This is a genomic window from Citrobacter amalonaticus, assembly GCF_018252635.1.
GTDB lineage: Bacteria > Pseudomonadota > Gammaproteobacteria > Enterobacterales > Enterobacteriaceae > Citrobacter_A > Citrobacter_A amalonaticus_E.
Genome location: NZ_JAGTXM010000001.1, coordinates 403,701 through 461,371, shown reverse-complemented (window position 1 = coordinate 461,371; position 57,671 = coordinate 403,701). Strand labels below are relative to the sequence as shown.

Here is a 57,671-nt window from a genome sequence, read left to right as displayed (position 1 = left end):
CTGCTGCTGACGGATCTCCTCAAGCTGTGGCGGCTGATCATGCTGCGCCAGCGCCACGCGCGCGCAGGCGGTGTCGAGCACGCTGATGGCTTTGTCCGGCAGCTGGCGTCCGGAGATGTAGCGCTGCGACAGACGTACCGCCTCGCGGATCGCACTATCAAGGATCTGCACGCCATGGTGCGCTTCCAGCTTATCGGCCACCGCCCGCAGCATCACCACCGCGCTGTTCTCGTCCGGCTCTTCGATCTGGATACGCTGAAAACGCCGATCCAGCGCCGGATCTTTCTCGAAGTATTTTTTGTACTCCTGCCAGGTGGTGGCGGCGATGGTACGCAGTTCACCACGTGCCAGCGCCGGTTTCAGCAGGTTGGCAGCGTCGCTGCCGCCCTCCGCGCCGCCCGCGCCTATCAGCGTGTGGGCTTCGTCGATAAACAAAACGATCGGCTGCGGGGATTTTTTTACCGCATCGATCACCCCTTTTAGCCGCTGTTCAAATTCTCCCTTCACGCCTGCACCAGCCTGCAATAGTCCGAGATCCAGCGCCAGCAGAGCGACATCACGCAGCGGCGGCGGCACGCTGCCTTCAGCGATGCGTCGCGCAAGCCCTTCGGCAACGGCGGTTTTGCCCACGCCCGGCGCGCCCACCAGAATCGGGTTGTTCTGGCGGCGGCGCAACAGGATGTCGATACACTGGCGGATCTCTGCGTCGCGCCCGATGATCGGGTCGATCCGCCCCTCGCGCGCATCGCGGGTCAGGTCGTGGGTGTATTGATCCAGTACGCCGCTTTCATGGTCAGGGCGATCGTCAGGCGGCGACCCACTTTGTTCCTCTACGGATAGTCGGCACCAGTTCCGCCATTGGTTTTCCAGCGTTATAGACTGGATGCCGAGCAACAACGGCATCCCCTGTGCCAGTTGGCTACGTAGCCGTTCGCGGGTCAGCAATGCCAGCAGCAGTAACGCCGAACGCACCTGCGCAAGACGCTGGAAGGTCGCCAGCAGAATCGCCCCTTCCAGCAGTTCCACTAGCTGGACGGAAAAGACCGGCATGCGCGTACAGCCGGTTTTAAACTGCGCCTGGGTGCGCAGAATCTCTTCACGCAGCCGATCCGCGGGGACCGCCGCCTCCCCGAGGCAACAGGCCAGATCGCCCTGGTCCTCATCCAGCAGGGCCAGCAGCAAATGTTCCGGTTCAACAAACCAGTGGCCCTGCGCCCGGCTGCGCTCCGCCGCTTGTTCCAGCGCGCGAAAGCAGTGTGAGTTGAGTCGTTCGACCAACGCTTTTAAATCCATTTTTCTTCCTTCCTGAGAGGCAGACGACAGCAAAACGGCTGCGGCTTGCGACTCTGTAATTGCGCGGTCTGCCCCAGACGCGGAGGGCGGGTGCGTGAAAGACAGGTGTCGAGCGTCGGCGTACCGCGCATTACCAGCTCAAGCGAAATCCCCGCGCCAAACCAGAGTTGACCTGTCAGACGCAGCGTAGAAAATCCTTCCGCGTCGGGTAAAAATGCGCGCCACTGCGCAGCGCTGTCGGTATACAAATGCACCCGCAGGCACGCCTGCTGATGCCAGGCGTGGCGCCCCGCCATACTGTTACGCCCCAGCCGCCCCCCCATTCGGCCCTGCTGGTCGGCGGAAAGCGGTTGCCAGCGCCCGACAAACTCCTCAACCGACACGGAAATGCGCATTACCGCCGCCACCAGTGCGACAAACCCGGCGACAGATCGCCGCCGGGTTACCAGTAACCCGCTCTGAACCAGCGACAGCGGAATGTTTGTCGGGCGCGCGGTCGTCAGAAAACCGCACAGCGCCTGCATGAGTTCCCCTCCGGCCGCCTGCTCTCGCGGGGCATAAGGCGTCGCCAGTCGATACACACTCCGGCTCCGGCAGTCGTGTTCAATCATCCGCTGCGCAAACAGGTTAAGGAAATCCTGCGCCGCCTGCGGCAGTGCTTCCAACCCGTCGTAGGGTAAAACGCCATCCGCACCGCCCAGGCCGAGGCTACGTACCTCTACCCGCGCCTCCTGCAAACGGCCAATTTCCGCAGGGGCAAAGGTCAGCCCCAGCTCACCGCGCAGTTCAGGCGACACGCCGCTCAGTTCGAGCAGTCGGACGCATTGCTCCAGCGAAAATCGCCAGGGTTCGCGCCGAAGTTGCGCTATCACACTATCGGCAGGGTGGGTGCGGTATCGCGCCATAGCGGGATCTCCTCGCAGTCATCTTGCAATACGGTATGCACAAAGCAGTTTGCCGTGGCGTTACGCGCCAGAAAACGGGCGATTATCGCCGCAAAAAGCAGGCGGCTGCTGGCGGTAAATGCCTGAGGATCCAGCGTCAGCGTAACCCGAATGCCATTACGCCAGCCACGCCACACATCGCGACCAGAATGTTCGCTGACCCGCTCGCAGTGCATCGCGCGGATGCCGTCGATCTGCTGCCAGACCGCCGCCGATTCTCCCGAAGAGGCATAAAGAGAGAGCATCTCTTTCAGTGACGTCAGCGCCTCGTCGCCTTCAGTCAGCGACATATGATTGAGCGCCAACGAGGAAACCAACTTCCAGCGTGCGTTCCGCTGCCTTACAGACTGCCCCGGATTCGTCGGCGTGCCCAGCAAACACGCCTGCGCTATCGGCCCCGGAAACTCAAAGGCCAGCGGGGTTCCTGCCGCCAGCAACGACGCGCACTCACCGTTGGTACACAGAAGCGTTGCCGTCAGCGTGGACTCTTCATCGGCGGCAAAAGGATCAAAACGGCTGTCCACCAGCGTCAGCCAGAGATCGTTCTCCTGCCGATAATGTCGCCGCGCATGCCAGAACCATCGAGCATCAGCATGCTGTTGCGCGCCGTAATAGGGCGGCACCGGCCAGGCTTCATCGCGTCGGCTCATCCACAGTTGAACAATGCGGTAGATTTGCATCTCTTTGTCGTAGAGATCGGCGACCAGCCGGTATTCGCTGTGCGTGTGCCCGACGGGCAGCGGTTCCGAGGTTCGCGTAAACAGATTCACCACCGGTACGCAGTCGAGACGCACATCGTCCCGTGTCAGGTGCAGCGCCGTGTCCGGGGCGCGGCGGAAAGGAATACAGAGCGTCAGGGTATCGCCGTCCTGCCCCTGCGGGATCGGCAAATCGAAATACATCAGCGCCTGCGGGCAGTGCATCCAGGCGCTCAACGCCAGCCCACTCGACTCGGCGCCCGACTCGCTCGCCAACAGGTGCTCCGCATTTTCGAGCCCTACCGGTATCGGTGACTGTGGGCCAAGCGCGTGGGCATACAGCAGGTCGAAAAGCATGGCGCTAATCTGCGGAGCTCCCCCCAGATAAATGCGCAGCGTGCGCATCGTCAGCATGGAAAACTGCCAGGGCGGTAAACAACGAAGCCGAAGCGACAATGCGCCCCGCGCCTGGCTTAACCCACACGCATGACGAGCCGCGCTCGCGTCGAGCCAGGTGAGGTCATCGATCGCGATCGGCCACAGCGTATGCTGCAATGCGGTACGCCACCAGACCGTTTCGCCCTCTGCCGTCAGCGCGTACAGCGGCGTACCGGCGGGCAGCGTGTAGCCCTGCGTCAGATCGCCCGCCAGCGGATTGGGCGTAACACGGGCGGTAGCAAATGAGGGATAGGGGCGCAGAAGATGCGGGGTGAGCAGTTCCAGAAGCGATTCACTCAGTTCGCTAAACCCTTCATCCAGCCGCTGGTTCAGGCGTGCGCTTTGTAGGGCGAACCCTTCCAGTAACCGTTCAACGTGCGGATCGGGACAGTCAAATTCGCTTATACGCAGGCGGGCAGCGATCTTCGGATGCTGGCGGGAAAATTCACCGCTGGCGGCACGCAACCACCGGAGTTCCTGCAAATAATCCTCCAGCAACCTGTCGTCCATCGTTCTCTCCTGTTGGCTTTACCACCAACGACCATTTTGATACGCCAGATCCAGCGTCAACTGCGCATCGTCATCCCACAGTTGCGCTTCCAGATGGAGCGCCAGCGTGGCGTGATGCGCCTCTTTGACACTGACCGTCAACGTTTTAAGGCGGGGTTCAAGATGCAAAATCGTGCGTCTGAGCTGGCGACAAAACCAGTCGAGCACCCGATTATCATCGGCATTGATGCCATGCCATTCAGGAACGCCCCAGGCGAGCAGCGCGGGGAGTGATTCAGCATCCTTCGGCGCACGGGTATTGAACAACCTGCGCAATTCCCGATAGACCGACTCTCGTGGTGAGCAAGTCTCATCTGCCAGCCTGTCGAGTAGCGCAACCGGTATGGAGGAGCTCATCATTAGCTCCCTTTCTTATTCATCGTCATATCCCAGACCGAAGAACTGGTTCCCTGCTGAGTCCCCTCTGATTTCTGCGCGGTGATTTCCCATTTGATTTTGGTGAAATTCAACGACATCGTTTCGACCGGTTTTCCGCCGGACCCGCCGCTTACGCTCAGGTGAGAAATGACGACATTGGTCAGGGTATAGACGATAAAGGGCAGCATTTTGCCGTCATCATTGCGGCACAGCGTCAGCTTTGCTTCTTTGATCATTTTACCGCTACAGCAGTATTCGTTGAGTACCGGGGTGGCGAGATCGACAAACTTGGTCAGCGACATCTCTCCCACGTGTGCACGCCCGGAGGTACGTTCGGTGTTGCTGACATCGTTGGTCACCTGCATGGCGACGTTGTGGCTGTAGGACATGATCTCAATCTGATCTTTAAAGCCATCAACCTGACTTTCACCCTTGATATCGTCCAGTTTTAAAAAAATAGCATCCATGATTTATCTCCTTATTAATCAGGCAGCTGCCGGTGGCGGCAGCTCAGCAACCAGACGAATTGAGGTGGTCAATTCTTCCAGTTGGAAATGCGGGCGCAGAAAAACGACGGCACGATAAACACCCGGCTTGCCGGGGACTTCACTGACGTCAACCCGCGCTTCGCGCAGCGGGTAACGGGCTTTGATCTCCTGCGGCGCGCTATCGCGCAGCAGAACGTAGTCGGCAATCCAGTTATTGAGATAGCTTTCAATTTCGTCGCGGCTCATAAAACTGCCGACTTTGTCGCGCATAATGACCTTGAGGTAATGGGCAAAGCGGGAAGCGGCAAGAATGTATGGCAGCATCGCGGAAATGCGCGCGTTGGCGTTTGCTTCCGGCGTGTTGTAGATCCGTGCCTGATTAGTGGTTTGGCCACCAAAAAAAGCGCCCGTGTTGCTGTTCTTCTTGTGGCACAGAGCAACAAAGCCCAGATCGTTCAGCTCTTTTTCGCGGCGATCGGTAATGGCAATCTCCGTCGGACAACGCAAACTGATGTCACCGGATGGGGTGCTGAAGGTATGCGCCGGGAGATCTTCCACCAACCCGCCGCCTTCTGCGCCGCGAATCGCCGCGCACCAGCCGTATAGTGCGAAGGCATCGGTGATCCGGTTTGCCAGCTTCCACGCCGCGTTACCCCACAGATACTTACTGGCATCCAGACCGTTGACGTCCTCAATAAAGTTGACTCCTTCCACGGGCACGGTATCCGGGCCATAAGGCAAACGCTGCAATACGTGAGGTAAAACTAACGTCACATAGCGGGACTCATCGCTCTCACGGAATGCCCGCCATTTGATAAGCTCAGCACTTTCGAAAATCTTCGCAAGGCTGCGCGGCACGCCCAGCTCAGCAAACGATCCCATATCAAACAGACGTGGGCTGGCTGCCGCAATAAAGGGAGCATGGGCCGCTGCCGCAACCTGCGACATTTTCTCCAACAACGCCACGTCCTGCGGATGGCGACCAAATTCATAATCGCCGACCAGTACGCTATACGGGTTACCGCCGTAAGTACCGTATTCATCTTCGTACAATTTTTTGAACAACGTGCTTTGATCGAACTCCACTGCTTTTTCGAGATCGTTTTGCAGCTCTTTACGCGAGACGTTAAGCAAACGCAGCTTGAGTCGTGAACTGGTCTCGGTATTCATCACGAACTGGTGAAGCCCACGCCAGGAGGCCTCCAGACGCTGCATATCCGGATGGTGCAGCACTTCGTTAAGCTGAGCGCTAATGAGCGCGTCAATTTGCGCGATACGATGGTTAATCATGGCGACAGTGTCGCTTTCTACCGTCATGCCTTCATCAAGGATCTGCGTCGCCAGTTCTTCCAGCATGTCGCGCGCGTAGGTCTGCTGTAGTTCATCGCGTGCCATGCGTCCTTCCTGAATGATGCGATCCAATACGCTCAACGTGACCGTTTTTCCGCTCGTTTCAGCCTGTTCCTTCACCGTTTCCATTATTCGTTCCTTTTCGGTTACGCGTTTTCAGCTGGTTTGTCTTCCATTGTTGGCCGCAACGCCTGAAGTTCAGCGTTATCGTTGACCACCTGCTGGAGCAGAGCATCCAGATCGTCGTTGCCATCCAGTTTGGTCAGCAGATCGCGCAGGCGCTGGCGGGCAAGGAACAGACGCTGAAGGGGTTTCACTTGATCGATAATGTTGAGCGGGGAGAAATCTTCGATAGTTTTGAAATGAAGCTCGATGTTGAATTTACTGTCATCATTCGCCAGTCGATTTTCCACCTGGAGCGCCAGACGAGGTGCTATCGACCCGAGCACATCATCAAAATTATCACGATCGATATCGACAAACCGCCGATCGCGTAGCTTTTCAGGTGGAGAGGCGGGCTGACCGGATAAATCGGCCAAAATACCGACAACAAACGGCAATTCCTTTTTTTCTATTGCTCCACCCGTTTCAACGTCATAAGTAATTTGTACCCGTGGAGGTCTAATACGACTGAGTTTATGCTGAATACTCTCTGCCATAACTTGTCCTTTTTGCAATAAGAATCCCTGATGCAATCCTGCCTGCATCTTTATTTGAAAGCGTTATTTCAGAAAATCAATCGCTATTATAAAAAACACAACGAAAAATAAATATCAACCAGTTTTTGTTTTCTGGACAAGAATACCCTTGGTTGATCAACGTCACGCAAAAATGTTAAAAATCTTATCAATCAATATCATACAAAAAAGTAGATGATAAGGTGAATGTTCCATCCGTTATATTCACCCTGCGGGCACACTCTGTTTTCACCTGTTTATTTAATGATTAACACCGAATAATGATTTAAATCAACTAAACAAAACTCACCATTAATTACTTTCTTTACGGCGATATAAAAGGAATTTATATGACGAACGGCAGATATCATTTGATACAAATAATATTTATTACTTGTTTAGCATTGCTTAATAATAGCTGTTCATTTTGGTCAAATCAGGTGGAATTAAAGACGGTGGTCATCGACACCGTCGCACAAGCGAATGATAACACCCCAGTCGCCGTGGATATTGTCGCCATTGCCGATGCCTCGCTTGTGCCGGTAGTACAGACGCTTTCAGCAACGCAGTGGTTTAACGCCAGAGCGCAACTACAGCGCGATTACCCTGGCGGTTTGCACGTCTGGTCGCTGGAACTGGTTCCCGGCTCCCGCTTTAGCGCTGATGACAATCCACTAAGCGGTACCCCGGCGGAAGCGACGCTGTTGTTCGCCCGCTATCGCAGCGAAGGGGAGCACCGCCTGCGACTGGACAATACTACTGCCCTGCATCTGCAACTGATGGCGGACGAGGCGGTACTGGTACCTGAACAAGGAAAGTAATATGACGACAATCCCGGCAATGGTCTGCTGGTATGAGGGCATGGCGATGCTGCCACAGCATTTCCAGTTGCAGTCGCTGCGTCATGACACACTCGCCGCCGCGCTTGCAGGTCATGCTAACCCGTGGTTCTGGGGCGTGAACCATCTGGAGATTGACGATGCCGCGCTTTGCGCCGGTACTCTGCGACTCTTACGCCTGAGAGCGATCATGCCCGATGGCTTACCCATTGACTACGATATCCAACGCGATCCACCGCTGGAATTTGACTGTACTCGTCTGCTCCCGGCAACGGCCGACAGCGAACACACCCTCTGGCTGGCGCTACCGTCGGCAAACCGCGGCGGTCAGTGGCAGCCGTTTACCACCCGTTTTCGTTCCATCACCAGCGCACCGCTGCCCGATTTAACCAGCGGAGAGTTTCCCGAATCTATTGCCAGTTGGCAGCCCGCACCGCGCCTGGTCAGCCAGCATGAACGCGCCGATCTCCTCTGCCTGCCGCTGATTCAGGTGGTCTACACCGAAGGGGGATTTCGCCGCAACGACTGGTTTCCCCCATCACCTCAGGTGGACGAGGGCAGCACGCTCTGCCAACAGACTCGTGAGCTTTGTCTGTTGGCCAGAGAGAAAATCCTGTTTCTCAGCCGTGAAGCGCAACTCGCCAGGCAAAACGACCATACACACAACTGGCTCTGGCTAACGCTTTGCCTGCAAAGTATTCAGGGCGTGCTGCCGCTACTGGAATGTCTGGTTAACAGCGGAAAGTCCCATCCGGCGGATCTGTTTCGCGCACTGTGTTTGTTCTGCGGTCAGACCGCTGTCCTGACTCAGGATAAACCCCTGCCCTGGCTTCCCGGTTTTGACTACGAAAATATGCAGCCAGGTTTTACCACGCTGTTTACGCTATTGCGCACGCAACTGGTACATATTCATCGCCGTCGACTACGGCTGAATTTTACTGCCGGGGAAGACGACTTCTCCCTGAGGCTGCCTGGTGAGATACAGGCGGGCGAACAGGTAGTGATCGGTATCCTTATGCCTGACGGCAGCCCGCTGTCGGCGGCCGACTGGCTACAGTCGTCGCTGATTTCCTGCCAGCCGTTTCAGCCGATTTTACGCCGCCAGCGCATGCACGGCATGTCCGTCGCGCCGCTTGCGACACAACAGCGGACGGAGTGGGAGACCGACAGCACCATCGCGCTGTTTACCCTCACGCTCACCACGCAATGGTTTGAGCACGACGCCCCGCTGATCATCGCCCCACTGCATAAAGCCAGCGTCAGTCCTGAGAAGATCATGCTCTATCGGCAGGAGGCGCAATACCATGCCGATGGCGACTGACATGCCCGCCAGCCGTCTGTTTGATACGGTTTTTACCTGCTGGCTGACGCAATTTGAACACTGGAAAACCAGCACGCAGGCACCGGAAATGTTGTATCAACAGGCATTCTCCTGCAGTAATCAGATCGTTTCGGACTACGCGCAACGCCTCAACCGGGAACTGGGTAGCCCGTTTCAGGCACAGATCGATGCCGCCGTGTATGCGCTGGTCGCCCTGATCGATGAAACCGTGCTCTACACGCCGTGGCCGGCGCACCTTCAGTGGCAGGCTTGTCCGCTGGAATACCACCTTTGGCAAACGCATCGCGCGGGGGATGTCCTTGCGCAACGCATTCAGGCCCTGCTCAGCGAACGCCTTGCGGGCCAGCGCGATTTAGCCGCGCTTTACTTACGCTGTCTGACGCTGGGTTTTGGTATCCACCGCGACGATTTCAATGAAACGACGCATCAGGAGACCTGCCGGTTACTGTGGCATTTTGCGTTTCAGCAGGATCCCCGGGCCGATGACATTGTCGAACGCCTGAATGCCAACTCGTTGGGAGCGCCACTGCAACTGCCTCCCCGCCGCCGTCTGCCCGATCTCTCCCGTCTGCATCTGGTTGCGCTGATCGTGCTGCTGGCGCTGTTACTACTAAGCCAACACCTGTGGCTGGGCCTCGAAGACGCCATTGGCGTGAATACGCTACCGGGCTTTTCCGCGATCCAACTCTGTCCGGAGGAGACGCCATGACGCAACCGTGGCTGTCGCTGACAATCGTGGTACTGGTGCTGCTGGCAATCACGCTCTGGTACGTCTGGTGGCAATGGCAATATCGCAACGACGCTTTTATCCGTGCGCAAAAGGAGATCCTGCGCGCCAACGGTGGACAGGATCCTTACGACAGCACCCGGATCCTGATGCTGGGTAACGAGGAGGACAACCGTCTGCTGTGCCGTAGTTGGTCACTAATCGACGGTACAGAATCCTGGTTCGGACAGTGGTGGTTTGATGCACAATGCAGCCTGCTCTGCGTACCGCATTCATTGCAAACCACGGAGAAAAAACGGCTTATCCGGCAGAACGACTGGCAAAAGATGGTGGCGGCGCTGGTGAAAAGTCGCCCTCAGCGCCCGCTGGATGCGCTGATTCTGACCCTGCCGCTCGCGGATTTACAGGGGGACGCATACGCTTATCTGTCAGAACGCTGCCAGCAGATCCAGCAGGTTTGCGGCCTCAGCCTGCCCATTTATCTGCTAATAAGCGGTATGGAAGCGCAGGATGGTATGCGAACGCTACTGCGTCAACTCCCGCCCCAGGCCCAGGGATACGCCATCGGAAGCGCGATTTCTTGTCCACGGGAAGCCGTCTGGAAACCGCAGTGGATTGACGATGCGCTGGAGAACACCCGCTTCTCACTACGCCAGACGGTGACTGAACTCGGCGCGCTCAGTGGCAATACGTCAGTATCGCTGTTTCGCCTGCCGGAGTTTTTTCCGTCGCTGGCGGCGGCGCTACACGCCGGATTCGATGGGCTGCTGAGCAGCAATGCCCGCGATGAGCCGCCGCTCCTGCGTGGGATCTGGTTTGTCGCTTACCATGTGGCGAACGAAAAACCGCAGATGGCGTTCTGCCAGCCTCTTTTGCGAGACAAAATCCTCGCCGAACGAGGGCTGGCGCTGCCGGTACGTCGCCTGCTGCGGCTTAATCTGCGCCGCCATTTTACGCTTCTCGCCGGCTACAGCGCACTGTGCGTCGTCTGGCTGGTAGTGATGATCTGGCGCTGGCCGTCTCAGCATACCAACGCCCTGTTGCTGCATAACGAGTTGCAAAGCCTCGCGACGCAAATTGCTCCCGGCGATACCCCCGGGGAACGTTCTGCCGCACGGTACTGGCGGATGGTGAATGACGTCCCGCAGTGGCATTTTCGCTCGTTCATCTGGCCGGGCTCGCTGTTCAGCCGGACTGACAGCAAACTGAGCGCCACCTTTCATCACGCCACCCTACGCAGCCTGCTGGCGCCGGCAATCAACGGCATCTGCTTGCAACATCAGAGCGCGAAGCGCGGCGACGGCCTGCGCGAACGGGACGATCTGCTGGCGGAAGAGCGTTACCGGCGGATCCTGTTTTTACTCGAACAGACGAAGCAAATGGAGACCCGCTATCTGCCGCTGCTGCAACTGACGCAGGTCAAACGCCCCACGGTGCAGACACTGGCCGAGGTCTCTTCAACCGTCTGGGGAGTTAATGTGGAAGTGGCTGCCCTGCCCGCCACGGCTGAGCTTAATGAGATGCTCGCCACACTCCCCTTGAGCCAGATGAACCTGGCCGATGCCAGCGAACTGACCCAACGCAACAGCGAACAGTTTATCCGCGAAACCCGGCGCTGGCTGGAGCAAGTCTACGGTAACGCCAGTCCGGAGATCTATGCCGGACAGCTCGACGACCTGCTGCTTACTTTCACCAACGACGGGGAGATTAACGCGGATTTCGTGCGTCTGCTAATGCGGCAGATAAGTCGACTGCAAAACGCCCTGACCACGCTCAATAGTCTCAGTCAGGACGCGGTGCACTCCCCTGTGCGGCTTGCCCTGGACACATTGCTTACCCAGGCGCAGGCGCTGCGCCTGCTCGACCGGACGGCTATTCACGAACTCCTCAACGATGAGGAACAATTACGTCAACAGTTGATGGCCCAGATTGACCGCTCTCTACTGCATTTTTCCACGCTGACCGCGCAATCCTCACAGGGCGAATTTCATGTCTCTCCCGATATTCTGGCGCTGCAAAAAAGTTTACGCGATCTGCTGAATCAACCGTTCTGGCAGCAGGGCGCGGGGCAATTGCTACCGGAGAACCCCGGTTATCCTGGCGATCAGCAGATTCAGCAAGCCGCAACGCTGTTTACTGGTTATCAGCGGTATAGCGAACGGCTTCCCGACAGCCTCTGGCGACCCCGGCTCAGTGAACTGGCGCAGAATGCCGTCGAACGCGCCATTCGTCAGGCGCTTTACCGCGGCGTTCCTGGCACCGCAACGGCGCGAGAGATCGACACTGAAAATGCCGATCGCGTCATCGCGGCGCTAATGCAGATCAATCGCCCGGCCCTCGCCAGTACGCTGCGTCAGCAGGTGGCCGCACAGATCATTGCGCGAGTGAACGATGAAGGTAGCGCACGCCTGCCCGACATCCACCCGCCGCTGGTCAACACGGCAACACCGGAACAGGCACAGACGAGTGGACTAGAGGTGATGGGCTGGGCCGCCGCCCAGACGGCGCAGATTTCTGCGACGCTCACACGCTACCAGCAACCGATAGAATGGCTCAGCGCGCAGCGACCATGGCTGACCACCACGCAAAATCAGCAGATCGCCCGCTGGGTCAGTTCGCTGGAAACGTTAATCCGCCTGCAACAGCAGGATCCCACCAGCGCGCCAGCACAACTGCAAACTCTCGCTGCAACGTTACCGACGTTAACCGCCCAAAATTGTCAGAGCGAACTGGCATCGTTTCGTGCAACAGGTCAACAGGATTTTTACAGCGCCTCGCTTAACGCGTTGCTCAGCGCCTCGGCGCAAAACTGTCAGCAGCTACGTCAGCAGGGCAGCATCGGTGCGGTGCAGAAAATTTTCACGCTCTATAACCGCTGGCTTGCCGGACATTTCCCATTCACGGCGCGGCCCCATGCGCCAGATGCGGATGTGGATCGGGTTCGCGAACTGGTATCGTTACTGGCAGAGCTGCCGCCGGAAACGCTCACAGACCAACCCGCGCTGATTCGCCAGTTAGCCGCCGCCCAACCGTTGCTTTCCGCGCTGGTCTCACCAGATGGCGTGGTGGTGCGGGTGAACTGGCGGACGGGACGCAATCAGGAAGCCGGCGCGGATCAGATCGTCGACTGGCAGTTAAGCGGTAATCAGCAAACTCTGACCTGGCCCGGAGGCACCGACGCCGATCTGCACTGGCGCAGCGGCGATGAGCTGATGTTCAGCCTGCGCTGGGCGGCAAATTCCGCGTGGCGTCCCGTGCCTGATAGCGCCGTTGTCGGCCTGAGCGTGGCGGGTGATACGGCGCGCTGGCGCTGGCAAGGTGCATGGGCGTTGCTGCGCATGACAGACCTGCAGCGCGTCGGCGGCGCGCTGGCGCAGCCTGTGCCGCTTCGTTTTTCCCTGCCCGTGAGCGATGGACAACAGCGCTCTCGTGCGACCGTCAATATCCAGTTTGCGTTACTGAATGCGCAAAACAATGCACCGCTGCCCTGGGTCATCCTGACTGAACAGGGATTTTCGGGAGAACATCAATGGAACAGATAGACGCATTACTCATTTCCATTAGTCCGGACAGCCCCTGTGGGGAGTCCATCCGCTATTCGCCCGAGTTCGACCGATTGGTCAGCGCGCGTCAGGAGGACGATGAATCCTTGCCTACTGGCGTCTGGCAGAGCGTACCACGGCGCGCCGACTGGGAGGAGGTCGCCAGACTGGCCAGCCACCTGACCACCAGCCGCAGTAAAGATCTGGTGGTGATGTCCTGGCTTGGTGATGCCTGGATCCGTCTGCACGGACTGTCGGCCCTTCCGCAGGCGCTGGGGCTGCTGACGCTGGCGCAGGAATACTATCCGGAAGATCTGCATCCGCAGATCAGAGACGGGGATTATGATTATCGCGCCGCGCCGCTCAGTTGGATGGCGCAGCATTATGCCGTCCTGATAGCCGATGCGCCGCTGTTTGAGCTTAACGATGAAAGCATTACGCTCAGCCAATGGGAGCAAGGTCATCATCCCAGCCCACCGTTCAGCGAGACCAGCCGCCCTGTTGCCGAGGCGCTGGCGGCCAGTCTGCAATGGTTGCAGCGCCTGAATGCGGTCTGCCAGCACTGGCCAGAAGCGTCCGCGCCCTCTTTTCACGTACTGGAACAAAAAATAAAAACCTGCCAGCAGGCGCTGGGTAGCGCACCACCTGAAAATACGCTGACGCCAGCCGTCAATAAACAGACGACAATATCGTCCTCCGCCACCTTCGCCAATCGCGAGGAGGCCTATCAGATGCTTCGCCAGGTTGCCAGCTATCTGCAACGTACAGAGCCCCACAGCCCTGTACCTTATCTGCTCGAGCGCGCCTGGGTCTGGGGACACACGCCTCTGCCTGAATTACTTCAGGAATTAATTAGCGGTGATGAATCTGCCCGCCGACTCTGGCGGCAACTGGGGGTACTGCCATGAGTTGCCCTGCCGTTTGTATCGGGGCCATGATGCAGTGCTCGTTTGGCATTGCACCTTCGACGTTAAACGTCCTGCCCGTCAACCGTACGCTGGTGAATAACCTGCCGATGGCAAATATTATGGATAACAAGCCGTTCGTTAATATTCTGCCCTTTGGTATGTGTAGCAGCCTGGCTAACCCTACGGTGGCGGCGGCCACCGCCGCCGCGCTGGGCGTGCTCACGCCCATGCCGTGTATTCCCGCGACCGTTGCGCCGTGGGCACCCGGTTCGCCAACAATCATGGTCGGCAACGCTCCGGCGCTGAATGCACAGTCAACGCTCATCTGCATCTGGGGCGGGGTGATTCAAATCAGTTTTCCAGGACAGGTGACAACGATGGTGAGTTGAAGACCCGGATAGCGAGGTGCGGGTAAGGCCACATGCTTACCCACACATCATCACGCCAGTTACCGGTAGTTGACCTTTATATTTCTCGACAATGGTTCAATGACCCTGGAGACCAGAATAATGTCCAGAATCAGCGGCATACTCATTCCACTCAGTTACCCAGCCATGTTGATCACACTATAAGCGATCGGGTAATTTATTCATTTGATGAGATCCATGTAATCCGGCGGGCTTTGCTTGCCTTATTGATGAGACTCCGTGACTCCGCCAGTGTATCCCTCCTTCATCGCTTGATCGGGCGGTATTTTGCGAGCATCATCGCAATTATTTACCGAGTAATGAAATCAATGGATTCCAGTCAAACGCTACAACAGGCAATTGCCAACATGACGATCTGGCGCAAAGGCGAGCAGCGTGCGCCACATAAGCCATTACTACTGTTATACGTATTGGCGGGTTATCAGCAAGGTCACCAACGTCTGTTTGATTATGCTTCGGAAATTCGCGATAACCTCCATAGTTTGCTGGAGCGATTTGGACCACAACGCGCCCAGTACCGACCGGACATGCCCTTCTGGCGCTTACAGGGAGACGGATTCTGGCAACTGAAAAACGCGGAGCGCTGTTCTACATTCGGTAGCAGTCGACAACCTCCCGTAGGTGAGCTGGTTGAGCATAACGTTGCTGGAGGCTTTGATAAGCAACGTTATGACCAATTGATAAAAAATAAGAGCCTGATTAATTCTCTCGCCAGACAAATCCTCGAAGCCCATTTCACCGAAAGCATTCAGGAAGAACTCGCCGATGAACTGGGGTTTGAACTCCAGTTGCTTCGTAAGCAGCGCGATCCTCTGTTCCGCCAACAGGTACTGCGAGCCTACAACTATGAATGCGCCATTTGCGGCTTCAACATGCGGCACGACAATACTTCTGTCGCGCTGGAGGCGGCCCATATCAAATGGAAGCAACACGGTGGCCCCTGCGAAATTCCCAATGGTCTGGCCCTTTGCGCAATCCATCATAAAGCTTTTGACAAGGGATCCATTGGCTTAGATGAGAGTATGCGAGTACAGGTTTCAGAAGCGGTCAACGGTAGCGGGATCGTCGGCAGGTTGTTTTGGGATTTTCAGGGGAAAAGCATCTCTCTGCCGCAGGTAAAAGCTTACTACCCACAGGATAAATTTGTGGAGTGGCACAGGAAAGAGGTGTTCAGGAGATGATGAAGATCAGGCTTACCATTATTTTATCTAATTAATGATAAAAATTCAGGTACAGGTACGGTTGCATTAACATATAATACTTTTCCACCACAATATAATTTCGTAAGACTACCATTACTTGAGTCAATATAATAAACACCATCCATTAAACCAATTCAGGCATGCAAAATAAAAATGGAAAACTTCAAATATAAAGCACGAATAAACAAACAGAAAAAAAGCGTTTATAAACCGCTTAAGAAAGTATTGACTTTGTTATTTTCAAACCTTCCTCAACTCAGTTTACTCTCTGCTGCAATTGGGTTTATTAATATATGGATATACCTTTCCCGCATTGATAAACTGAACCTCCTCACTTCATTCCTGGCAAGTCCCGCTACACTTCTTGCTATTTTTGCATCGATGACTTTGATTATTATTTTATCGATGTTATTGCTTTTAATGCCAACATTTATTTTTTCATGGCTATCGATGTTCGACTCCAGTGGCAATTCAAGGAGTATAATCGGACAGTCAGTTATAATCAGTATTATTTTATCCATTATTGGAACCACAGACACATCTTATGCTACAGGTTTTTTAATATTCATCATTGCCTTTTATCTCTGTTATTTCAGCTGGGAGCAGCTACAACAAAGATGTAAAGCTAGCTTCATTGCTTTTCTCAAGGGATTATTTATTAATATCTCAACTTTAATAATAATGTCGGCAATATATAACAACGCAGCTTTATCTGGTGTCGCCAGATTTTATAAAATAGTCATACTGCTCTCATACCTCATCGTGATATATATACCATTAATTGCCTGCAATGACATTTTAATCAATAAAAAAAAGACAAAGAAAAATAACCCAATTCAAATAATAGCTATAACCATCCTTATGGCTATGTATTTTATTGGAACAATAACGCCCGGACTGCTGACTAAATTAAATAACTACACTCTCGCTTTCACCGGTCTCCGTAGCGATACGATGTCCTGGTACAAAGTTAATACAAAAAACTTTCCATCAGGATGGTTAGATCAGAACTGGAATATTAAACCAGGTGCTCAGGATGATGTCTGGATACAAGCATATCCCATCATTCAAAATAATAACATAGCATTTATTTGTTCAGAACAAACCTATAAACAAATGAATGAATATATCAATACAAGGTTAAATGCCTTTGTTAAAAAGCAATCCGGGAGTATGGATACCAGCCAATGTATCCTAATTCAGAATAATATGGATGTATCGGTAAAAGTAACCGATCACAAAAACAATCAATAGCGTCAGCAGCGATACCCTCGCTGCTGATGGTGAAAACGCCAAAATCTAATACCCGGCTGGCTCAACCGGGTGGCTGTCACCCGGAATATGGGGAGATTTCACAAAGACGCCTTTCCATGGCACCTCTCCGTTGTTCACCAGAAAATGGGCTTCACCGGGATCGCAGTGCAGCACATCTCCCGAGCCTAACGTGTAGGGTTCACCATTCAGGTACAGCGTCACCTCGCCTGCCAGGGTATAAAAAATTTCACAGGCTTCGATGTGACGATGGTTGGGAAAAGACTGACCGGGCTGGAGCATGACGACGCCCATATCACAGACCGGACCGCGAATGAGATACTTCGGGCCACTGTCGCCAAAACGGTATTCATGCTGCGCTTCATTCGATTTAATCATTACGATCTCCTGTTATAAACCCGGCGCTTTCCACAAAGAGGTCGTCAACCCGTGATCGACCAGACCTAACTGTTCCTGATATACCGCCTGCCATTTTTCTCGCGACTCCCGGTAAAGCTCATGTTTCTCCTTGTCCGGGACATGCTCCCGCTCCCAGCGCACCAGTCGCTCGCCGGTTTCGGCCATGGATGGCCAGATCCCTGCCCCGACGCCGGCGGCAATCGCGCAGCCCAGCGCCGTTGCCTCTTTGACGACCGGAACGTTGACCGTCAGCCCTGACACGTCCGCCAGAATCTGGCTCCAGAGTTTGCCCTTCGAGCCCCCACCGGCAAACACCAGCGACGTGGGCTGGATCCCGGTAAAATCGGCGATTTGCTGTAAATTGCAGGTCGACACAATGGCCGCATTCTCTTCCAGCGCGCGAAACAGCGTGGCCTTATTACATTTTTCTGGATCGATGGACAGGTTGATAAATGAAGGGGCGGCGTGATACCAGCTTTTGAAACGCATCCGGTCGGAGAAAATCGGCATCACGCCCCATGCCCCTGCCGGTACCCGGGAAGCCATCTCCTCCAGCAGGGTGTAGGTGTCAACGCCCAGGCGCTCAGCGATCAGCTTTTCTTCGGCGCAGAAGGCATCACGGAACCAGCGCATTGTCAGACCGGTAAAAAAGCTGATCGATTCGGTCTGGACCATCCCCGGAATGACGTGCGGATTAACACGGACGTTCATCTCAGGATCAACAATCGGCGCGGGTAAATTCACTACCTGCTGCCAGAATGTGCCGCCCAGTACGGCGGTTTGCGCCGGACGAACAACCCCAAGGCCGAGGCAGCCCAACTGCACATCACCGCCGCCGACGACCACCGGCGTGCCTGCTTTCAATCCACACTGGGAAGCTGCCTGCGCCGTTACCCTTCCCAGCAGCGTTCCGGTCTCTTTTACCGGAGAGAGAATATCTGACCGCAACCCAGCCATCTGCAGTAATGAGGGTTTCCAGTCGCGCGTTTTGAGATCCAACAGGCCCGTTGTTCCGGCATTAGATGGATCTACCGCCAGCTCGCCGCTGAGCATATAGGCCATCCAGTCGCTGATCATCGTGACCGTCGAGGCGCGACGATAGATATCCGAACGATGGTGCGCCAGCCAGAGCAGACGCGGGATGGCGCTCAATGCCAGCGTCTGACCCGTGCTACGATAAACCTCGCTTTCGAAGGTGTAGTCGTGGATCTCCTTAAGCTCGCTGACTTCCCGTGCCGCTCTGGCATCCACGTTTGCACAGGCCCAGACAGGCGTTCCCTCGGCGTCATAAACCACAATGCCTTCGCGCATCGAACAGGCGGAGACGGCGGCAATCGCTTCCGGCGCAATCCCGGCGTTATGCAATGCCTGACGAATGCATTCACAGGTCAGTTGCCAGTTTTTCCCCAGATCAAACTCCATTGAGCCGGGAACATCCGGTACAGCAAGGTGTCGCCATTCCGCTTGTCCCACCGCGATTTGTTTGCCTTCCAGGTCGAAAATCACAGCGCGGACGCTTCCGGTTCCGGCGTCCAGTGCCATCAGGTAATGTGCTGATTCAGAGAGGGTACAGAGTCGGGCCATCGTTTTAGTCCTCGGCTTATTATATCTGTCAGGTCGTCAATGCTTTCTCCACGGTACAAATGGAATTCTGTTACTCTCCTGCCGTGCGCCTGCGCGGCAGGTACGCATTACTGCCCGCTGACAATGGCCGCGGCAGTTTCCTGGTCAGTGACCAATGCGTTGATATAACCCCCTTTCATCGCCGCAGCGATCGCTTCCGCTTTATTCACCCCCCCGGCGACGCCGATCACCGTCGGGATCGTCTTCAGGGTATTGAGGGTTAACCCAATCAGTTCATCGTGGATCTTCATATCCGGGATCACCTGTCCTTCGCCATCGAAGAAGTAGCCCAGAATGTCGCCCACTGCCCCTTTACGGCCAATCATCAGTTGTTCACCCTTTGTGATATAGCCTGAGCGAATAATGGTGGCCTCATCTTTCTGGTTTATTGCGCCGATACCGACAATGGCCGCATCGGCAGCCTGGGCGGCCAGCAGGACATCCTGGACGCTGTTTTCATTTTTTAACGTCCGGGCAATCTCCGCAGAAGAGGCGCGCAGCGGTGCCGGAATAATACTGACCGGACAGGCCGCGTTGAGTTGTCCAATCCCGGTCATGTAGGGCCCCACGCCGCCAGACAGGGTCACTAAACGAATTTGCTGAGCCGAGATAAATCCGCTCAACCGTTTTAAGGTATTCATGGTCGCCTCGCCGAATCCCGCCGCCAGAATCTGCTGCGGCTGGAGTGACTCCATCAGCATATGCGCGGCGCCGATCCCCAGACGAACGCAGGCATCCGCGCCGGGAAGTCCCGGGATAACCCGCACATTGTTCAGATCAAAGCGACGACGTAATTCGGTTTCATATTCCAGACAGCCTTCAAAGCGAGAATTAATCTGTACACGAATAATCCCGGACTGATGTCCCTTCTCCAGCAGTCGCGACACCTTAAGCCGCGTCAGCCCCAGTCTGTTGCTGATGTCGCTCTGCGTCATACCGTCGTGGTAATAGAACCACGCAATGCGCGCTACCAGCTCTTCTTCACTCATCCCTTGCTCGGAAATCATCGGGTCGTTAATAGTCATCATTCTGTCTTCACTTTGAACATATCGAATTTCTGAACACAATTGTTCATTCATTGGTCGTTAATAACTGTGATTCAACCCACGTTTTAGGGGGTTTAATTTGAACAAATTTAATTTTTACGATCATTTTAGCATGAAACGTGATCTATTCGTCGGTTTTATGAGCAGTTAGGTCATAAGGTTATGAACAATTCGAATCGCACAATACATTTGTTCAACCTGATTCTACCCAGGCCGAACGGAGGTGGCATGCAAATGAGTCAAGAAAAGATCGCACCACTGCTCAGCGCACAGTCTGTCTGTAAGCAGTACTCTGGTGTCAACGTACTGAAAGGCATTGACTTTGTCTTACGCAAAGGCGAAGTCCATGCGCTCCTGGGGGGAAATGGCGCCGGGAAATCCACGCTGATGAAAATCATCGCCGGCATTACTCCGGCGGATAGCGGGATCATTGAGATTGAGGGATCCCGCTGCACAAAACTGACGCCCATCCTGGCGCATCAGTTAGGCATCTACCTTGTGCCGCAGGAGCCGCTGCTCTTCCCCAGCCTGACGGTTAAAGAGAACATTCTCTTTGGTTTGCCCAAACACCAGAGCTCGGCGCAAAAAATGGCGGCGATGCTGACCGCGCTGGGCTGCCAGTTTGATATCAACAGCCCGGCGGGGTCACTGGATGTGGCCGACCGGCAAATGGTCGAAATCATGCGCGGGCTGATGCGCGATTCGCGAATTTTGATCCTCGATGAACCCACCGCCTCACTGACGCCTGCGGAAACCGAGCGTTTATTCAGCCGCCTGCGTGAATTGCTGAGTACTGGTGTTGGGATCGTCTTTATCTCCCACAAGCTGCCAGAGATACGCCAGATAGCGGATCACATTAGCGTAATGCGGGATGGCATCATCGCGCTTTCCGGGAAAACGGCGGAACTGACCACTGACGAGATTATCCAGGCCATCACGCCCGCCTCACGCACGAATGCGCTAAGTGCGACACAGAAACTGTGGCTGGAACTGCCTGGCAACCGTCCGCAGCACGATGCGGGCACGCCGGTGTTGAGCCTCGAGAATCTGACCGGTGAAGGGTTTATGAACGTCAGCTTCGAGGTTCGCGCTGGGGAAATTTTAGGTCTGGCGGGTCTGGTCGGCGCCGGGCGCACTGAACTTGCCGAAACGCTTTACGGGTTACGCCCGTTGCGTGCCGGAAGCATCGTGCTCGGCGGCAAGGATATTTCCGCGCTTTCCACGCGCGAGCGTCTGCAACACGGTCTGGTCTATTTGCCGGAGGATCGACAGTCGTCGGGGCTGAATCTGGATGCATCGCTGGCGTGGAATGTGTGTGCGTTAACCCATAACCACAGCGGTTTCTGGGCTAATCCGGCCAAAGACAGCGCCACGCTCGAACGTTATCGCCGCGCGCTCAATATCAAGCTCAACGATCCTGAGCAGCCTGCCCGCACGCTCTCTGGCGGTAATCAGCAAAAAATCCTGATCGCCAAATGCCTTGAAGCCTCACCGCAGGTGCTGATTGTGGATGAGCCGACGCGTGGTGTGGACGTCTCGGCCCGTAACGACATCTATCAGTTGCTCCGCAGTATTGCGGCGCAGAATGTCGCGGTGCTGTTCATCTCGTCTGACCTGGAGGAGATAGAACAGATGGCCGATCGCGTTTACGTCATGCACCAGGGGGAAACGGGTAACGATGCTCTGCAAGGCGACGAGATTAATGTCGACACCATCATGCACGTAGCGTTTGGCGACCGCACGTCAGGGACTATACCGCATTCCGGGGAGGCGTCATGCTGAAATTCATCCAGAATAACCGCGAGGCCACCGCACTGTTAGCCGTGCTGCTGCTGTTCGTGCTGCCGGGGATGCTGGACAGCCAGTACCTCAGCGTTCAGACGCTGACGATGATCTTCAGCAGCGCCCAAATTCTCATGCTGCTGGCGATGGGCGCAACGCTGGTGATGCTGACACGCAACATTGACGTGTCGGTCGGTTCAATCACCGGGATGTGCGCCGTGCTGTTGGGGCTGTTGCTGAATGCGGGATACCCCTTGCCGGTGGCCTGCGTGGCGACGCTGCTACTGGGACTGCTGGCAGGTTTTATTAATGGCGTGCTGGTTGCCTGGCTGAAAATCCCGGCGATTGTCGCCACCCTGGGTACGCTCGGTCTGTATCGCGGCGTCATGCTGCTCTGGACGGGCGGTAAATGGATTGAAGGATTACCAGCGCAACTTAAGCAACTCTCTGCCCCGGTTTTCCTCGGTATCTCCGCCATCGGCTGGCTGACCCTTCTGCTGATGTTGCTGATGGCCTGGCTGTTGGCAAAAACGGCCTTTGGTCGCTGTTTTTATGCCACCGGGGATAATTTACAGGGCGCGCGGCAACTGGGTGTGCGTACCGAAGCCATTCGGATTCTGGCCTTCTCGCTCAATGGCTGCATGGCAGCGCTGGCCGGGATCGTCTTTGCCTCACAGATTGGCTTTATCCCTAATCAGACAGGAACCGGGCTGGAAATGAAAGCCATTGCCGCCTGCGTACTCGGGGGAATCAGCCTGCTGGGCGGCTCCGGGACGATCGTTGGTGCCGTACTCGGCGCCTATTTCCTGACGCAAATCGACAGCGTACTGGTCCTGCTGCGCATTCCGGCGTGGTGGAATGACTTTATTGCCGGTCTGGTCCTGCTGGCGGTGCTGGTATTTGACGGTCGCTTGCGCTGTGCGCTGGAACGCAATATCCGCCGGCAAAAATATGCCCGCTTCACGCCGCCGCCCCAACCGCGTCCGTCGGCAAAAAACACTGCGGACACTGTGCGCACTGCCAAAAAACGTGAGGTTGCCTGATGACTCGTTTACACCGTTACGGCTGGGAACTGGCGCTCGCTGCGCTACTGGTGATTGAAATTCTGGGATTCGGCGTGCTGAACCCGCGCCTGCTGGATTTGAACGTCCTGCTGTTCAGCACCAGCGACTTTATCTGCATTGGCATTGTCGCTCTGCCCTTAACCATGGTGATCGTCAGCGGCGGGATTGATATCTCCTTTGGCTCGACGATGGGGCTGTGCGCCATCGCGCTGGGGGTGATGTTCCAGGCGGGCGTACCGCTGCCGCTGGCCATTATCCTGACGCTCGCGCTGGGCGCGCTGTGCGGATTGATCAACGCCGGGTTGATTATCTACACGGGTGTGAACCCGCTGGTGATCACCCTGGGGACGTTATACCTGTTCGGCGGTAGCGCGCTGCTGCTGTCGGGGATGGCGGGCGCGACCGGTTATGAAGGTATCGGCGGCTTCCCGCAGGGCTTCACCGATTTTGCCAACCTCGATGTGCTGGGCCTGCCCGTACCCCTGATCTTCTTTCTCGTCAGCGTGCTCTTTTTCTGGTTACTGATGCACCGAACCCACGCTGGACGAAATGTCTTCCTGATTGGGCAAAGCCCCCGCGTGGCACTGTATAGCGCTATCCCGGTGAACCGGACGCTGTACGCGCTGTACGCGATGACCGGGTTTGCATCAGCGATCGCGGCGGTGCTGTTGGTCTCTTACTTTGGCTCTGCGCGCTCCGATCTGGGTGCCTCCTTCCTGATGCCAGCCATTACGGCGGTCGTCCTGGGCGGCGCCAATATCTACGGCGGCTCCGGGTCAATTCTCGGTACCGCCATCGCCGCGCTGTTGGTGGGCTATCTGCAGCAGGGATTGCAGATGGCTGGCGTGCCCAATCAGGTATCCAGCGCCCTCTCCGGCGCATTGCTTATTGTCGTTGTCGTAGGTCGTTCTGTCAGCCTGCATCGTCAGCAAATTAAAGACTGGCTGGCGCGTCGTCGCGCTATCCGGCAGGCCTAAAACCCATTGCCCTAAAGGAAAAGTACATGACTATTCAGAGCATTAAAAAAATTGCCGTAATCAGTACCCTTAGCCTGGCGGCGTTCACCCTCAATGCTTATGCCGCAGAGCGAATCGCGTTTATCCCGAAACTGGTTGGCGTGGGATTCTTTACCAGTGGCGGCAACGGCGCCCTGGAAGCCGGCAAAGCGCTGGGCGTCGATGTCACCTATGATGGCCCGACGGAGCCCAGCGTCTCCGGTCAGGTTCAGCTCATCAATAACTTCGTCAACCAGGGGTATAAGGCGATTGTGGTTTCCGCCGTGTCGCCTGATGGCTTATGCCCGGCGTTAAAGCGTGCCATGCAGCGCGGCGTGAAGGTGCTGACCTGGGATTCTGACACCAAACCGGAATGCCGTTCGTACTACATCAACCAGGGCACGCCTGCCCAGTTAGGCGGCATGTTGGTTGATATGGCCGCAAATCAGGTCAAAAAAGAGAAAGCTAAAGTGGCCTTCTTCTACTCCAGCCCGACCGTAACCGATCAGAACCAGTGGGTGAAAGAGGCCAAAGATAAGATTGCCAAAGATCATCCGGGCTGGGAAGTTGTCACCACTCAGTTTGGTTATAACGACGCTACCAAATCGCTGCAAACCGCAGAAGGCATTATTAAGGCTTATGCCGATCTCGACGCCATCATCGCGCCGGATGCCAACGCCCTTCCCGCTGCCGCACAGGCTGCTGAGAACCTGAAAAACACCAGCGTGGCGATTGTCGGCTTCAGCACGCCAAACGTAATGCGCCCTTATGTTGAACGCGGCACGGTGAAAGAGTTTGGTCTCTGGGACGTGGTCCAGCAAGGGAAGATCTCCGTGTACGTCGCTGATGCGCTGCTGAAAAAAGGCGACATGAATACGGGCGACAAACTGGACATTCCGGGTGTGGGCCAGGTTGAAGTCTCGCCGAACAGCGTACAGGGCTACAGCTACGAAGCGAAGGGCAATGGCATTGTGCTTCTGCCTGAGCGCGTGGTGTTCACGAAAGAGAACATCGACAAATACGATTTCTGAGTTTCATTCCTTAACCGTGGAGTAAAAAATGGCTGATTTAGATGACATCAAAGATGGTAAGGATTTCCATACCGATACGCCGCAACGCAATACCCCGTTCACACTGAAGGGGTGCGGCGCACTTGACTGGGGGATGCAGTCCCGACTGTCGCGCATTTTTAATCCTGAGACGGGAAGAACGGTCATGCTGGCGTTTGACCATGGCTATTTTCAGGGACCGACGACAGGGCTGGAGCGTATTGATATCAATATCGCCCCCCTGTTCCCGCTCGCTGATGTGCTGATGTGCACACGCGGCATCCTGCGCAGCGTGGTACCGCCCGCTACCAACAAGCCGGTGGTCCTGCGCGCCTCGGGCGCTAACTCGATTCTCACCGAGTTAAGCAATGAGGCGGTCGCGCTCTCCATTGATGATGCGGTTCGTCTCAATAGCTGCGCCGTGGCGGCGCAGGTGTATATCGGCAGTGAGTACGAGCACCAGTCGATCAAAAATATCATTCAGTTGATCGATGCTGGCATCAAAGTCGGTATGCCGACGATGGCAGTAACCGGCGTGGGGAAAGACATGGTACGCGATCAGCGCTACTTCTCACTCGCCACCCGTATCGCCGCAGAGATGGGAGCGCAGATCATCAAGACCTACTATGTCGATAAAGGTTTTGAGCGTATCGCCGCAGGTTGTCCGGTCCCGATTGTTATCGCCGGTGGTAAAAAATTACCGGAACGCGAAGCGCTTGAGATGTGCTGGCAGGCCATCGACCAGGGGGCTTCCGGTGTTGATATGGGACGTAACATCTTCCAGTCCGATCACCCTGTCGCCATGATGAAGGCCGTCCATGCGGTGGTACATCGTAATGAAACCGCAGACCGCGCGTATGAACTCTATCTGAGCGAGAAAAACTAAAAAGTCATGGGCCTGCCAGGCGGGCCCATGCGTTTCAAGGAGAACAGTATGCATGTCACTCTGGTGGAAATTAACGTCCACGACGATAAAGTCGACGAATTTATCGACGTGTTTCGCCTCAATCATCTGGGGTCTGTGCGTGAAGAGGGGAATCTCCGCTTCGATGTATTGCAGGATCCGGAAGTGAAGAGCCGTTTTTATATTTATGAAGCCTATAAGGATGAAGCCGCCGTTGCGTTCCATAAAACAACGCCCCACTACCTCGCCTGCGTTGAAAAACTGGAATCGCTGATGAGCTGCCCACGAAAAAAACGTGTCTTCAATGGATTGATGCCATAAGGATCTCAAAAATGAACCGTCCCTTTTCCAGTTTGAATCGCGCAGAGTGCGTATCGTTGATGAAGCGTTACCCGTTAAGCATCGGTATTCTTGCCGGCCAGTGGCTCAGACTCGGTGAGTACTTGCAAACGCTTCGCGCACTTGAACAACCCGTTCTTCATCTGGATCTGATGGACGGGCATTTTTGCCCTCAGTTCACCGTCGGTCCCTGGGCAATCGCGCAATTGCCAGCGCAGATAATTAAGGATGTTCACCTGATGGTGGATAATCCCTGGCCCGTCGTGCAGGCAAGCGTAAACGCGGGCGCGCACTGCGTCACGTTGCAGGTAGAAAACACGCCGCATTTGCACCATATGCTCCATTGGCTGGGTGAGCAAAATGCGGAGGTCTCCGGTGGTACGATGCCGGTGTTGCGAGGGATTAGCCTGTGCCCGGCAACACCACTGGAACACATTCTGCCGGTTATTGAAGACGTTGAGATCGTGCAAATACTGGCGGTGAATCCTGGTTACGGTAGCAAGCTCAGCAGGTCAGCCTTGCTAAGGCGCATCGCTCAGGTTGTCGCATTACTTAATGCGTCCGGGAAACGAGATTCTATTCTTCTGGCCGTTGATGGTTCGCTAACCCTGGAAGAACTCCCGGAGATCATTGCCAGCGGCGTCGATCGCGTGATATCCGGCAGCGCCCTCTTCAGGAACGATGAACTGGCGGAAAATATCTCACGCTGGCTTATGACGATACAGTCTGCAACGCGTTGTTGATGAAGGGAGTTCCGTTGGGTGGACAGTCTGTGGATATTGCCGTATTAAATGAGTTGATGTTCGTGGATATGTTCATGCATGCGGCTGGTTATTGTTGAAACGCAAACCTTGTGTGGCACGTTTTTAAGGTACAAAAGTCGCTTTTGAGTGCGAAGGCCGGACTCGAATTTCACACCTAATAGACTGATATCAATGTAGTTTATAAACAGGGATAAATATTTATACCCGCACTTGTACCCACAAGTTAAGAACCGTACAAAAAATAGACATTGCAAGTGGGTATAAAGCCATACCAATAGAACACCGATATGGCAGCCAAAGCAAGATTCAGGCAGGTAGGAAAGTTTTCTTCAGAGGCACCAAAAGTTTGGTCTCGATATCGACTTGCTCATAGTTCTCAATAAGAGCACGGACGAGATCATCAAGCGTCCAGAGCGTCAGTGGTATCGTCGAACGATCGGCCTCATAGCGAGCATCTTTTGTAAAACCACCGGTACTGACATAAAGCCCGCGATCGTCTTTATGGCGACCGCCAATAAAGCTACGGATCTGTTGGCTTCCCATTTGCTCCCTGCGATGTTTTACCTCAACGATAATACGTGGATTTTCAAAGCCGAATCCATCAGGTGAAGCAATGATATCTTTACCCCGATCGGCTCCCGCTGGTGACACCTGCGTTTTATAGCCCATACTGCGCAAAACTCCAGCAACCAGATTTTGCATCTCGTCCCAATCAAGAGAGTTGATGCGGTCTTTGATACCCTCAAACGCCAGCATTTCCATATCGCGGAGCGGATCAGAAACGACCTCATCTTCATCTATCACAATTGGATTCTGAGTAATTACATCTGCAGTGGGTTTCTTATCCTGCAAAAGCTCTTCTAGAGCATATTCTGGAAGCTGGAAAACCGTCAGCGTGGAGCCCAATGTGTTTTTGGTAGCAACAGACAATCGATCGCGATCGATTTCTTCAGTATTCCATTTAACCTGTCGAGCGATTCCCATCCCCTCTTCTACCCATCCGGGGTGGTACTGGAAATCAGATGTAACCTTACCTAGCAGATAAGTACGGTTGGCTGGCGAATAGGTAATAACCCAATCACCCTTTTGGATCTCATTAACAAAACGCCAGACCTGCGATGCTCCAGAACGGGCTGTTCCCAGCTTCGTTAAAGGGTCTGCTTCCTGGTATAAGGCGAGTAGCTGGGCTCGGGACAGGCCGGGTTTGACTAATGGAGCCAGCTGAGACCAGCCGATACCTACAATTTGCTTATCGCGAAAATCGTCATAGAGCTTGCCGCCGTCACCGCGGATCATCCACATTCTATTGCCCATAGCCGTCCCTTCATGAGGAAAAGAAATTAAGCTGGATCATAAGATTGTTCGCCGCATGCGTCAAAACCATCAACAACGACGGCCCAGCATTCTCGGATTGTACTTGCGATAATGTGCCCAGTAAAAATTACAGCTTCTATTTGCATGATATTTCGTCCATATAAGTAAAAGCACCAACCAGCATCGGCAGGTGCTTTTTGGAATGAGTAAATAAGTAAGGAAAGCTGCAGTGTGAATCAGAAAGGTTATTCCCAATGTTCACTGTGCCGCGCTAATACGATTTCTTTTCAATAAACCAGTTGCCTGCCGCGCCCGCAGAATATCGACTGCCCGCAGATATGGGGACTGTTCCTGCCAGTTGAATCCCCTGCGATCGATACGAACCAGTTCGTACTTTTCTACCAAAAAGTTAACAGCATCGGCCAAAGTTATACCGGCATCGATATGTTCCTGAATTACCGTTTCATCACTGAATGGTGTGTCGTTGAGTGTCAGGCCATAATGTTGTTCCAGCAGGCGTGCAAGCAGCATTTGCCACACTGCCACGGGCGATAGACATAGCGTCGCCGCCTGCGGAGTTGTTGCAGGTAGAGTTTTCATATTTGCTCTTGTGGAGTTAGTTAACGTTGAGTGGGGTAAACGGCGATGTATACATAGCCGCAACTGCCAAGTGTATCGGCTTCGCAGGTGAAACCGTTGTGGTACAGGGTGACGCAGTGGGCATAGCGAGGATTCATTTCACTAGTGGTCAACATCGATTCCATCTGGCTGATAAAACGTGGGAATACTTCATCCAACTTCAAAGATTCTGCGTTACTGAATTCACCGATAATGCTGACCCGGTCAGCCAGATAGTGCAGTTGGTTTCCCTCCTGTACCAGACGAGCGCCAAAGCAAGGTGTCACATTACGATTCAGTCCCCATTTTAGAAATGAATCGTTCTCTGAGTCAGTAGATTTCATTGAAGTGCCCTCATATCCAGCCTCGCTCAGCAAACGACACAATGCCACCTGAGCCGATAACCAGATGGTCGAGCGTGTTCACATCAACAAGTGCCAGGGCATCTTTAAGTCTGCCCGTAATGTTGCGATCGCATTGGCTGGGCTCCGGGTCACCGGATGGATGGTTATGCGCCAGTACGACAGCTGCAGCATTGAAGCGAAGTGCTGACTTCACTACTTCACGGGGATGGACCTGGACATGGTTAATCGAACCGGCAAACAGCGTTTCGCTCTCCAGTAAACAGTGCTGGTTATCGAGATAGAGCACCATAAACACTTCCCGCTCCTGTCCGGCCAGCTGTAACCGAAGCCAGTCACGGGCAGCAGTACTTGAGGTAAAGGCTATTCCAGGCTGGCGCAGATATTTATCCAGCAGGTTGATAGCCCGGCGGATGGTCCGTTGGGCATAGGGTATCAATCTGGATGTCGCTGGGAGCAGGCAACTATGCTGGGTCGTAACCGCCAGCGGAAAGAGTTCAGGCTGCGTTGACACCGGGGATAATGCGGTACTCATGTCAGGCATTCCTCAGTCGATGAGATACATAATGGCGCTGCACTCTGGATGGTTCAACGCGAAGTCTCGTAAGCGATAATAGTGCTCAGTCATCGCGTCACACTCGGTGCGACAAGCGTGGTGGCTGTATGTCATCAGACAGGCGACTATCCCTGCGGCTTCGCCAGTAAGTTCCGCGCCGTTGCCGTTCATACTGTTGAACAATGCCACTTCTCATCGTGCTCTGACTCAGGAGCCATAAAAGCGCCGCCATTGCTGAGCGTCAAAAAGCTCCAGATACCGCCGTGATAATCGGTACACAGGCGGTCCATCCAGGCGAAAATGCGAGGTTCAAGGGTTATCCATTGCGGGATGGAGCCAAAGTGCTGCGGCCAGAAGCCGATGCGTAACTCGTCCGGGACCACTGAGGCAGTAATTGCGGTATGCTTCGCGAACTGATGATTTTGTGTATTCATTAAACTATCTCCTTATGCCGGAACGGTTGTTTAACGTCCGAAAAATTCGAGCATATTTTCTGCCATAACCCACAGGGCGCGATTGAGCTTCACGTCACCATCAATACCGGTAATGGCACGGGTGCGGCTGCTTTTCCCCTGAGCGGTTCGCCCTGACAGACCACCTTTCATCAGGTTCTCCTGCACGCGCTGGTAAACGGTCCACAGATCATCGCTGTAGTCCTCCCGGCGACGTGGGGTCAGCAACTGCGATACCGCGACCGGCTGGTGGTCCTCACCAAAGCGATACTTCAGTGCGGCATTCGCCAGCGCGTGACGGGCCGGAGCTGGCAACGCCAGTGACTGCATTGCATCGCGTTTCTCCTCTACCCGGTCAAATACGCCGAGCACTTCGTAAGCCCCTTCAATTACCTTCTCAACAACATTCCCTTTATGCGGTACCCGCACTTCTCCAAATGACTGACCGCAGACCAGACCGTTGGTACAGACGCCTCGAAACAGCCCCGGCAACATCTGGTAGCTTGATGAGCCGTCATGGCTGTTAAGCAGAATGATTTCCGGCACCTGATGTCCGGTCAGTTGACCGGCACGACGCAGGCGAAGCATGTGTTTGGTGTGCTCCCGCTTTCTCTGGTCCCGGACCTTCGTCTGGCAGGCAAAGAACGGCTCAAAGCCTTCACGCTGCAGGCTTTCGAGGATGGTGATGGTCGGGATGTAGGTATAACGGTCTGAACGAGATTCATGTTTGTCACTCCCGAACACGCTGGGAACATGACTCATCAGCTCTTCGGGGGTCAGAGGCCGGTCACGGCGTATCTGGTTTATACGGCCAAAGCGGCTGGCTAATCGCATGGCTAACTCCTTATCTGATAATGAAATAAAAACAAAAAAGGCCATGTTCCCGAAGGAGCATGGCCTGTTGCTATCTGGTGTTGGTGCGTAGCGGGCTGGAGAGGTCTGAAGTGTGAATAATTAATCGCTGTAGTGTGTGGTCCGGCATTCACTGAGGTCAGACAGTTCTTTTTGCGTATTCTTCAGACCCGGACTGAAAGTGCCTACTTTTTTATCGCTGACATAAACATCGAAATTTGCTGCCTGCCCCAGTGCGTCAATAAATGACACCCAGGCATTGTCACCGTTTCGCCAGCCCAGGGATGACGGTAACGGATACTGGCTGTCATTCATCACCACGGTGATGTCGGTTCCGTCATCGTGAGAATTCAGCAAGGTACCGTCGGGCAGGGTCAGGTATACGCTGTGCTGCAGCACATTCTGCTCATCGGGGCTGGTAGTGCAGTTAAGATTAAAGACCACTTTCTCCGGGCTGGTAATGATGTATTCGGCCACACCCTGAGCGAAGCCGCTGCTCCACATATTGGGGATGGCCTGTGCAACGGAGGCTGAGGCCAGCATAACGACCGCCAGGGCGGCATGAGATAAACGCATAAGTGATTTCCTTTCATTAACATCAGAGGGAGGGAATCCGTCAGGGCGCGCTGAAGCGCACCGGGAACCCGGACAACCTTAATTAATTTCATCAACGCTCTTATCTGTCTGTCGTTTTGTCCTTCCATTTTGGCCGGTTGCTACCCGAAAAGGATTTCACCATCGACCAGTATTCCACCGGGAATCGTTTTACCAGTTCCCCGTTGAGACGGACATCGATAGTCCGGTACTGCCCGTTGTTCATGGTCCCCTGACTGAAGTAAGCATTGCTGCTGCAGGTCCCCGTGTCGTACTGGTTCCAGGCTTTTTCGGGTTTACCCACTACGTAAAAATCCCCCAGGGCGCAGCCGTTAGTGGATTGACGATTAACGATGGCTACCCTGTTCGTTGCCGCCAACACGATGGTGCAGGAGCTTTGTTTTCCACCACAGACATCCCATAACACCCGACCACCAGGGTCCTTAAACGACCAGATAGTGTTCGCCGGAATATCGGCCCGTTCCCGGGCCGCGGTACTGAAACTGACGCTGAAGACCAGCGCAAAAACTGCAAACCTCACTTTCATTTTTCATTCCTTAGCCATTTCAGAAAATCCGGAGTCAGCGCCCGCAACGGCGTACCTGGCGCGCTGCAGACTGAACAGATGCCTTTAGATACCGATCGATAATAACGATCGATAAAATAGATATCGATCGTTATATTCTATTAATAAGAGCGAGACTTGTCATCCATTTCGGGGAAAATGTGTGACAGAACAGGGACTCAGGTATCCGGTGCCACGAAGCGGGAGCAACGGAGCATTCTGATTAAAAGAAGTGGGTCTGGGAATGAGGCTCATGCCCACGGTTGACCGGGAGGAGTATAAAGTCTGGTTTCAGAAGAAAATCCAATCCCAGACGGCACGGGCGACGGACACCACCACATCACGCACGGTACGAATCACCGTTTTCAGCGATGCAGGCAGGAACGACGATGACTCAGTCGTATCAAAAACCCGGCTCACAGCTTCACCGAAACTGTCACGGGCCTGCGACTTTACCGGCTCTGTGCAGAGTCTCCCTTGCAGTTGTGTCACCACCGGGCTGGTGGCGCGGTCAGGCAGACAACACATCATGTTTGCCACCATATCCTCAATGCCCCATCCAGTGCTGGCGGACACCACACAGACCGGATGATGCGGTTTAAACATTGCCATAATTGCAGCCTGCTTCGCTTTAAGATTTACCTGTTGTTGTGGCGAAGGCGTGCCGATCACGCTATCCCATTCATGACAGGGTTCGATTTTGTCGGCCTGGTTAATCACAAACAGTACCTTTTGCCTGTAAGGTTGCATCACACCGTGCCAGAACTGCTCGTCCACGGTCAATGCCCGATCATCGGCCTTAATGACCCACAACACCAGGTCCAGCTCCGGCAGCATACGACGGTACAGGGCTCGGTACTCATGATCCCGCCGCCCGTTTTCACCTACACCCGGTAAATCGACAATTACCAGACTGTGACGCCCGCTACGTAACCGGAAGCGCAATACGTCGCGAGTACACGCGTTCACGTCACTCACCGGCGACACCTCGCCCCGGAATAATTTGTTGCAAAGAGAGGATTTACCAGCACCACTTTTGCCCATGATGCCAATCAACGGCTCGTAGTGGGTCAGGTTCTGGATACGTTTAAGAATAAGCTGGCGAAGCGTGTGCGGAAGCGACGCGAGCGGTTGTTCAAGGGCCTGAAGGCCGTCAGGTTTATTCATACAGTAGTCTCAGCGTGAAAAATTAAAAATCCCGGATCCAGTAAGGAAGGCGGGGATTCACTGAGATAATATCTGTCTGAAATAATTTGGAATTTTAGATTAACATGTAAAAAATATTGTGCGGTCCAGAAGTGAAAAATGTCCGATTCGTGCCCGAAGCAGTCATTGCTAACACTCACTTCAGTCAATAAGCAGGATACCCGCTTCTGGCACGGAGTAGTCAGAAGCGGGCATTGCTAACGGAGTAATGTGCTAATTTATAGGCAGCAGGTTGCACTATATCTTGCACATCAACAACCGGCTCAGGTTTACTGCGCCCGATACTGAAAGCTCGTAGTGGATTACGATATATTATATTTTAAAACACCCAACTGATAAATCCACTTGAATGCTTTTCACTAATTTTCATTGCATACAGTTCATGAAGACTTCGAAAAAAATCATTATCTTTTTCAAATATTAACTGCTCATGCTCTTCAATTATTAAATAATTTTGCATTACCGGATTAAATACCCTCTCCATTTCCTTGATCAACATAGATCTATTTTTATCGATGGACAGATCTATAGCGATAAATTCTCGCATTAATGGCATTAGTTGATTTGGGTCTATGTTTTCTATATTCCCACTAGCTTTTTTTTGTCTTTCTGAATAGATAACATTAATCTCGCTTGTGTATTTTTTTGCTAACCTCATAAATTCTGGGTATGAACCAGTAGCTAATGCAATCTCTTCATATTTGAGAAATAAATCGGCTTTGCATTTTTTTACCGTCACTTCGAGGTCTTCAACTGTCTTTTTTAAATCCGCATTTGCTTTGATAATTGACATTGGAATAGCTTCATAATTCTGACCTAATTTGGAATCAGGGGTCACCATCATATGTACTACTTCATTAAACATAAGTTGATAAGAACCAGATAACTCTCCATATTTTAGAAAAAGTTCATTGTGTGAAGATGAACAAGAACTTTGTAATTCCCTCATTGGTCTGTAGTAATCCTTTATAAGTTCCTCTTGAAGACCTTGGTCCTTTTTGTAGTTTTCTAATATCCCAGCAAAAAGAAATGACCCTAAGAATATAGAAATTATGGTAATTAGCAATTGACTAGAAAACGATTGCGCTCGATTACTCATGAATTATCCTTAAAACATAACACGGAAATAAGCGGCCCCTGCCAGGGAGAGAACGACAGGTCGGGAACGAATTTAACTGACGGGTTAGCCATAGTCCAGAACCTTGGTTAAAATGCTAACTATGGCTGTAAGCATCCCAGAAAGTTGCGCCAGTAATATTTGAAGCTCCTTATAATCCAGTTAAATCAATGTCCGCTCCTCGCTCACAGCAGACCCTCAGCTCAGTGACCTTTTCCGCTTTGTGCCAGAAGCGGACGTTTCCAACATGTGCACGCACTTATCCCTGCAGAACAGATCTCACTGCATAGCCATGCAGACGCGTCAAAATCATCAGGGGCATTTTTCAGGGGCCGGACAGGGGAAAGGTGCTGGAACCGCAGGATCGCGCTGAGGACCCCTGCTGCGGTGCGGCAAATGATCGTTATGGTAAATGCAGCTACTGAGCTGACCTCGTCTTCGCAAAACTGCGAATTGCCGCTTCAGCCAAACTTGATGCTGTATCAACAATCGACAGATGCTGCTGAGGATGGCTTTCAAGTAAGGGGCTGATGTCCGTACAGGCAATAATCAGCGCCTGGGCGCCAGCTTCCTGCGCCAGAGAAATCAGGTTTCGCCACTGCGTTATCACTTCAGGATAGGTAAATCCGTTTTGCTTAATCAGCGCTATCAAGCGTGTAGTGATAGCGCGCAATGGGTCAGAAGAGACACAGCGCTTTCCCATTAGATGTAGACGCTGCTGATAAAAACCCGCATCAAGCGTAGCCTCAGTAGCAATCACGGCGATATTCTCCGTTTCGGATGGCAGACGTTCAAGCGCGCAGTCGGCAATGTGCAGGACAGGAATGCCAGCGCTAGCCTCCTGCATTTCAGTAAAGTAGCAGTGTGCCACATTGCAGGGAACCACGATCAGATTGACCCCGGCTTTTACCAGATTGCTAATGCCATCGCGCAATGCCGCGGACATTGCAGCATCGTCAACTACCCGGTCAGGGAAAAAAGGAGTCGGCAAGGAAATAATATGCATTTTGGGATAGTCGATATCGAATCTTGCCCCGTATTGCTTTTGGCACTCATCCACCAACATATCGATAAAAGGCGCGGTGGAACGAGGCCCCATACCGGCTAACACCCCAAGACTGTAAGACATTACGCACTCTCTGTGATAACGGGAAAAATACATCATACATACATCAGGCATCGGGTTCACAACAGGGATTTAATGTTTAATGTGGCAGAACTTCCCTGTCGCTCTCATTTTGACGTCCGCTTTTCGCTCAGAGCGGATCTTCAGCTCAATTATCTTGTCCGCTGTGTGCCAGGAGCGGACGTTACTAACGTGATGATGAGATCATCTACGAGAAACAAGTCATATGGGATATATTTCCAATAGAATATGAAAGATTAAACCCTGACTGGAGTTCATCCATTATTTATTACAAGTGAGATTTTATACAAGAAAAAGGATAAATATTAATTTTTCAGAAACCTCTAAATTCATGTAATTTTGAAGATAGCTCTTCATTCTTTTTTATGAAGTCTAATAAATACTCTTCAGTTATTATTACTTGATTTCCATCCTTATACTTAGTTGCTAACATCTGGTTATCATTATCTGATGAGATACCTTCCGGAGCGGTGATGCGAAAACTATGCATTATCCTATTGCGGATAATGACAAGCTCTTCAAAAAGAGTAGCAATAGTATCGTCTGATTTTTTTGAAATGGTTTCTTTGATAGGGATTTTAAGCTGGCCAGAAGTTTTATCTATTAACGCATACCAGTTGTAACTTTCATCATCATCTTCCCTTAAAATATTTTCAATGATAAAACCATTGTTGGAGTTGAAAACACAAACGGCAGTGCCAACAAGTTCTCTATATTTTTTTGACGGTAATGATTGGCGCGAAAAAACTTCATACATGATAATTTAACCCTCATGAAAGTAGGTGATAATATCAGAGTTGAACTCTGCTCCGGTAGTGGAGCGCAACCAAATTCGCAGCATTTTCAGTCCTATCCTAACTCTGCTCACTGTATGTCACAAGCGGAATTTAATAACATCAGGCTATCCCCTTAGCAGGACTGGTCACCAGTTATCTTTTGATAAATCAAGGGCTGCAGATTGAATCCATCGCTCATAGGCAGTTCCCAATTGCCCTATGCTTTGGATACCAGGGATATTCATTGTCAAAATAGCTTGATGGTTAACCTGTTTCGCCCCCCATAAATACCCATACTCTACGTACCCTCTGATTTTCAAAGCCCTACAAATTACTTCTTTTCTAAAAAAAGCATCAAGTTGAATGTTGTTTGTATAATTAAAGAGATGGTTCTCAGCATTCATCTCTATGAAGTCTTTTTTATTTTGTATTACTGACAACACTTTCTCTTTATTTAACACTCTACCATAATACGAGGTTCCATCATTGCAGTGTGCGTATATCTCATTGAAGTAAACGGATGCTCCTCGCCAATCAGCGAAGCTCAAGGACTCCCCGCTCAGGTGGTTATGATGCAAAACAAAGTTAGGCCGATTACTGATTGAGTCCAGCAATGCTGAAGAGGGATTTGCTCGGTTCTCTAGTTTTTCTGTACTGAATTCGAGTAGCGGACCTTTAGGGCAATGAAGTGAAGCAGAGTATTCCCAGCGTGCACACTCACCGGCTTCGACTAACAATAGTGCGGTTATTTGTTCTAAGTCAGTCATGTTTCTTAACATGCTTAGCTCCCATAGCTTATTGACTAATGTATATCGGCAACACGACTCCACATCTTGAGATATCTCTTCATTTTTTGAATCTAGATGTGAGCACAATCGTTTAGTTGCATCTTTATTACTTTTTTCACACTAGGTATGTCAATTTATAACGAAATTTAAACTTCCGTTCTTCGCTCAGAGCGGACCTTCTGCTCAGTGAGTTTTGTTGCCGCATCTGTAACCGCAGTGTTCATCAAACGCCCGTCCGCCGTAACGGTACTCCCGGGCTGGAAAAAGGCCTTCGCCGCGGTGGCTTCCGGTGCCCCTCCTGCGCAGCCACTCAACTGCAGTGAAAAACGGGTATCACCATCGGTTGACCCTGGAGCAACCAGAGCAGTGGCATTCCCGGAACGTAGAGAAACATCAGCATTCTTTCCTACGCCACCAATATTCACATTACATGTGGTACCAACAATGGAACCCGTGAAAGTGATGGTTCCGGTATCTGACGCTATTGCCGGTATGGATAACAGCGCCATACCAAAACAGGCAGATAATGAGACATATTTCATCTGCATGGATAAAACTCCATTTATAAAATTAAGACCATAAAAAAAACCGTGCACACGTTAAACACCTGCGCACCCCTCTTTGAACAATATAAGGAGGAAATAGAAAATAAAAAAACGGTAAACTTACTCTTTCAAAATAGATTTTTCACTAAAAGAAAATGGAACCGTAGCCATACCGTCGATTTAGAATATACATGTAATTATAAAATTTCCGCAAAAAGATATAACTGATCAATTCTGCACCACATGATATGTGACACCTATCATCGTTCGTTTTTCTATCGTTAAATCAGATCATATTGTTAACAGAAAAGATGACAATTACTTTATAATCATAATGTTTAACATATAACCAGTGAGAGCGTAGCAATACAAAAGACAAACACGAAACAACAATATAGTCACATATCACATATCTGACAGCATCGTTTAAATAAGCTCATTTATCCTTTGTTTAGATTGAAATTAATTAGAAAACCAGCTTGAACAGTCAAAAAAAGATATTATTTAGGATATTTCCCATCACAAGGAAAATCCCCAAGGCGGCTTTAACATGAAATTAAATCACTATTTATCTTGTATATCAAAACAGGCTTCACAGGTACCTCTGAATTATTTACAAAAACCAGAGGTACCTTAACTCGTATACATTCTCATAGCTGTTCTATAAGAACATACATTATTCTATCTCTAGTACGATGCCAAATTTCCGAAAACTGTCACATCGCCAGTTCATAGAGCGCTTTAATTTCTTCTAAAGAGGCCGTTCGTGGGTTGCCGCCCGTACAAACATCGTCCAGAGCCGCCTGCGCCAGCTGAGGAATATCCTCCTTGCTTGCGCCCGCGAGCGTAAGCCCTTGAGGAATGCCTACCTCACGACACAATGCGCGCACAGCATCAACAGCTAGCCTACGGGCATCAGCAAGGTTCACGCTATGCGCATTTTCTACTCCCATCGCATGGGCTATGTCGCGATATTTCTCCCCGGTATAGTCGGCATTCCATTCCATGACATGCGGCAGCAGAATGGCGTTGGCAACACCGTGGGGCATGTTATAGAACGCCCCCAATGGATGTGCCATCCCATGAACCAGACCTAACCCCACGTTAGAAAAGCCCATCCCGGCAATATACTGCGCCAGCGCCATCCCCTCGCCTCCTTCAGATTTACCGGCCACGGAATCGACCAGGCTACGGGAAATCAACGATATCGCTTTCAGATGCAGCATATCCGTCATCTCCCATGCCCCTCGGGTCGTGAATCCCTCAATCGCATGTGTCAACGCGTCTATCCCGGTGGCGGCTTTTAAGGCTGGCGGCATGGTGGCCATCATGTCGGAATCAATGATCGAAACCAGCGGAATGTCATGCGGATCGATACAAACAAATTTCCGCCGCTTCTCTTCATCGGTGATGACATAGTTGATAGTCACTTCCGCAGCGGTACCCGCAGTGGTTGGCACAGCGATAATCGGAACACTGGGCTTCCGGGTGGCGGCAAATCCTTCCAGGCTGCGAACATCGGCAAATTCCGGGTTATTAATAATAATCCCGATGGCTTTGCAGGTATCCTGTGGAGATCCGCCGCCAATGGCGACCAGGTAGTCAGCCGAAGCGCGTTTAAATACCTCAACCCCCTTCTGTACCATGGCAATAGTCGGGTTAGGCAGAACGTCGGCGAAAACGTCAAACTCCAGCCCAGCGTACGTCAGCAGAGAGGTGACTTTATCCACCGCACCACACTCCACCAGTACCCGATCCGTCACCACCAGCCCTTTTTTGTATCCTCTGCGTTTGACTTCATCAACGATATGGTTAATCGCCCCGGCGCCAAACCAGGCAGTTTCATTAAGTATCATTCTCCAGGTCATGATTCACTCCTTTTGATTTAATTCGTAAAATCCCGTTTTTCTACCAGCAGCACATGCTGCGTCGCCATCACGCACTCATCGCGTTGATTAACGACCTCGAGCTTTTCCGTCACAAAGCCATATTTTGCATTACGCGGGTGATCGCGTTTTTCGCTAATAGATATATTTACTCGCAGGGTATCGCCAATAAAAACCGGGTGCGGAAAACGTAATTTCTCATAGCCATAAGTCATGGCTTTAGAATTAATGACTCCGGCCGTCATCCCAACGGCGATGGCAAACGTTAACGTTCCGTGGGCAATACGCTGGCCAAAAGGCTGAGTTTTACACCACTCAGCATCCATATGATGAGGATAAAAGTCACCGGTCTGCCCGGCATGAATAACAATATCGCTTTCAGTGATGGTACGCCCCGTTGTTGTCCGACACTCAGACAGGGAGAAATCTTCGAAATATTTATCGATAAACATAATTTTTACCTCGACAATCGGTTACTCCAGGTGATAAACCTCTTCCATTGATGCCCACAGCTCCCCATCTTTTCGGCTATCAAGGGGCGTCAGGCAGGGAATACACTCATCCCACCAACGCTGGGTAACTGGATCTGCGGCCATCTTCGCCATATCTTTTTGATAATCATCGCCGTGATATTCGTAATAGCTAAATAGCCAGCCATCCTTAAGGTAAATTGAGTAGTTAGAGATATTGCAGGCTTTAATCATGGCGTTCACTTCCGGCCACGGATTAGCATGTAGCTGTGCATAATAGGCATATTTTTCTGGTTTAACCTGAATTACACCACCGAACCGTTGGATAGTCATTATATTAACCCTCATAAATTTATTAGATAATGGCGCTTTGCTTTAGCACCTCACGAACTTTAATTTTCCGTTCTTCCGTTAATGGTCCGGTTGGGCGCAATGAATTAACCGGTACATCGAGACCTGTCAGCTGCAACGCATATTTAATGACATTATAAAACGGCACATCCAGGCCATAGAGCGGAGGGATCCAGGAAAGCCGCTGCTGCAAAGCGACGGCTTCACTCAGTTCCCCATTTCGCCAGTGCTGATAAATACCGCAGGTCAGTTCCGGAGCAAAGTTAGCGCTTGCAGGGATCGCGCCGTCGCCGCCTAAAATTAAGGTACCGAACAGATATTCATCGTAACCGGAGAACACAGCAAAATCGGGCCGCATTGGCTTAACGGCATGAATAACCTCGCGAATATGATTTAGCGTATCAACGGTGTCCTTCAGTCCTACGATATTCGGGCATGCCATAGCCAGTCGCTGGATACAGGAGACGGGTATCGCCTGACCGGTCAGCGCCGGAAAGTTATACAGTATGATGGGCAACGGCAGTTGTTCAGCAATATAGCGGAAATGCTCGAACAAGTACTCTTCGGCCAGCGGGTTGTACCATGGATTGATAACCACAACGCCATCCGTTCCCGCCTCCAGCGCTTTACGGCCAAACTCAATTGTCGCCTGTGTGCCCGGGCAAGAGATACCAACCAGCACTGGCTTACGGCCTGCGACATACTCAATACAGAACTGCATCACTTCCTGGCGCAAGCTGTCCGACATATGCGCGAATTCGCCAGCGCTACCGAGAAAGAAAAGACCATCTACGTCGCTGGCAATCAGATGATCAATCAGCCTCGACATAGCCAGCCGATCTAACTGCTCGTGCTCATCAAACAACGTCGGAACCGGAGGGATAATGCCGCTAAATGTAGTACTCATGTGTCACTCCTGATGTTCTAAAAGATATCGGTTAAAAACACCCTCGCGTCATGCTTCCCTTAACCGATAGAGTTGTTGCGCATTGTGGCTAAAAAAACGCGTTTGCCAGGCGCTTCCCTGCGCATCAGTAATGCGTATAAGTGTGTTGACCCATGGGACGAGCCCTGTATTCAGCGAACAGACCGGAAAATTACTGGCGAAAACGACCCTGTCGGCGGTGAACATCTCAAGACACTGCTCCACAACCGGGCGAACACCATTGCAATCACTACCCGCAGGAATATTGACGCCGGAAACTTTGCACCAGACATGCCGCTGCAGCGCCAACGCTTGCAAATTTCGCCGCCAGTTCGCCGCATAGCTGGCATCTTCCGCAAGGCGAACGCTATCAACATTACCCATATGATTTAAAACCAGAGTTGTTGAAGTCCGTTCAGCCAGCACCACGGCATCCGCCAGATCTTCATTACGCAGGCATACTTCAAAACAGAGTCCCACGTTACCCAGCGCATTGACATTATCGATAAAGTCAGAGGTCAGGCAGGCTCCGGGCGGTTGGCTGGCAACGTGCAGTACGTGGCGTACGCCCTTCACCGCCGGGTGATATGCATCGCTATCCAGCCAGCGCGCTACCGCCCCGGACTGTTGCAGGTCGAGCGAGACAATGCCACCTTCAACAAAATTCGTCGGATCTGCGCATAGCTCGTGCAAAAAATGGCTTTCCAACCCGCGCTGCTCAGGCGCAACGTCAACTTCAACATACAGCGCACGATCGATGCACCACGTATCCTGCTCGACCAGCGCGCGATAATCCTGCCAGCTAACGTCATGGTTCAGCACCGGAACCGCGCTGAGCCACGGCAAACGAAAACGCGACAGATCCCAAAGGTGAAGATGGGTATCGGTAATGTGCAACATGCCGGACCTCCCGTAATAATCAGTATTTCACCACGGTCGCACCGCTGGCGTTTGACTGGTAGCAGGCTTCAACGACACACATGGTTTTCCACGCATCGTTGATGTCGTTAAGCCAGACATAATTCGGGTCTTCAAGTTTGCACTGCATGCCAGCCATCGGGCCAATAAATGCATCCGGGAACCAGGTACCTTCAACAGGTAAGGTTCGCCATCCTTTACCATCATCAAGGATAAATTCGAATTTATCGTCTGCGCCCTGTGGATAATTCAAAATAACCCCGATCTGAATTTTAATCGCGCCCCTTGTCCCTTCGATTTTAAAGAAACACTCCTGTTTATCCGGTGCATAATCATGGCCGTGATTCGTATGAATATTGGCGCGAATGACATCGCCGTAGTCCATGATGATCGATGAACGAGTTTGCGCCAGCTCCATCATTTTAGGATGCTTCATGGTTTTGCAATAAACGGACTCCGGGTCACCAAGGAAGAAACGAATCGCATCAATGTAATGAATGCTGTGATAATTGACCTCCATGCGCTCCTTTTCGAATAAAAACTTCCAGAGACTCCATGGTGTCTGGCAAATAACGCGCATTTCGACATCATGAATATCCCCCAGCAAACCTTCATCAATCATTTTTTTTGCTGCGATCATAAAGGGGGCACGACGTAGCTGGAAATTAATGCCAGCGGTTATATTTTTCTCATGACAACAATCAAGAATCGCTTTCGCCTGTTCGATAGATTCCCCCATCGGCTTTTGAATCAGCGCACCGACATCGGAAGGTAATTTCTGCAGGATAGGCAAAATCTCAGAGGCTGGTACGGCAATATCAAATACACAGCCCTCAGATTGTGCCAGTTCGATCAGCTCATCAAGCGTCTGGCAGGCATGAGGAATATCCCACTGGCTGGCCACGCTTTGCGCTTTTTGATAATCACGGTCATACAAACCGAGAACCAGGAACCCGGCTTTACGATAAGCAGGTAAGTGCGAGTCGGTGACGATCCCACCCGCACCAATAATGACCACAGGTTTACTGTATTGCGGCATGTCCAGTTGCGTTATCATTTCTTTATCCTCTTTTTTAAGCTAATCCGTTGGCATATCCGACGATAACGACGGAGAGAACCAAAATCACATTACCCAGAAGCATAACTTTTTTCGGTTTTTCATAGCCTTGCCATTCACCCGTTTTCAGACCCCAGGCGTTGGAAATAATCAGCGCCCCTGACAGGAACGCTATCCAGCCGATCACCGGCCCCAGGTCTCCCAGCAGCGCGGTTGACTTGGCATATAAGCCTAGCGCAGCAAACCAAATCCCCCCTGTTAACAACGCCTTAAACCATGCAAAGGAGGATCCCGGCCGGGCAAAATCACTAAACGTATTGTTTTTTCTCAGCACCCACAGCGCATAACCGATATTAGAAATAAAGCCGCCGGATGCAAAAACGATGACATAGGCGATCAGGCTGGCACTAACCGGATTGATACCATCCTCCACAGCCAGAGCACTGGCCCGACTGGCGTAGGTATAACCAACGTTCATTGCTGCGGTACCAAACCCGGAAGCCAGCGCCATGAGCAAGCCGCTGACGAACTTGTCATTTTTAACCCGCGACGCATCCTGTTTTGATTCTTTATCTTTAAGAATACCGGCTTTAGTAATCACCCCTACGCCAATAAGCATCACCGCCATTCCAGCCAGCAACCAGCTTAATGAATTAGCGGGCGGAATTTTATTAAGAATAAATAATGGAATTAATGAACCGAGAGAACATCCCACGCCGGTATTGATCCCAACAGTCAGAGACATACCGATATTATCAATACCTTTGCCATACCAGATAGCGCTTATTCCCCAAAGAAAACCGCAGGCAGCAGCGATAGCTAAAATCCAGCCAGGGGTAAGCAGTATATATTTAAAAAATCCCGGAACTTCAATCCACGTCCAGACAATAGGAATTATCAATATACCAATGATGGAAAATATCACCCAAAAGGCTTCCCAGGAAAATGGTCGATAGTTTTTCATACCAAGACCAAAGCTTCCCTGGAACATACAAGCGATCATCAAGACAAAAAATCCCGCTAGCATAGAGCTTCTCCTGTTAATTAGATTATGTATTCAAGAATTATCTTTACTCCGTTGTTCATATATGTGAATTAATGACCACAGATAGAAACTAATTGGAAACTAATCCTCGTTTTTTTTATGGTCAACCGAAAAAATTAATCAATTATTATTTTTCAATGTCGATCACAATTTCACCTAATCTGACTACAAAAGTATCAGTAGCTGTGACTCAATGGTAGTGCGGTAGTACCAATTTTATGTGAAGTTCATTACAAAAAGGAGTTCTTATGGTGACGTTGAGGGGCATTACCTGGGGTCATAGCCGTGGATTTACATCCGTAGTGGCCACCGCGCAGCGGTTTAGTGAGCTGAATCCTGATGTCGAAATTGTGTGGGAAAAGCGTTCATTGCAGGCCTTCGCCGATGGCGATCTGGATGAACTGGCGCGACTTTATGACCTGCTGGTTATTGACCATCCGTGGGCGGGGTTCGTCGCGGAGAAAGCGATTCTTTTGCCTCTTCAGGACTATTTACCAAAAGCTTACCTTGACGATCAGGCAGCAAATTCAGTGGGCGGTTCTCATGAAAGCTATCTTTTTAACGGTTTTCAAAGCGCTCTGGCTATCGATGCGGCAACGCCCGTCGCCGTATATCGCCCGGATCACCTGCAACAGGGTCAATTCGAACTACCGGAAACCTGGCAAGACCTGCTTGCCCTCGCGCGGAGCGGAAAAGTCATCTACGCCGGGATCCCGATCAACTTGTTGATGGACTTCCTGATGCTCTGCGCCACCCGAGGTGGTACCTGGTTTGATGAACAGAATATCACCAGCCGCGACACCGGTATCGAAGCGCTTGAAGCACTGCGCGAACTGGCCAGCCACTGTTCGAAAGAAATTTTCGACTACGATCCTATCGCCGTTCACGAACTTCTTTCGACCCGCGATGACTGGAGCTACTGCCCCTTCGCCTATGGTTATTCAAACTATTCCCGCGCCGGATATGCCCGTCACCTGCTGAAAGCAACAGACGTTGTCTCCTGGCACGGCGAACCGCTGAAAACCGTACTCGGTGGAACCGGCCTGGCGATTTCCGCAAAATGCCAGCATAAAGAAGCGGCTCTCGCCTATGCCAGCTATACCGCTTCAGCGGAAGTACAAAAAACACTGTTCTTTGATAATGGCGGCCAACCGGGACATCGTGGGGCCTGGCTTGATGATGAAGTGAACCGCCGCAGCCTGGATTTCTTCGCCGACACCCTTCCCACTCTTGACCGCTCGGCTAAACGTCCACGCTACAGCGGATTTTTGAACTTTCAGGATCATGCAGGCGATCTGGTACGGGAATATGTTATGAACGGTGGCAACAGCAGCGCCGTTTTCGCCAGCATGAACGCGCTTTATCAAACATCACGCGGCTTAATGGAGTAGCTATGCTTCCTTTAACAGGTTTAGTGGTACTGGATTTCAGTCAGTTTCTGGCCGGGCCTTCCGCGGCACTGCGCCTGGCGGATATGGGGGCCAGGGTCATCAAAGTGGAACGTCCCGGGGGCGGGGATGCGAGCAGAAACCTGAGTCTTAACAATCAGTGGATCAATAACGACAGCCTGCTTTTTCATACTATCAATCGCGGTAAAGAGAGTTTCATCGCCAATCTGAAGGAGCCTCGGGAGCTGGCGCAGGTTAAGAAGCTGATCGCCCAGGCCGATATTCTTATCGAAAATTTTCGCCCTGGCGTGATGGACAAAATCGGTCTCGGCTATGAAGAAGCCCGTCGACTCAATCCACAACTGGTCTATGCATCCGTCACCGGATACGGTACCGAGGGTCCCTGGGTTAAAAAGCCCGGTCAGGATCTGCTGGTGCAAGCCATGTCAGGGATCACCTGGCTAAACGGCAACAAGGACCAACCACCGACGCCCTTTGCGCTGTCGGTTGCTGATTCGCTCGCCGGGGCACATCTGGTGGAGGGGATCCTCGCCTGCCTGATCCGCCGCGGCAAAACCCGGCTTGGTGGGCGGGTTGAAGTCAGCCTGATGGAGTCACTGCTCAGCATGCAGTTTGAAGTTCTGACCACCTGGCTTAACGATGGACACCAGCCCCCCTGCCGTAGCGCGGACAATAACGCTCATGCATACCTCGCCGCGCCCTACGGCATTTATGCAACCAGGAAAGGTTATATCGCACTCGCCATGGGCTCGGTGGTTGAGCTTGGCAAAATTTTGGGCTCCCCAGCCCTAACCAAATACCACGAACCGAATGAATGGTTCAGTCGTCGGGATGAGATTAAGCAGGTGATTGCCGGGATTCTGGCTGCGGAAAGCGCCTCTTTTTGGCTGGAAAGGCTCGAAAAAGCGGGCTACTGGTGTGCCGAAGTGAGTAACTGGTCAACGCTGACGGCAAGCGAGGGATTCCGCGCGCTGGATATGACTCAGGATGTCCGACTCGATGACGGCAAAACGATCACGATGCTGAAATCGCCGCTGCGCTTCAATGGCAAGCGCACCTCATCTTCCCGCCCTGCGCCAGTGTTAGGAGCAAATACAGCGCAGATTCAGGCCGACTTTCACTTAGCGGAGGCTGATTGATGAAACCACTTACAGGCATTAATGTGCTGGATTTCAGCCAGTTTCTTTCTGGCCCCTCGGCGGCGCTTCGACTCGCCGACTTAGGTGCTAACGTAACCAAAATTGAGAATCCGGACGGCGGTGATATCTGTCGTAAGCTCTATATTTCTGAGCTGCAGATTGATGGTGACAGCTCGCTGTTCCACGCGATTAATCGCAATAAGAAAAGCATCACCGTGAATCTCAAGGACGAGGAGCAAAAAATTGCCCTACGGCCCCTTCTGGAGCAGGCCGACGTGGTTATCTTTAATTACCGCCCCGGCGTCTCGCAGCGCCTCGGCCTGGATTATGCAGCGCTGCGGGAAATCAATCCAGGCCTGGTTTACGGTGAAATTTCCGGCTACGGAGATAGCGGTCCCTGGGTTTCACGTCCGGGCCAGGATTTGCTGGTACAGGCGCTTTCAGGGCTGTGCTGGCTCAACGGTGATAAGGTTCAGCCCCCGCTTCCATTCGGCCTTTCCGTCTGCGATATTTTCGCCGGAGAGTATCTGGTTCAGGGATTAATGGCCGGGCTGGTACAGCGGGCCAGCAGCGGTAGCGGATGCCTGGTCCAGGTGAGTTTACTGGATACCATCCTCGACCTGCAGTTTGAAGTTTTAACCACCTGGCTGAACGATGGCCAGCAGCCGCCGGTCAGAAGTGAGGTCAATAATGCCAACGCCTATATTTCCGCACCCTATGGTATCTATCCTACCGCCGATGGTTTTATCGCGCTGGCAATGGCGCCTGTTCCGCTTCTGGGTAACCTGCTGGCCTGCCCGGCACTGCTTGAGTTTAACGAACCAAAGGAGTGGTTCAACCGTCGGGACGAGATCAAACGAGTTCTGCTGGAACACTTGCGACATAAGAAAAGCGAGGAGTGGTTAAGCATTCTGGAAGCGGAGGATATCTGGTGCGCTCAGGTGATGGACTGGCAGCAATTAATTGCCAGCGAAGGCTTTCAGGCGCTGAAGATGCTGCAGGAAGTTCGGTTAAAAAGTGGAAAAACACTGCAAACCACACGCTGTCCGATAAAAATCGACGGTGAGATCTTCACAAGCGCCCTCGGCGCACCGCCGCTTGGTGCGCATAATCTGGGGTGATTCGGCTACACCCTGCGCTCTTCCCCCGGGGGCGGCGCAAGCGCTTTTCCCGGGCTACGGGGACGCAGATTTCTATGTGCAGGTAGCCCGGACAGATACACAATCGCCTCCGGGAGGATTCGACGATATGCTGAAACTGTCTCTATTGCGCCAGTATCCGGCACTCTTTCATCACCGCCAGCACATCATCAAGCACCAGCGACTCCCACTCGTAGGCAAAAGCGGTCACACTAAACGCCGCGGCCATTTTTCCTGCGCCAGAATAAATAGGCAGAGCAATACACGCCGCGCGTTCGTTGGCTTCTCGTTGCTCAATCGCGTATCCCTGCCGGCGCACCTCACCTAATTCAGCAAGCAATACCGGCAACGTCCCAATTGAATCAACCGTCATTTTCTCAAGCGGCGTTTCCCCATAAAGCCGCATAATCTCCTCATCACTGAATTGGCTCAGCAGCACTTTACCGACTGCGGTACAGTGCGCCGGGAGATGATTGCCGATATGTCGCATCAATGAGAGGTCGTCCTGGGCAAGCGCTTTCGCCAGATAAACCACCTGCCTGCCGTCCAGAATCGCTGCGTGGCTGGTTTTTCCCAGCCGTTTACTCAAAAATGCGGTCAGCAACCGCAAGTCGCGGACCAGATCGGTGCTTTCAATGCAGTTGGCGGCTATTTTTATCAGCGCTAGACCCGCATGATATAAGCGCGTGTCTGGCATATACAGTAGATAGTCGTTATCGATAAACTCCTGAATCAGACTATGAGCGGAGCTTCTGGGAATATCGAGGCTGGTTTGCAGCTCAGTAAAGCTTAAACCCTCCCGATGGCTGGCAATCAATTCCAGCAGGCGGAAGGCTCTCTCAGCAGATTTAACCCTGGCCATTTTATTTGTCTTTATTATCCGCAATGTGATCGTAGAATTTGCGCGAAGACTGATAGAAGGACTTCAGATTTTTACGCAACTGAACTTTATCCCGCAGGATAAAAGCCTCATGAATACTTAACCTCAGCTTAAAGCTGTGCGCCATCGCCCCGTCGGCGTTAAGCAATTTACGCGAAAAGTCCTTACGCAGCATCACAATGGTTTGCATCAACTTGTCATAGATCTGGTTGCCGCACAGACGGCCCATCAAGAGATCGTATTCATCAAGCAATTGATGGTAGGCTTCCGGCTTACCGTCCCCGGCAATTAACTCCGCCATCTGGTCAATTAAGGCCTGAAAGCGAATAAGGTCATCATGACTTACTACGCTAATCGCGGTGAGATAGACCTCTTCTTCTATCAGCTTTCTTGCAGCATAGATTTCATCAAGGTTGTGAATCTCTTTATGGAAGATCCAGGTCATCGTCTCTTCGGGAAGCTGCGGTTTGTTTTCGCAGACATAGCTGCCATCGCCGGGTTTTATTTCGATAAGCCCAATCAGCGATAATGCGCGCAGCGCTTCACGCACCCGGCTGCGCGTAACGTTGAACATCTCCCCCATAGCTCGCTCGTTCGGCAGGCGCTGGCCGGGCTTGAGCTTTCCGGAAGTAATTTGCGAAGCAATCTGCTCCATAATCTGCTCGGTAAGGGTAGTTTTCTTGAGTGCTGTCACATCCATGGCTTTTCCCATATGCAGACAAAGTTCACATCCTTGAATTTACGTTAGCTTTGTTTTTTGTGCAACAACTTGATGTCCATCATTACTTCGCACACAACCATCATGTATCTGACGTAAGGTAGCGAATTAAAACGACTAATATGAAGTCAGACTCAGAGTTTCATGCCTTTGAAACTCTTCTAACTTGGCAGGGCGTGACAAGAAAAGAATTATGGGGGATCTGCAACAGATCATCTTCTGTCATTTCATTACAGTATTAAGGTAAATGCCAGTTGGACCGTCGGTACATCAGCCACGATCCCAGAAACGCAGGAACCATTGTTCTGTGCAGTTAGCTATCAGGCTGAACCGTTATGCAAGTTCGAGATGTAACTGACATTTTATAATATCGTCATGCTGCGTTCTGGATGACAGGAGAATAATGATGAGTTGCAAGTTTGAATGGATCAATGAGCCCGCCATATGGCGCTACGAAAATAACGCCCTGTCGGTAATCACAGATGATCATACCGATTTCTGGCGTCGTACCTGGTACGGGTTTGAGCGTTTTACCGGTCACATCTACGCTACTGACGTAACAGGAGATTTTACTTTTCAGGTCAGGATCCGCACAGACTTCACCACACTTTATGACCAGGCCGGAATTATGATGTTCTCTGACGAACAGCACTGGCTCAAAGCTGGCATCGAATTTAACGATGGAGCACCTGCAATCGGGAGTGTACTCACGCTGGGAAATTCCGACTGGGCTACAGGACTCTTTCCAGGGGATCCGAAGGAGTTCTGGCTGCGTCTGACCCGTAAGAAAGATGCGTTACGATTGCAGTACTCCTCAGATGGACAGCACTGGCCATTACTTCGCTTATGCTATTTCCCCACGGGCCCAGTAAGAACGGGCGTCATGTGTTGTACACCTCAGCGCCAGGGATTGGAGGTAGAATTTCTTGATCTCAGACTGACTCCTGTGATGGATAAAGGACTGCACGATCTGAGCTGATAAAATTCAATAAATTATAAAAAACGGAGAATCCGTTTATGAAGCCATTTTCGGGAGGCCTTAGCAGGTATTGCAGTGTTCTATTATTTCCACTGGCGATGCTCATCTACGATTATTCAGCCTATCTGATCACGGCTCTCATCCAGCCGGGCATCATCCGCATTTTCCGTGAGCTTCAGGTTGATATCACCCAAGTACCCGCCTCTATCAGTCTTTATTTGGCCGGAGGTCTGGCGTTCCAGTGGTTTCAGAGGCCTCTCTCCGACCGGATTGGTCGCCGTCATGTTCTGCTCACAGGTGTAATGATCTTTGCCCTGACCTGGCTGAGCATGATGTTTGTCACCTCGATCGAACAGTATTTTACTGCCCGTTTTATACAGGTAACTAGTATTTGCTTCATCTCCACCGTTGGTTATGTATCAATACAGGAGGCCTTTGATGAAAAGGATTCCATCCGTATTATGGCGGCTCTGACCTCCATCATATTGCTTGTGTCTGTCATCGGCCCACTGGCTGGAGCAGGTTTAATGCCCTTTATGCACTGGAAGCTGTTATTTGTGATCATCGGAGTGATGAGTCTGATGTCCTGGGCCCTGCTGATGTTTAAAATGCCGGAGACTGTCAAATGTCAGGGCCGAAGTTTTCATCCTGGAGATGTATTATCCGATTTTATCCGCGCCTTCAGACATCCGGTGGTACTGACGGGTGAATCGCCACGGATAATCTAGACACTTCTGAGCTGTGATTGGACTGTCGTGGGGTCAGTTCCATAAATGACTCCGAGGTGTCTGTTAAACTCGTTGAGATTCACTGCTGGCGAAAACTACGACGGTCACTATCTGCGAGGTGACGAACTGCAGGTGATTAAAAAAGAGAGCGATATTGAACCGTTGATTGTGCTGAAGGAGTAACCTCTCTCTAAAACTGATGAACCTGGGACATCACTCCGGCTTTTTAGACTGGGGAAAACGAGATCGGTCGCTCAATGAGTATGCTGATTCAGGTAATGTCAAAGAATAAAATATCTGTATAAAATCATGCTACTGGCAATTTGCATCAAATCTCCGGGTAAACAGGGTCAAGATGAGAATTTTCCCGGCATAATACAGGGATACAAAAGTGGATAGAGATCAAACAAACAGCAGCCTGTTCAATGGTGATCCCGTACTTCATGCAACATGGCTGTACTATCAGGAAGGCAAAAGCCAGACTGAAGTTGCAGCTATCATGGGGGTGTCCCGCGTCACGGTTGTCAAATACCTGCAAACAGCCCGGGAAAATGGACTGGTTCATATCAACCTGGATGTGAATGTCTTTGGATCTATCGACGCTGCTTTGCAAATTCGCGATAAATTCAATCTCCAGAGAGTGATCATCGTGCCTGATGGCGAACATGCCGGAAAACGTGATGATACAAAGCTGATGCGGACTCGCCTTTCACGTGCCGGTGGCATGTATCTGAATCAGGTAATTGAGAATGGTGATGTGCTGGGAGTTGCCTGGGGAAGAACAATTCATCAGATGAGCAAAACCATGACGCCGAAGTCATGTAAAAATGTCACCGTTATTCAGATGCTCGGTTCCATGCCCTCTCAACCAGACCTGACGATTATTGAATCCTCATCGCAAATCGCTTACAAGCTTTCAGGCCGTGTCGCCTCGCTGCACGTGCCCGCCGTGGTATCAAGCGCCAGACTGGCCATGGAGTTACAGGCAGAGCCTATTATTCGATCGAATTTTGACGTTCTGACTCGCTGTACGAAAGCCTTTTTTGTCGTGGGTAACGCGCTTGATGAAAATCCCCTGATTCGGGTGGGCGTGCTGAATAAGAAGGAAATGCAGACGTATCGTGATTTAGGCGCAGTAGGTGTCATTTGTGGCCGCTTCTATGATAAGGAAGGGATGCCCGTCGTGGCGGATGTTGACCAGCGTATTCTGGGAATCAGTCTGGCTCAGTTAAGGCAGATTGAACGGAAGATCTTCCTTGCTGGTGGGGAAAGAGGCTATGACGCAACGTTGGGTGCCCTGCTGGGAGGATATGTCACGGACCTGATTGTTGATGAAGGAACGGCAGAGTTTTTGCTGGCGTGTGAATTACCACACTAAAAGAATGAACAACTGCCCCATGTGGATATGGGGCAGGATTTTATTGATTAGCGGCGATAATAAGAACAATACCCACAATATATGAAATAAACATAGTCAGCAGCAGTTTATTGGTTCCGGCTGGCGCACTGGCAAATTCTCTCCAGATGAAGACTCCCCAGATCACGGCAATCATTGTGGCACCCTGTCCCAGACCGTAGGAAATGGCATAACCCGCCTGACCAGACGCAATCAGACTGAATGCCAGACCGACACACCAAATCATACCGCCCAGCCAGCCGCAAACATGATCCCGTAAACTCCCGGAAAAATACATTTTCCCGTTGACCGCTTCTCCTGAAATAGGCTTTTTCATGACCAGCGTGTTAAGGACAAAGTTCGACAAAAACAGCCCCGCGGCAAACAGAACAAGTGCTGAGTACGGCGTCATCAGACCGCTGGCAGGCTGGCTGAAATTGTCAGACATGGAGTCCGCCAGGAAGCGGAAAAACCATCCCATAATGATACCCGCCAGAATGGCAGTAATGAGACCTTTATTACGGCGAGATTTATCCGCCTCCTGCGTGACACGACCATAGGCTATCGCGGTAAAAATAATGGCGATCATAACGCAGGCGACACCGAGGAACAGAATGAGCGGATCGCCCTGCGGATTGCCGATATAGGTGGTGATCACACCCAGAGCCAATGCCAGCCCCACCCCCACAGGAAAAGCTACCGCCATACCGGCAAGATTAATAGAAGCGACCAGAAGAATATTGGAAATATTGAAGATAATCCCTGCCAGTATTGCCGACATCAGACTACTGCTGCTCGCCTGCTGAATATCAGGTATAAAACTGCGACCGGCTTCGCCCATAGAACCCAGCGTGAAGGCAAATAACAAAGAACACAGCAATAATCCAATTGAATAATCCCAATAGAATAGAGGGAACTCCCATTTTTTATTGCTGACAAGTTTGGTTGTATTCGCCCATGAACCCCAGCAAATCATGGTAATAAAACACATTATTATGGCGACAGCATACGATTCCACGATAAACATAAATAACTCCTTGTGGTAGTTATAATCAATCGTTGTGGACAGAGGGGATAGCAGCCATTCCGCGAATGGCTGCTATATGTTATTAATTAAAATAAAGCTGTAATTACGCTTTCAAACCATATGTTTTGAATTTTTCAAGAACAATGGTCATTTCGGCTTCAGAAAGAACGGGAACATCGTGATGTAATCCGCCACATTTGATGTATAAATCAGCCAGCGTCTCGGTTTCACCCGCCAGCCACAACGTCTTTTCCAGCGTGACGTCCATGGCCAGCATACCGTGGTGCTGCATCAGCAAGGACTTACTTTCTCTGATCCCTTTAGATACACCGTCAGCCAGTTCAGGGCTGCCAAAGGTATAATAGGGAATACAGGGAATATGATCCGTCCCCGATACCGCCACCATATAATGAATGGCCGGAATTGAATGATTATGTATTGCCACCGCCGTGGAATTCACCGCATGCGTATGTATGACAGCATTCAATTCTGGTCTGGCTTTATAACACGCCAGATGAAATAACCATTCACTTGATGGTATTTTACCCGCTTCAGGTATTCCCTTATCGTCTACAAAGACAATCATGTCCGGCGTCATCTTTGAATAAGCGATCCCACTCGGCGTAATCAACATGCCACCGGTATACCTGGCACTCACATTACCTGATGTTCCTTGATTAAGACCTGACGCATTCATTTCCCGACAAGTGGAAATGATATTTTCTGCTAACTTAATCCTTTCCATTCCTGCTCCTTAACAGCAGTGGTCGTCGTTTTAATGCTGCTCATCCTGGAGTGCTTTACTCTTCAGGTCAGCAAACATATCCGCCAGCGCTGACTTACTGGCAGCACAGACTCCGCGCTCAGTAATGAGGCCGGTGATGTAGCGGGCAGGCGTGACGTCGAAAGCGTAGTTCCCACAACGGGTTCCTTCAGGGGCGGTATTGACCCAGCTCAATTCTCCCTGAGGGTTTATCCCGTAGACATGGGACTGCTCTTTTCCGTCACGTTGCTCAATCGGAATGCTTTTTCCGTCCTCGATAGTCCAGTCAATAGTGGGAGAAGGTAACGCGACGTAGAAGGGAACATGGTTATCATGGGCCGCCAGCGCCTTAAGATAGGTACCAATTTTATTACAGACATCCCCCCTGGCCGTAGTTCGATCGGTCCCCACAATGCAGAGATCAACGTCACCGTGTTGCATCAGGTGGCCACCCGCGTTGTCGGCGATCAGGGTGTGAGGAATACCGTGTGAGCCCAGTTCAAATGCCGTGAGTCCGCCCTGATTACGTGGCCGCGTTTCGTCCACCCAGACGTGAACAGGGATTCCGTTTTCATGCGCTTTGTAGATCGGAGAAAGCGCTGTTCCCCAGTCTACAGTCGCCAGCCAGCCTGCGTTACAGTGCGTCAGGATATTGACCACACTCCCGGCCAGTTTTTTCTGGGCTATTTCGCGGATGACTTCTGCACCATGTAATCCAATTTGTTCACACAACGCGACATCTTCCTCGGCAATTTCTGCCGCCAGCGCCCAGGCCACATCCTTGCGCTCTGATACACAGAGATCCTTCAGTGTGGCTATCATCCTGTCGAGAGCCCATTTGAGGTTAATTGCCGTTGGTCGGGTTTTGATAAGAAGGTCATAGTAACGCTGCAGACCCATGTCACTGGCATCGTGATTCATTCCCAGCGCGATACCATAGGCTGCAACGACACCAATAAGCGGAGCGCCACGAACCCACATCTCCTGAATAGCCGTAGCGGCCATTTCCGCAGAGGTAAGCGCCACCACCTCGAACTTAAAAGGCAACTTAGTCTGATCGATGATTTCTACCGCTTTTCCATCCCCGGAAACCCAGACCGTACGGTAGTGTTTACCTTTAATATTCATAATGACCTCTTACTTAACCTTCGCAGACTGGATGACGGAATCCATATTTTTAAACTGGCGGGCATTGACGATAAGATCGCGCGCCATGGTCAATGCACGTCGTTCACATTCTGCGCGAAGCTCTGTATTTTCAATCAGTTTCAGCTCGGCAACGCCAGCAAAACCGATAATCCGGCGATTCATTTCCATGCCGGCATTCACCAGGGAATCTTCAAGCAGCGTGGCAAAAAACTGATCCTGTGCGTCCTCAAGAGCGGCTCTGTTCTGTTGATACATTTCTGTCGGCCACGCGTCGCCCTGTGTTTTATTGTCCCACAACAGACGGAACTCCCGGGTGAAAACGAACCAGGTTTCGACAATCTGCTGAAGCAGCCATTCCTGATAGTCAGCGCGACGTTGCTCATTCGCATCCCACCCTGGACGTGAGAAGAACGCTAACAGAAGGTTGCCTATATAGTTGCCGATATCAAACGCCATTGGCCCCATGAAACCGAATTCAGGATCAATCACTTTGGTATCCGTGTCGGTCACCATGATTGAACCTGAATGAAGGTCACCATGTAACAATGCCTGCGCCTCTGTCATAAATTTGTACTTATAACGCATGGCAACCTGGATCATCTCTACATCAGCCCAGGCGTTATGCACGGCATCGTCCAGCTCAGGAGAAGTCCAGTTATTCCGTTCAGCGTTGTAATAGGGCTCTGTGAAGATCAGATCTTCCGTAATTTTGCACAGCTCATGATTCAACGCGAACTCGGCAGTAAGCGCTTTTTTCTGTTCTGCTGACATGCCAATGTCAGACGTATTGAAGAGGGTCTGGGCTAAAAATGTGCCGATATCTTCAGCAAGTTTTGGAAATGTTTTACCGTTGATCAGCTCTTTACGAAGAATGACGTGTGGCGTCAGGTACTCCATGGCAAACAGTGCCATATCCGGGTCGTAAAAATAGACCTCTGGTATCAGTGTGTGGCCCGCGTACTTTGCTTCCTGGCATAAGACATTGTACTCAAAACCTGCACGGCTCAGAGATAAAGGCCACCCTTCACCTCCGGCACGGAGCCAGGGCAGGGCCTGCTTTACAATGATGGTTTTATGCGTCCCCTCAACGATAAACACCATGTTCAGATTTCCGTCCCCTACTTCTGAAACTTTCCACTCTTCAGGTAATCCCCCCGGTTCACATGCAGGGGTCAGTCTGGATGAGAGATAACCGGGCAGTGTGTCACATGTCAGCGGTTTGTAACCTGATGGAATTGAATCCGTCATAACAGTTCTCCTTGTTTATGCAGAATAACAATCAACTTTTCATATGAAAACTATACATTATCAAATGTAAACATTTATGTGATGCATGTAGATTATTTAAACAGAGATAACCAGAGCAATGCTGCATGTCATTGTGATGCTTACAGAGCCAGGGAGAGATAATAATAAAATTAATAATTAATATTCATGTAGTTATGAAATAATAAGAGTATCATCAGAGGAGTTAACACAGGTTCTCTTAAGCGAAAATGACGTACGGGCGTGACAGAGAAAATTGCACACAAAACAATACATATGTATTTGTGATTTATCCATTGTTTAAGGATTATAGATTTTTTTGCTGAGGCTTTTGATAATCCGCTGCTGAAAAAACCGAAATGCGCACCTTCTTTGTTCAAAAAAGCAGAGAGCCGCCCTTTGAACTCGCTTACTGGCACAAGAATTCAACAGACAGTTATCCATTGCTGACACTCTCAATGATGGCTTTGTGTGGTGTATGGCGCCCTTCCCGT

At 51.7% G+C, this 57,671-nt stretch carries 56 protein-coding genes and 3 pseudogenes (1 of these 59 only partly in view); 22 read left to right on the top strand and 37 right to left on the bottom strand.

From position 1 onward, the window contains the following. The 7 genes in view from tssH to tssB are tightly spaced (at most 18 nt apart) and all read right to left on the bottom strand, a layout consistent with a single transcriptional unit that may run on beyond the window. Positions 1-1,293 carry the 5' portion of a type VI secretion system ATPase TssH gene (gene tssH / locus KE671_RS02115; RefSeq protein ID WP_206161503.1) on the bottom strand. It extends 1,248 nt beyond the left edge of the window, so only the first 1,293 of its 2,541 coding nucleotides appear in the window; its start codon is at positions 1,291-1,293; its stop codon lies off the left edge, out of view. Further along, positions 1,284-2,198 (bottom strand): type VI secretion system baseplate subunit TssG, encoded by a 915-nt coding sequence (locus KE671_RS02110; protein ID WP_206161502.1) that lies wholly within the window; start codon positions 2,196-2,198, stop codon positions 1,284-1,286. Before KE671_RS02110 ends, tssH begins: the two co-directional genes overlap by 10 nt. Then, positions 2,162-3,883, bottom strand: a complete 1,722-nt coding sequence (gene tssF / locus KE671_RS02105) for a type VI secretion system baseplate subunit TssF (protein ID WP_206161501.1) — start codon at positions 3,881-3,883, stop codon at positions 2,162-2,164. Before tssF ends, KE671_RS02110 begins: the two co-directional genes overlap by 37 nt. An 18-nt stretch (positions 3,884-3,901) precedes the next feature. Then, positions 3,902-4,282 (bottom strand): type VI secretion system baseplate subunit TssE, encoded by a 381-nt coding sequence (gene tssE, locus KE671_RS02100; protein ID WP_206161500.1) that lies wholly within the window; start codon positions 4,280-4,282, stop codon positions 3,902-3,904. Then, positions 4,282-4,767: an Hcp family type VI secretion system effector gene (locus tag KE671_RS02095; protein ID WP_206161499.1), complete on the bottom strand. Its 486-nt coding sequence runs from the start codon at positions 4,765-4,767 to the stop codon at positions 4,282-4,284. The genes tssE and KE671_RS02095 overlap by 1 nt, the downstream gene beginning before the upstream one ends. A gap of 18 nt (positions 4,768-4,785) precedes the next feature. Then, on the bottom strand, positions 4,786-6,267 hold the full coding sequence (gene tssC, locus KE671_RS02090) for a type VI secretion system contractile sheath large subunit (RefSeq protein ID WP_206161498.1): 1,482 nt from the start codon (positions 6,265-6,267) through the stop codon (positions 4,786-4,788). A gap of 17 nt (positions 6,268-6,284) precedes the next feature. Further along, positions 6,285-6,797, bottom strand: coding sequence for a type VI secretion system contractile sheath small subunit (tssB, locus tag KE671_RS02085; RefSeq protein WP_206161497.1), 513 nt, complete (start codon positions 6,795-6,797; stop codon positions 6,285-6,287). A 458-nt stretch (positions 6,798-7,255) separates the two neighbouring features. On the opposite strand from tssB, the gene KE671_RS02080 reads away from it, so the two are divergent. The 8 genes from KE671_RS02080 to KE671_RS02045 all read left to right on the top strand — a co-directional run bounded on the left by KE671_RS02080 (position 7,256) and on the right by KE671_RS02045 (position 17,057). After that, the gene (locus KE671_RS02080; protein ID WP_283093061.1) at positions 7,256-7,636 is read left to right on the top strand and encodes a T6SS protein Cts2N; all 381 of its coding nucleotides are present in this window, start codon (positions 7,256-7,258) and stop codon (positions 7,634-7,636) included. Between the two features lies 1 nt (position 7,637). Beyond that, complete coding sequence (tssK, locus tag KE671_RS02075; protein WP_206161495.1) at positions 7,638-8,975, top strand: type VI secretion system baseplate subunit TssK; 1,338 nt, start codon at positions 7,638-7,640, stop codon at positions 8,973-8,975. Then, positions 8,959-9,705: a DotU family type IV/VI secretion system protein gene (locus tag KE671_RS02070; RefSeq protein ID WP_206161494.1), complete on the top strand. Its 747-nt coding sequence runs from the start codon at positions 8,959-8,961 to the stop codon at positions 9,703-9,705. The genes tssK and KE671_RS02070 overlap by 17 nt, the downstream gene beginning before the upstream one ends. Then, the gene (locus KE671_RS02065; RefSeq protein ID WP_206161493.1) at positions 9,702-13,265 is read left to right on the top strand and encodes a type VI secretion system protein; all 3,564 of its coding nucleotides are present in this window, start codon (positions 9,702-9,704) and stop codon (positions 13,263-13,265) included. The genes KE671_RS02070 and KE671_RS02065 overlap by 4 nt, the downstream gene beginning before the upstream one ends. Further along, on the top strand, positions 13,253-14,173 hold the full coding sequence (locus KE671_RS02060; protein ID WP_206161492.1) for an ImpA family type VI secretion system protein: 921 nt from the start codon (positions 13,253-13,255) through the stop codon (positions 14,171-14,173). Before KE671_RS02065 ends, KE671_RS02060 begins: the two co-directional genes overlap by 13 nt. After that, positions 14,170-14,562 (top strand): DUF4280 domain-containing protein, encoded by a 393-nt coding sequence (locus KE671_RS02055; protein WP_206161491.1) that lies wholly within the window; start codon positions 14,170-14,172, stop codon positions 14,560-14,562. The genes KE671_RS02060 and KE671_RS02055 overlap by 4 nt, the downstream gene beginning before the upstream one ends. 347 nt (positions 14,563-14,909) lie before the next feature. Next, the gene (locus KE671_RS02050) at positions 14,910-15,782 is read left to right on the top strand and encodes a phosphorothioated DNA-binding restriction endonuclease (RefSeq protein WP_206161895.1); all 873 of its coding nucleotides are present in this window, start codon (positions 14,910-14,912) and stop codon (positions 15,780-15,782) included. Between the two features lie 174 nt (positions 15,783-15,956). Further along, positions 15,957-17,057 (top strand): hypothetical protein, encoded by a 1,101-nt coding sequence (locus tag KE671_RS02045; RefSeq protein ID WP_206161490.1) that lies wholly within the window; start codon positions 15,957-15,959, stop codon positions 17,055-17,057. Positions 17,058-17,102: 45 nt separating this feature from the next. Here the strand turns inward: KE671_RS02045 and KE671_RS02040 are convergent, their stop codons facing one another. The 3 genes from KE671_RS02040 to lsrR form a co-directional block, all read right to left on the bottom strand. After that, positions 17,103-17,453: a cupin domain-containing protein gene (locus KE671_RS02040; RefSeq protein WP_195505007.1), complete on the bottom strand. Its 351-nt coding sequence runs from the start codon at positions 17,451-17,453 to the stop codon at positions 17,103-17,105. Between the two features lie 12 nt (positions 17,454-17,465). Beyond that, positions 17,466-19,058, bottom strand: coding sequence for an autoinducer-2 kinase (gene lsrK, locus KE671_RS02035; protein WP_206161489.1), 1,593 nt, complete (start codon positions 19,056-19,058; stop codon positions 17,466-17,468). Between the two features lie 107 nt (positions 19,059-19,165). Further along, positions 19,166-20,122, bottom strand: coding sequence for a transcriptional regulator LsrR (gene lsrR, locus KE671_RS02030; RefSeq protein WP_125369853.1), 957 nt, complete (start codon positions 20,120-20,122; stop codon positions 19,166-19,168). 249 nt (positions 20,123-20,371) lie between these two features. Between lsrR and lsrA the strand changes: the two genes are divergently transcribed. Genes lsrA through KE671_RS01995 form a run of 7 tightly spaced genes read left to right on the top strand, consistent with a single transcriptional unit; the run spans position 20,372 to position 27,019 of the window. Further along, positions 20,372-21,925: an autoinducer 2 ABC transporter ATP-binding protein LsrA gene (gene lsrA, locus KE671_RS02025; protein WP_206161488.1), complete on the top strand. Its 1,554-nt coding sequence runs from the start codon at positions 20,372-20,374 to the stop codon at positions 21,923-21,925. Beyond that, the gene (gene lsrC / locus KE671_RS02020) at positions 21,919-22,968 is read left to right on the top strand and encodes an autoinducer 2 ABC transporter permease LsrC (protein WP_206161487.1); all 1,050 of its coding nucleotides are present in this window, start codon (positions 21,919-21,921) and stop codon (positions 22,966-22,968) included. Before lsrA ends, lsrC begins: the two co-directional genes overlap by 7 nt. After that, positions 22,968-23,966, top strand: coding sequence for an autoinducer 2 ABC transporter permease LsrD (lsrD, locus tag KE671_RS02015; protein WP_206161486.1), 999 nt, complete (start codon positions 22,968-22,970; stop codon positions 23,964-23,966). Before lsrC ends, lsrD begins: the two co-directional genes overlap by 1 nt. 26 nt (positions 23,967-23,992) lie before the next feature. After that, complete coding sequence (gene lsrB, locus KE671_RS02010; protein ID WP_206161485.1) at positions 23,993-25,015, top strand: autoinducer 2 ABC transporter substrate-binding protein LsrB; 1,023 nt, start codon at positions 23,993-23,995, stop codon at positions 25,013-25,015. A 28-nt stretch (positions 25,016-25,043) separates the two neighbouring features. Next, positions 25,044-25,919, top strand: a complete 876-nt coding sequence (gene lsrF / locus KE671_RS02005; RefSeq protein ID WP_046487278.1) for a 3-hydroxy-5-phosphonooxypentane-2,4-dione thiolase — start codon at positions 25,044-25,046, stop codon at positions 25,917-25,919. A gap of 48 nt (positions 25,920-25,967) precedes the next feature. Next, a complete protein-coding gene (gene lsrG / locus KE671_RS02000) occupies positions 25,968-26,258 on the top strand; it encodes a (4S)-4-hydroxy-5-phosphonooxypentane-2,3-dione isomerase (RefSeq protein WP_044264508.1) in 291 nt (96 codons plus the stop codon). An 11-nt stretch (positions 26,259-26,269) separates the two neighbouring features. Further along, a complete protein-coding gene (locus KE671_RS01995; RefSeq protein WP_206161484.1) occupies positions 26,270-27,019 on the top strand; it encodes an epimerase in 750 nt (249 codons plus the stop codon). A 327-nt stretch (positions 27,020-27,346) separates the two neighbouring features. On the opposite strand, the gene KE671_RS01990 is transcribed toward KE671_RS01995, so the two are convergent. From KE671_RS01990 to KE671_RS01890, 21 genes and pseudogenes are all read right to left on the bottom strand, one after another. Next, the gene (locus tag KE671_RS01990) at positions 27,347-28,354 is read right to left on the bottom strand and encodes a restriction endonuclease (protein ID WP_206161483.1); all 1,008 of its coding nucleotides are present in this window, start codon (positions 28,352-28,354) and stop codon (positions 27,347-27,349) included. A 258-nt stretch (positions 28,355-28,612) separates the two neighbouring features. Continuing rightward, positions 28,613-28,954: a TA system toxin CbtA family protein gene (locus KE671_RS01985; RefSeq protein ID WP_032728834.1), complete on the bottom strand. Its 342-nt coding sequence runs from the start codon at positions 28,952-28,954 to the stop codon at positions 28,613-28,615. A 20-nt stretch (positions 28,955-28,974) separates the two neighbouring features. Beyond that, positions 28,975-29,316, bottom strand: a complete 342-nt coding sequence (locus tag KE671_RS01980) for a type IV toxin-antitoxin system YeeU family antitoxin (RefSeq protein WP_206161482.1) — start codon at positions 29,314-29,316, stop codon at positions 28,975-28,977. A 10-nt stretch (positions 29,317-29,326) separates the two neighbouring features. Then, on the bottom strand, positions 29,327-29,869 hold the full coding sequence (gene radC, locus KE671_RS01975; RefSeq protein ID WP_206161481.1) for a RadC family protein: 543 nt from the start codon (positions 29,867-29,869) through the stop codon (positions 29,327-29,329). Between the two features lie 12 nt (positions 29,870-29,881). Beyond that, positions 29,882-30,324 (bottom strand): annotated as a pseudogene (locus KE671_RS01970) (antirestriction protein). Between the two features lie 30 nt (positions 30,325-30,354). Continuing rightward, positions 30,355-31,176 (bottom strand): DUF932 domain-containing protein, encoded by an 822-nt coding sequence (locus KE671_RS01965; protein WP_206161480.1) that lies wholly within the window; start codon positions 31,174-31,176, stop codon positions 30,355-30,357. A gap of 120 nt (positions 31,177-31,296) precedes the next feature. Then, complete coding sequence (locus tag KE671_RS01960; protein WP_206161479.1) at positions 31,297-31,770, bottom strand: hypothetical protein; 474 nt, start codon at positions 31,768-31,770, stop codon at positions 31,297-31,299. A gap of 100 nt (positions 31,771-31,870) precedes the next feature. Beyond that, entirely contained in the window at positions 31,871-32,335 is a 465-nt protein-coding gene (locus KE671_RS01955) for a hypothetical protein (protein ID WP_206161478.1), read from the bottom strand. A gap of 309 nt (positions 32,336-32,644) precedes the next feature. Further along, on the bottom strand, positions 32,645-33,520 hold the full coding sequence (locus tag KE671_RS01950) for a GTPase family protein (protein ID WP_206161477.1): 876 nt from the start codon (positions 33,518-33,520) through the stop codon (positions 32,645-32,647). Between the two features lie 358 nt (positions 33,521-33,878). After that, the gene (locus tag KE671_RS01945) at positions 33,879-34,658 is read right to left on the bottom strand and encodes a hypothetical protein (RefSeq protein ID WP_054176800.1); all 780 of its coding nucleotides are present in this window, start codon (positions 34,656-34,658) and stop codon (positions 33,879-33,881) included. Positions 34,659-35,094: 436 nt separating this feature from the next. Beyond that, positions 35,095-35,805, bottom strand: coding sequence for an aspartate/glutamate racemase family protein (locus KE671_RS01940; protein WP_206161476.1), 711 nt, complete (start codon positions 35,803-35,805; stop codon positions 35,095-35,097). A gap of 331 nt (positions 35,806-36,136) precedes the next feature. Next, complete coding sequence (locus tag KE671_RS01935) at positions 36,137-36,580, bottom strand: hypothetical protein (RefSeq protein WP_060660470.1); 444 nt, start codon at positions 36,578-36,580, stop codon at positions 36,137-36,139. 165 nt (positions 36,581-36,745) lie between these two features. Further along, positions 36,746-37,366 (bottom strand): hypothetical protein, encoded by a 621-nt coding sequence (locus tag KE671_RS01930; protein WP_206161475.1) that lies wholly within the window; start codon positions 37,364-37,366, stop codon positions 36,746-36,748. 167 nt (positions 37,367-37,533) lie between these two features. Continuing rightward, entirely contained in the window at positions 37,534-37,935 is a 402-nt protein-coding gene (locus KE671_RS01925) for a fimbrial protein (protein ID WP_206161474.1), read from the bottom strand. A gap of 713 nt (positions 37,936-38,648) precedes the next feature. After that, positions 38,649-39,800, bottom strand: a complete 1,152-nt coding sequence (fucO, locus tag KE671_RS01920) for a lactaldehyde reductase (protein ID WP_042324719.1) — start codon at positions 39,798-39,800, stop codon at positions 38,649-38,651. 17 nt (positions 39,801-39,817) lie between these two features. After that, a complete protein-coding gene (locus KE671_RS01915) occupies positions 39,818-40,270 on the bottom strand; it encodes a MaoC/PaaZ C-terminal domain-containing protein (RefSeq protein WP_042324723.1) in 453 nt (150 codons plus the stop codon). Between the two features lie 21 nt (positions 40,271-40,291). Beyond that, positions 40,292-40,621: an L-rhamnose mutarotase gene (locus tag KE671_RS01910; protein WP_206161473.1), complete on the bottom strand. Its 330-nt coding sequence runs from the start codon at positions 40,619-40,621 to the stop codon at positions 40,292-40,294. 22 nt (positions 40,622-40,643) lie between these two features. Continuing rightward, positions 40,644-41,546: a dihydrodipicolinate synthase family protein gene (locus KE671_RS01905; protein WP_042324725.1), complete on the bottom strand. Its 903-nt coding sequence runs from the start codon at positions 41,544-41,546 to the stop codon at positions 40,644-40,646. A 48-nt stretch (positions 41,547-41,594) separates the two neighbouring features. Beyond that, the gene (locus tag KE671_RS01900) at positions 41,595-42,464 is read right to left on the bottom strand and encodes an amidohydrolase family protein (protein WP_200119374.1); all 870 of its coding nucleotides are present in this window, start codon (positions 42,462-42,464) and stop codon (positions 41,595-41,597) included. A 19-nt stretch (positions 42,465-42,483) separates the two neighbouring features. Continuing rightward, positions 42,484-43,539 carry a Gfo/Idh/MocA family protein gene (locus KE671_RS01895; RefSeq protein ID WP_054176811.1) on the bottom strand — a complete coding sequence of 352 codons (1,056 nt, stop codon included), beginning with the start codon at positions 43,537-43,539 and terminating at the stop codon, positions 42,484-42,486. 16 nt (positions 43,540-43,555) lie between these two features. After that, positions 43,556-44,566 carry an L-rhamnose/proton symporter RhaT gene (locus tag KE671_RS01890; RefSeq protein ID WP_200119375.1) on the bottom strand — a complete coding sequence of 337 codons (1,011 nt, stop codon included), beginning with the start codon at positions 44,564-44,566 and terminating at the stop codon, positions 43,556-43,558. 266 nt (positions 44,567-44,832) lie between these two features. Between KE671_RS01890 and KE671_RS01885 the strand changes: the two genes are divergently transcribed. The 3 genes from KE671_RS01885 to KE671_RS01875 are packed head-to-tail and all read left to right on the top strand — an operon-like array spanning position 44,833 to position 48,253. Next, entirely contained in the window at positions 44,833-45,975 is a 1,143-nt protein-coding gene (locus KE671_RS01885) for an extracellular solute-binding protein (RefSeq protein ID WP_206161472.1), read from the top strand. Positions 45,976-45,977: 2 nt separating this feature from the next. Further along, the gene (locus KE671_RS01880) at positions 45,978-47,132 is read left to right on the top strand and encodes a CaiB/BaiF CoA transferase family protein (RefSeq protein ID WP_206161471.1); all 1,155 of its coding nucleotides are present in this window, start codon (positions 45,978-45,980) and stop codon (positions 47,130-47,132) included. Further along, positions 47,132-48,253 (top strand): CaiB/BaiF CoA transferase family protein, encoded by a 1,122-nt coding sequence (locus tag KE671_RS01875; protein ID WP_206161470.1) that lies wholly within the window; start codon positions 47,132-47,134, stop codon positions 48,251-48,253. Before KE671_RS01880 ends, KE671_RS01875 begins: the two co-directional genes overlap by 1 nt. 142 nt (positions 48,254-48,395) lie before the next feature. Here the strand turns inward: KE671_RS01875 and KE671_RS22755 are convergent, their stop codons facing one another. Then, positions 48,396-49,133 (bottom strand): IclR family transcriptional regulator, encoded by a 738-nt coding sequence (locus KE671_RS22755; protein WP_241029709.1) that lies wholly within the window; start codon positions 49,131-49,133, stop codon positions 48,396-48,398. Between the two features lies 1 nt (position 49,134). Further along, complete coding sequence (locus tag KE671_RS01855; RefSeq protein WP_042324884.1) at positions 49,135-49,851, bottom strand: FadR/GntR family transcriptional regulator; 717 nt, start codon at positions 49,849-49,851, stop codon at positions 49,135-49,137. 424 nt (positions 49,852-50,275) lie between these two features. On the opposite strand from KE671_RS01855, the gene KE671_RS01850 reads away from it, so the two are divergent. From KE671_RS01850 to KE671_RS01840, 4 genes and pseudogenes are all read left to right on the top strand, one after another. Beyond that, complete coding sequence (locus KE671_RS01850) at positions 50,276-50,848, top strand: DUF1349 domain-containing protein (RefSeq protein ID WP_206161894.1); 573 nt, start codon at positions 50,276-50,278, stop codon at positions 50,846-50,848. Between the two features lie 38 nt (positions 50,849-50,886). Then, positions 50,887-51,555, top strand: a pseudogene (locus KE671_RS01845) (MFS transporter); the annotation flags it as partial. Positions 51,556-51,654: 99 nt separating this feature from the next. Next, a pseudogene (locus tag KE671_RS22750) lies at positions 51,655-51,759 on the top strand (hypothetical protein); the annotation flags it as partial. Positions 51,760-51,967: 208 nt separating this feature from the next. Then, positions 51,968-52,954: a sugar-binding transcriptional regulator gene (locus tag KE671_RS01840; protein WP_054177044.1), complete on the top strand. Its 987-nt coding sequence runs from the start codon at positions 51,968-51,970 to the stop codon at positions 52,952-52,954. Between the two features lie 40 nt (positions 52,955-52,994). Here KE671_RS01840 and KE671_RS01835 read toward each other — a convergent pair whose 3' ends face one another. From KE671_RS01835 to mtnK, 4 genes are all read right to left on the bottom strand, one after another. Then, on the bottom strand, positions 52,995-53,999 hold the full coding sequence (locus KE671_RS01835; RefSeq protein ID WP_206161468.1) for a multidrug DMT transporter permease: 1,005 nt from the start codon (positions 53,997-53,999) through the stop codon (positions 52,995-52,997). 103 nt (positions 54,000-54,102) lie between these two features. Next, positions 54,103-54,744 carry an L-fuculose-phosphate aldolase gene (locus KE671_RS01830; RefSeq protein WP_054177046.1) on the bottom strand — a complete coding sequence of 214 codons (642 nt, stop codon included), beginning with the start codon at positions 54,742-54,744 and terminating at the stop codon, positions 54,103-54,105. Positions 54,745-54,774: 30 nt separating this feature from the next. Then, entirely contained in the window at positions 54,775-55,890 is a 1,116-nt protein-coding gene (gene mtnA, locus KE671_RS01825; protein WP_054177047.1) for an S-methyl-5-thioribose-1-phosphate isomerase, read from the bottom strand. A 9-nt stretch (positions 55,891-55,899) separates the two neighbouring features. Further along, entirely contained in the window at positions 55,900-57,159 is a 1,260-nt protein-coding gene (gene mtnK, locus KE671_RS01820; protein ID WP_206161467.1) for an S-methyl-5-thioribose kinase, read from the bottom strand. Between the last annotated feature and the right edge of the window lie 512 nt (positions 57,160-57,671).

Excerpts from the sequence above, each read along its gene's own strand:
- KE671_RS02055 (WP_206161491.1), top strand. The coding sequence starts at position 14,170 with ATGAGTTGCCCTGCCGTTTGTATCGGGGCCATGATGCAGTGCTCGTTT.
- KE671_RS02050 (WP_206161895.1), top strand. The coding sequence starts at position 14,910 with ATGGATTCCAGTCAAACGCTACAACAGGCAATTGCCAACATGACGATC.
- KE671_RS02110 (WP_206161502.1), bottom strand. The coding sequence starts at position 2,198 with ATGGCGCGATACCGCACCCACCCTGCCGATAGTGTGATAGCGCAACTT.
- tssB (WP_206161497.1), bottom strand. The coding sequence starts at position 6,797 with ATGGCAGAGAGTATTCAGCATAAACTCAGTCGTATTAGACCTCCACGG.
- KE671_RS01915 (WP_042324723.1), bottom strand. The coding sequence starts at position 40,270 with ATGTTTATCGATAAATATTTCGAAGATTTCTCCCTGTCTGAGTGTCGG.
- KE671_RS01930 (WP_206161475.1), bottom strand. The coding sequence starts at position 37,366 with ATGACTGACTTAGAACAAATAACCGCACTATTGTTAGTCGAAGCCGGT.
- KE671_RS01835 (WP_206161468.1), bottom strand. The coding sequence starts at position 53,999 with ATGTTTATCGTGGAATCGTATGCTGTCGCCATAATAATGTGTTTTATT.
- KE671_RS02060 (WP_206161492.1), top strand. The coding sequence starts at position 13,253 with ATGGAACAGATAGACGCATTACTCATTTCCATTAGTCCGGACAGCCCC.
- lsrK (WP_206161489.1), bottom strand. The coding sequence starts at position 19,058 with ATGGCCCGACTCTGTACCCTCTCTGAATCAGCACATTACCTGATGGCA.
- KE671_RS01890 (WP_200119375.1), bottom strand. The coding sequence starts at position 44,566 with ATGCTAGCGGGATTTTTTGTCTTGATGATCGCTTGTATGTTCCAGGGA.
- KE671_RS02095 (WP_206161499.1), bottom strand. The coding sequence starts at position 4,767 with ATGGATGCTATTTTTTTAAAACTGGACGATATCAAGGGTGAAAGTCAG.
- KE671_RS01880 (WP_206161471.1), top strand. The coding sequence starts at position 45,978 with ATGCTTCCTTTAACAGGTTTAGTGGTACTGGATTTCAGTCAGTTTCTG.
- KE671_RS01985 (WP_032728834.1), bottom strand. The coding sequence starts at position 28,954 with ATGAAAACTCTACCTGCAACAACTCCGCAGGCGGCGACGCTATGTCTA.
- radC (WP_206161481.1), bottom strand. The coding sequence starts at position 29,869 with ATGAGTACCGCATTATCCCCGGTGTCAACGCAGCCTGAACTCTTTCCG.
- KE671_RS01855 (WP_042324884.1), bottom strand. The coding sequence starts at position 49,851 with ATGGATGTGACAGCACTCAAGAAAACTACCCTTACCGAGCAGATTATG.
- KE671_RS01910 (WP_206161473.1), bottom strand. The coding sequence starts at position 40,621 with ATGACTATCCAACGGTTCGGTGGTGTAATTCAGGTTAAACCAGAAAAA.
- lsrD (WP_206161486.1), top strand. The coding sequence starts at position 22,968 with ATGACTCGTTTACACCGTTACGGCTGGGAACTGGCGCTCGCTGCGCTA.
- mtnK (WP_206161467.1), bottom strand. The coding sequence starts at position 57,159 with ATGACGGATTCAATTCCATCAGGTTACAAACCGCTGACATGTGACACA.
- tssF (WP_206161501.1), bottom strand. The coding sequence starts at position 3,883 with ATGGACGACAGGTTGCTGGAGGATTATTTGCAGGAACTCCGGTGGTTG.
- KE671_RS01940 (WP_206161476.1), bottom strand. The coding sequence starts at position 35,805 with ATGTCTTACAGTCTTGGGGTGTTAGCCGGTATGGGGCCTCGTTCCACC.
- lsrB (WP_206161485.1), top strand. The coding sequence starts at position 23,993 with ATGACTATTCAGAGCATTAAAAAAATTGCCGTAATCAGTACCCTTAGC.
- lsrF (WP_046487278.1), top strand. The coding sequence starts at position 25,044 with ATGGCTGATTTAGATGACATCAAAGATGGTAAGGATTTCCATACCGAT.
- KE671_RS01950 (WP_206161477.1), bottom strand. The coding sequence starts at position 33,520 with ATGAATAAACCTGACGGCCTTCAGGCCCTTGAACAACCGCTCGCGTCG.
- mtnA (WP_054177047.1), bottom strand. The coding sequence starts at position 55,890 with ATGAATATTAAAGGTAAACACTACCGTACGGTCTGGGTTTCCGGGGAT.
- KE671_RS01830 (WP_054177046.1), bottom strand. The coding sequence starts at position 54,744 with ATGGAAAGGATTAAGTTAGCAGAAAATATCATTTCCACTTGTCGGGAA.
- KE671_RS02065 (WP_206161493.1), top strand. The coding sequence starts at position 9,702 with ATGACGCAACCGTGGCTGTCGCTGACAATCGTGGTACTGGTGCTGCTG.
- KE671_RS22755 (WP_241029709.1), bottom strand. The coding sequence starts at position 49,133 with ATGGCCAGGGTTAAATCTGCTGAGAGAGCCTTCCGCCTGCTGGAATTG.
- KE671_RS01875 (WP_206161470.1), top strand. The coding sequence starts at position 47,132 with ATGAAACCACTTACAGGCATTAATGTGCTGGATTTCAGCCAGTTTCTT.
- KE671_RS01900 (WP_200119374.1), bottom strand. The coding sequence starts at position 42,464 with ATGTTGCACATTACCGATACCCATCTTCACCTTTGGGATCTGTCGCGT.
- KE671_RS01945 (WP_054176800.1), bottom strand. The coding sequence starts at position 34,658 with ATGAGTAATCGAGCGCAATCGTTTTCTAGTCAATTGCTAATTACCATA.
- KE671_RS01925 (WP_206161474.1), bottom strand. The coding sequence starts at position 37,935 with ATGCAGATGAAATATGTCTCATTATCTGCCTGTTTTGGTATGGCGCTG.
- KE671_RS01960 (WP_206161479.1), bottom strand. The coding sequence starts at position 31,770 with ATGCGTTTATCTCATGCCGCCCTGGCGGTCGTTATGCTGGCCTCAGCC.
- tssC (WP_206161498.1), bottom strand. The coding sequence starts at position 6,267 with ATGGAAACGGTGAAGGAACAGGCTGAAACGAGCGGAAAAACGGTCACG.
- lsrC (WP_206161487.1), top strand. The coding sequence starts at position 21,919 with ATGCTGAAATTCATCCAGAATAACCGCGAGGCCACCGCACTGTTAGCC.
- KE671_RS01965 (WP_206161480.1), bottom strand. The coding sequence starts at position 31,176 with ATGCGATTAGCCAGCCGCTTTGGCCGTATAAACCAGATACGCCGTGAC.
- KE671_RS01990 (WP_206161483.1), bottom strand. The coding sequence starts at position 28,354 with ATGGGCAATAGAATGTGGATGATCCGCGGTGACGGCGGCAAGCTCTAT.
- fucO (WP_042324719.1), bottom strand. The coding sequence starts at position 39,800 with ATGACCTGGAGAATGATACTTAATGAAACTGCCTGGTTTGGCGCCGGG.
- KE671_RS01955 (WP_206161478.1), bottom strand. The coding sequence starts at position 32,335 with ATGAAAGTGAGGTTTGCAGTTTTTGCGCTGGTCTTCAGCGTCAGTTTC.
- KE671_RS02070 (WP_206161494.1), top strand. The coding sequence starts at position 8,959 with ATGCCGATGGCGACTGACATGCCCGCCAGCCGTCTGTTTGATACGGTT.
- tssK (WP_206161495.1), top strand. The coding sequence starts at position 7,638 with ATGACGACAATCCCGGCAATGGTCTGCTGGTATGAGGGCATGGCGATG.
- KE671_RS01935 (WP_060660470.1), bottom strand. The coding sequence starts at position 36,580 with ATGTATGAAGTTTTTTCGCGCCAATCATTACCGTCAAAAAAATATAGA.
- KE671_RS02045 (WP_206161490.1), top strand. The coding sequence starts at position 15,957 with ATGGAAAACTTCAAATATAAAGCACGAATAAACAAACAGAAAAAAAGC.
- KE671_RS01850 (WP_206161894.1), top strand. The coding sequence starts at position 50,276 with ATGAGTTGCAAGTTTGAATGGATCAATGAGCCCGCCATATGGCGCTAC.
- KE671_RS01995 (WP_206161484.1), top strand. The coding sequence starts at position 26,270 with ATGAACCGTCCCTTTTCCAGTTTGAATCGCGCAGAGTGCGTATCGTTG.
- KE671_RS01980 (WP_206161482.1), bottom strand. The coding sequence starts at position 29,316 with ATGAAATCTACTGACTCAGAGAACGATTCATTTCTAAAATGGGGACTG.
- KE671_RS02040 (WP_195505007.1), bottom strand. The coding sequence starts at position 17,453 with ATGATTAAATCGAATGAAGCGCAGCATGAATACCGTTTTGGCGACAGT.
- KE671_RS01885 (WP_206161472.1), top strand. The coding sequence starts at position 44,833 with ATGGTGACGTTGAGGGGCATTACCTGGGGTCATAGCCGTGGATTTACA.
- KE671_RS01895 (WP_054176811.1), bottom strand. The coding sequence starts at position 43,539 with ATGATAACGCAACTGGACATGCCGCAATACAGTAAACCTGTGGTCATT.
- lsrA (WP_206161488.1), top strand. The coding sequence starts at position 20,372 with ATGCAAATGAGTCAAGAAAAGATCGCACCACTGCTCAGCGCACAGTCT.
- KE671_RS01905 (WP_042324725.1), bottom strand. The coding sequence starts at position 41,546 with ATGAGTACTACATTTAGCGGCATTATCCCTCCGGTTCCGACGTTGTTT.
- lsrG (WP_044264508.1), top strand. The coding sequence starts at position 25,968 with ATGCATGTCACTCTGGTGGAAATTAACGTCCACGACGATAAAGTCGAC.
- tssE (WP_206161500.1), bottom strand. The coding sequence starts at position 4,282 with ATGATGAGCTCCTCCATACCGGTTGCGCTACTCGACAGGCTGGCAGAT.
- lsrR (WP_125369853.1), bottom strand. The coding sequence starts at position 20,122 with ATGACTATTAACGACCCGATGATTTCCGAGCAAGGGATGAGTGAAGAA.